Origin of the sequence: Amycolatopsis sp. FDAARGOS 1241 (genome assembly GCF_016889705.1) — a bacterium.
GTDB lineage: Bacteria > Actinomycetota > Actinomycetes > Mycobacteriales > Pseudonocardiaceae > Amycolatopsis.
Window position 1 is genome coordinate 114,041 of record NZ_CP069526.1, and the last position, 57,671, is coordinate 171,711.

Annotated in this window: 48 protein-coding genes, 1 tRNA gene and 2 pseudogenes (1 of these 51 cut by a window edge); 21 read left to right on the forward strand and 30 right to left on the reverse strand. The window is 70.5% G+C overall.

Annotated elements, in window-relative coordinates:
* Positions 1-61 precede the first annotated feature (61 nt).
* Together I6J71_RS00540 and I6J71_RS00545 are read left to right on the forward strand one after the other, a co-directional pair.
* Entirely contained in the window at positions 62-2,611 is a 2,550-nt protein-coding gene (locus tag I6J71_RS00540) for an ATP-dependent Clp protease ATP-binding subunit (RefSeq protein WP_204092911.1), read from the forward strand.
* A 91-nt stretch (positions 2,612-2,702) separates the two neighbouring features.
* On the forward strand, positions 2,703-3,722 hold the full coding sequence (locus I6J71_RS00545; RefSeq protein ID WP_204092912.1) for a hypothetical protein: 1,020 nt from the start codon (positions 2,703-2,705) through the stop codon (positions 3,720-3,722).
* 444 nt (positions 3,723-4,166) lie between these two features.
* On the opposite strand, the gene pcp is transcribed toward I6J71_RS00545, so the two are convergent.
* Entirely contained in the window at positions 4,167-4,796 is a 630-nt protein-coding gene (gene pcp, locus I6J71_RS00550) for a pyroglutamyl-peptidase I (protein WP_204092913.1), read from the reverse strand.
* Positions 4,797-5,418: 622 nt separating this feature from the next.
* Entirely contained in the window at positions 5,419-6,870 is a 1,452-nt protein-coding gene (locus tag I6J71_RS00555) for a M1 family metallopeptidase (protein WP_204092914.1), read from the reverse strand.
* 159 nt (positions 6,871-7,029) lie between these two features.
* Between I6J71_RS00555 and I6J71_RS00560 the strand changes: the two genes are divergently transcribed.
* Entirely contained in the window at positions 7,030-10,197 is a 3,168-nt protein-coding gene (locus tag I6J71_RS00560) for a BTAD domain-containing putative transcriptional regulator (RefSeq protein WP_204092915.1), read from the forward strand.
* 472 nt (positions 10,198-10,669) lie between these two features.
* On the opposite strand, the gene I6J71_RS00565 is transcribed toward I6J71_RS00560, so the two are convergent.
* On the reverse strand, positions 10,670-11,467 hold the full coding sequence (locus tag I6J71_RS00565; RefSeq protein WP_204092916.1) for an ABC transporter permease: 798 nt from the start codon (positions 11,465-11,467) through the stop codon (positions 10,670-10,672).
* Entirely contained in the window at positions 11,464-12,426 is a 963-nt protein-coding gene (locus I6J71_RS00570; protein WP_204092917.1) for an ATP-binding cassette domain-containing protein, read from the reverse strand. The genes I6J71_RS00565 and I6J71_RS00570 overlap by 4 nt, the downstream gene beginning before the upstream one ends.
* 174 nt (positions 12,427-12,600) lie before the next feature.
* On the opposite strand from I6J71_RS00570, the gene I6J71_RS00575 reads away from it, so the two are divergent.
* Together I6J71_RS00575 and I6J71_RS00580 are read left to right on the forward strand one after the other, a co-directional pair.
* A complete protein-coding gene (locus tag I6J71_RS00575; protein WP_239154337.1) occupies positions 12,601-13,557 on the forward strand; it encodes an endonuclease/exonuclease/phosphatase family protein in 957 nt (318 codons plus the stop codon).
* Complete coding sequence (locus I6J71_RS00580) at positions 13,554-13,991, forward strand: acetyltransferase (RefSeq protein WP_204092918.1); 438 nt, start codon at positions 13,554-13,556, stop codon at positions 13,989-13,991. Before I6J71_RS00575 ends, I6J71_RS00580 begins: the two co-directional genes overlap by 4 nt.
* On the opposite strand, the gene I6J71_RS00585 is transcribed toward I6J71_RS00580, so the two are convergent.
* On the reverse strand, positions 13,978-14,781 hold the full coding sequence (locus I6J71_RS00585) for a Sir2 family NAD-dependent protein deacetylase (protein WP_239154338.1): 804 nt from the start codon (positions 14,779-14,781) through the stop codon (positions 13,978-13,980). The genes I6J71_RS00580 and I6J71_RS00585 overlap by 14 nt on opposite strands.
* Entirely contained in the window at positions 14,774-15,082 is a 309-nt protein-coding gene (locus I6J71_RS00590) for an antibiotic biosynthesis monooxygenase (protein WP_204092919.1), read from the reverse strand. The genes I6J71_RS00585 and I6J71_RS00590 overlap by 8 nt, the downstream gene beginning before the upstream one ends.
* Positions 15,083-15,450: 368 nt before the next feature.
* Here I6J71_RS00590 and I6J71_RS00595 point away from each other — a divergent pair, with 368 nt between their 5' ends.
* Entirely contained in the window at positions 15,451-16,395 is a 945-nt protein-coding gene (locus I6J71_RS00595; RefSeq protein ID WP_239155618.1) for an ATP-binding protein, read from the forward strand.
* A complete protein-coding gene (locus tag I6J71_RS47400) occupies positions 16,392-16,568 on the forward strand; it encodes a hypothetical protein (protein WP_239154339.1) in 177 nt (58 codons plus the stop codon). Before I6J71_RS00595 ends, I6J71_RS47400 begins: the two co-directional genes overlap by 4 nt.
* On the opposite strand, the gene I6J71_RS00600 is transcribed toward I6J71_RS47400, so the two are convergent.
* Entirely contained in the window at positions 16,544-17,965 is a 1,422-nt protein-coding gene (locus I6J71_RS00600; protein ID WP_204092920.1) for a M1 family metallopeptidase, read from the reverse strand. The genes I6J71_RS47400 and I6J71_RS00600 overlap by 25 nt on opposite strands.
* Positions 17,966-18,035: 70 nt before the next feature.
* Here I6J71_RS00600 and I6J71_RS00605 point away from each other — a divergent pair, with 70 nt between their 5' ends.
* Positions 18,036-18,776 (forward strand): alpha/beta fold hydrolase, encoded by a 741-nt coding sequence (locus I6J71_RS00605; RefSeq protein ID WP_204096792.1) that lies wholly within the window; start codon positions 18,036-18,038, stop codon positions 18,774-18,776.
* An 83-nt stretch (positions 18,777-18,859) separates the two neighbouring features.
* Here the strand turns inward: I6J71_RS00605 and I6J71_RS00610 are convergent, their stop codons facing one another.
* The 4 genes from I6J71_RS00610 to I6J71_RS00625 all read right to left on the reverse strand — a co-directional run bounded on the left by I6J71_RS00610 (position 18,860) and on the right by I6J71_RS00625 (position 22,533).
* Positions 18,860-19,810 carry an N-acetylmuramoyl-L-alanine amidase gene (locus I6J71_RS00610; protein WP_204092921.1) on the reverse strand — a complete coding sequence of 317 codons (951 nt, stop codon included), beginning with the start codon at positions 19,808-19,810 and terminating at the stop codon, positions 18,860-18,862.
* Positions 19,811-19,914: 104 nt separating this feature from the next.
* Complete coding sequence (locus I6J71_RS00615; RefSeq protein WP_304503262.1) at positions 19,915-20,790, reverse strand: A/G-specific adenine glycosylase; 876 nt, start codon at positions 20,788-20,790, stop codon at positions 19,915-19,917.
* A gap of 24 nt (positions 20,791-20,814) precedes the next feature.
* Entirely contained in the window at positions 20,815-21,306 is a 492-nt protein-coding gene (locus I6J71_RS00620; RefSeq protein WP_204092923.1) for a carbonic anhydrase, read from the reverse strand.
* A 126-nt stretch (positions 21,307-21,432) separates the two neighbouring features.
* A complete protein-coding gene (locus I6J71_RS00625) occupies positions 21,433-22,533 on the reverse strand; it encodes a LacI family DNA-binding transcriptional regulator (protein ID WP_204092924.1) in 1,101 nt (366 codons plus the stop codon).
* A gap of 184 nt (positions 22,534-22,717) precedes the next feature.
* On the opposite strand from I6J71_RS00625, the gene I6J71_RS00630 reads away from it, so the two are divergent.
* The 3 genes from I6J71_RS00630 to I6J71_RS00640 are packed head-to-tail and all read left to right on the forward strand — an operon-like array spanning position 22,718 to position 25,353.
* Positions 22,718-23,632, forward strand: a complete 915-nt coding sequence (locus I6J71_RS00630; protein ID WP_204092925.1) for a metal ABC transporter solute-binding protein, Zn/Mn family — start codon at positions 22,718-22,720, stop codon at positions 23,630-23,632.
* A complete protein-coding gene (locus I6J71_RS00635; RefSeq protein ID WP_204092926.1) occupies positions 23,632-24,468 on the forward strand; it encodes a metal ABC transporter ATP-binding protein in 837 nt (278 codons plus the stop codon). Before I6J71_RS00630 ends, I6J71_RS00635 begins: the two co-directional genes overlap by 1 nt.
* A 3-nt stretch (positions 24,469-24,471) precedes the next feature.
* The gene (locus I6J71_RS00640) at positions 24,472-25,353 is read left to right on the forward strand and encodes a metal ABC transporter permease (RefSeq protein WP_204092927.1); all 882 of its coding nucleotides are present in this window, start codon (positions 24,472-24,474) and stop codon (positions 25,351-25,353) included.
* A 338-nt stretch (positions 25,354-25,691) separates the two neighbouring features.
* On the opposite strand, the gene I6J71_RS00645 is transcribed toward I6J71_RS00640, so the two are convergent.
* The 3 genes and pseudogenes from I6J71_RS00645 to I6J71_RS00655 all read right to left on the reverse strand — a co-directional run bounded on the left by I6J71_RS00645 (position 25,692) and on the right by I6J71_RS00655 (position 29,198).
* Complete coding sequence (locus tag I6J71_RS00645; protein WP_204092928.1) at positions 25,692-27,005, reverse strand: hypothetical protein; 1,314 nt, start codon at positions 27,003-27,005, stop codon at positions 25,692-25,694.
* Positions 27,006-27,056: 51 nt separating this feature from the next.
* Positions 27,057-28,280, reverse strand: a complete 1,224-nt coding sequence (locus I6J71_RS00650) for a DUF445 domain-containing protein (RefSeq protein ID WP_204092929.1) — start codon at positions 28,278-28,280, stop codon at positions 27,057-27,059.
* 42 nt (positions 28,281-28,322) lie between these two features.
* Positions 28,323-29,198 (reverse strand): annotated as a pseudogene (locus I6J71_RS00655) (DUF445 domain-containing protein).
* A gap of 495 nt (positions 29,199-29,693) precedes the next feature.
* On the opposite strand from I6J71_RS00655, the gene I6J71_RS00660 reads away from it, so the two are divergent.
* Positions 29,694-30,896 (forward strand): hypothetical protein, encoded by a 1,203-nt coding sequence (locus I6J71_RS00660; protein WP_204092930.1) that lies wholly within the window; start codon positions 29,694-29,696, stop codon positions 30,894-30,896.
* Between the two features lie 31 nt (positions 30,897-30,927).
* Here I6J71_RS00660 and I6J71_RS47405 read toward each other — a convergent pair whose 3' ends face one another.
* Positions 30,928-31,092, reverse strand: coding sequence for a hypothetical protein (locus I6J71_RS47405; protein ID WP_239155641.1), 165 nt, complete (start codon positions 31,090-31,092; stop codon positions 30,928-30,930).
* Here I6J71_RS47405 and I6J71_RS00665 point away from each other — a divergent pair.
* Positions 31,024-31,937 (forward strand): annotated as a pseudogene (locus I6J71_RS00665) (FGGY-family carbohydrate kinase); the annotation flags it as partial. The gene I6J71_RS47405 and the pseudogene I6J71_RS00665 sit on opposite strands and share 69 nt — an antisense overlap.
* Positions 31,937-32,587 (forward strand): class II aldolase/adducin family protein, encoded by a 651-nt coding sequence (locus tag I6J71_RS00670; protein WP_204092931.1) that lies wholly within the window; start codon positions 31,937-31,939, stop codon positions 32,585-32,587. The pseudogene I6J71_RS00665 and the gene I6J71_RS00670, both read left to right, overlap by 1 nt.
* A 41-nt stretch (positions 32,588-32,628) precedes the next feature.
* Here the strand turns inward: I6J71_RS00670 and I6J71_RS00675 are convergent, their stop codons facing one another.
* The 8 genes from I6J71_RS00675 to I6J71_RS00710 all read right to left on the reverse strand — a co-directional run bounded on the left by I6J71_RS00675 (position 32,629) and on the right by I6J71_RS00710 (position 40,297).
* Entirely contained in the window at positions 32,629-34,062 is a 1,434-nt protein-coding gene (locus I6J71_RS00675) for an MBOAT family protein (protein WP_204092932.1), read from the reverse strand.
* A gap of 961 nt (positions 34,063-35,023) precedes the next feature.
* A complete protein-coding gene (rlmB, locus tag I6J71_RS00680) occupies positions 35,024-35,995 on the reverse strand; it encodes a 23S rRNA (guanosine(2251)-2'-O)-methyltransferase RlmB (RefSeq protein ID WP_204092933.1) in 972 nt (323 codons plus the stop codon).
* A gap of 38 nt (positions 35,996-36,033) precedes the next feature.
* Positions 36,034-37,419 (reverse strand): cysteine--tRNA ligase, encoded by a 1,386-nt coding sequence (cysS, locus tag I6J71_RS00685; protein WP_204092934.1) that lies wholly within the window; start codon positions 37,417-37,419, stop codon positions 36,034-36,036.
* Positions 37,420-37,461: 42 nt separating this feature from the next.
* The gene (locus tag I6J71_RS00690; protein ID WP_204092935.1) at positions 37,462-38,139 is read right to left on the reverse strand and encodes an HAD family hydrolase; all 678 of its coding nucleotides are present in this window, start codon (positions 38,137-38,139) and stop codon (positions 37,462-37,464) included.
* Between the two features lie 58 nt (positions 38,140-38,197).
* Positions 38,198-38,590, reverse strand: coding sequence for a PPOX class F420-dependent oxidoreductase (locus I6J71_RS00695; RefSeq protein WP_204092936.1), 393 nt, complete (start codon positions 38,588-38,590; stop codon positions 38,198-38,200).
* Between the two features lie 18 nt (positions 38,591-38,608).
* Complete coding sequence (gene ispF / locus I6J71_RS00700) at positions 38,609-39,082, reverse strand: 2-C-methyl-D-erythritol 2,4-cyclodiphosphate synthase (protein WP_204092937.1); 474 nt, start codon at positions 39,080-39,082, stop codon at positions 38,609-38,611.
* Complete coding sequence (locus tag I6J71_RS00705; RefSeq protein ID WP_370542067.1) at positions 39,079-39,741, reverse strand: 2-C-methyl-D-erythritol 4-phosphate cytidylyltransferase; 663 nt, start codon at positions 39,739-39,741, stop codon at positions 39,079-39,081. The genes ispF and I6J71_RS00705 overlap by 4 nt, the downstream gene beginning before the upstream one ends.
* A gap of 64 nt (positions 39,742-39,805) precedes the next feature.
* On the reverse strand, positions 39,806-40,297 hold the full coding sequence (locus I6J71_RS00710; protein ID WP_033294400.1) for a CarD family transcriptional regulator: 492 nt from the start codon (positions 40,295-40,297) through the stop codon (positions 39,806-39,808).
* A 285-nt stretch (positions 40,298-40,582) separates the two neighbouring features.
* Between I6J71_RS00710 and I6J71_RS00715 the strand changes: the two genes are divergently transcribed.
* Both I6J71_RS00715 and radA read left to right on the forward strand, forming a co-directional pair.
* Complete coding sequence (locus I6J71_RS00715) at positions 40,583-41,215, forward strand: hypothetical protein (protein WP_204092938.1); 633 nt, start codon at positions 40,583-40,585, stop codon at positions 41,213-41,215.
* A gap of 35 nt (positions 41,216-41,250) precedes the next feature.
* Positions 41,251-42,612, forward strand: a complete 1,362-nt coding sequence (gene radA, locus I6J71_RS00720) for a DNA repair protein RadA (protein ID WP_204092939.1) — start codon at positions 41,251-41,253, stop codon at positions 42,610-42,612.
* Here the strand turns inward: radA and I6J71_RS00725 are convergent, their stop codons facing one another.
* From I6J71_RS00725 to I6J71_RS00750, 6 genes are all read right to left on the reverse strand, one after another.
* Complete coding sequence (locus I6J71_RS00725) at positions 42,613-43,317, reverse strand: hypothetical protein (protein ID WP_204092940.1); 705 nt, start codon at positions 43,315-43,317, stop codon at positions 42,613-42,615. It abuts the gene before it with no gap.
* Between the two features lie 361 nt (positions 43,318-43,678).
* A complete protein-coding gene (locus I6J71_RS00730; protein ID WP_204096794.1) occupies positions 43,679-44,293 on the reverse strand; it encodes an RNA polymerase sigma factor in 615 nt (204 codons plus the stop codon).
* A gap of 125 nt (positions 44,294-44,418) precedes the next feature.
* A complete protein-coding gene (locus tag I6J71_RS00735) occupies positions 44,419-44,952 on the reverse strand; it encodes a hypothetical protein (protein WP_204092941.1) in 534 nt (177 codons plus the stop codon).
* Between the two features lie 140 nt (positions 44,953-45,092).
* Positions 45,093-47,627 carry a trehalose-phosphatase gene (gene otsB, locus I6J71_RS00740; protein ID WP_204092942.1) on the reverse strand — a complete coding sequence of 845 codons (2,535 nt, stop codon included), beginning with the start codon at positions 47,625-47,627 and terminating at the stop codon, positions 45,093-45,095.
* A gap of 38 nt (positions 47,628-47,665) precedes the next feature.
* Positions 47,666-49,108 (reverse strand): trehalose-6-phosphate synthase, encoded by a 1,443-nt coding sequence (locus I6J71_RS00745; RefSeq protein ID WP_204092943.1) that lies wholly within the window; start codon positions 49,106-49,108, stop codon positions 47,666-47,668.
* 83 nt (positions 49,109-49,191) lie between these two features.
* Positions 49,192-50,697 carry a threonine/serine exporter ThrE family protein gene (locus I6J71_RS00750; RefSeq protein WP_239154340.1) on the reverse strand — a complete coding sequence of 502 codons (1,506 nt, stop codon included), beginning with the start codon at positions 50,695-50,697 and terminating at the stop codon, positions 49,192-49,194.
* 744 nt (positions 50,698-51,441) lie between these two features.
* Between I6J71_RS00750 and I6J71_RS00755 the strand changes: the two genes are divergently transcribed.
* The 5 genes from I6J71_RS00755 (at position 51,442) to I6J71_RS00775 (ending at position 57,560) form a co-directional block, all read left to right on the forward strand.
* Entirely contained in the window at positions 51,442-51,966 is a 525-nt protein-coding gene (locus I6J71_RS00755; protein WP_204092945.1) for an NlpC/P60 family protein, read from the forward strand.
* 122 nt (positions 51,967-52,088) lie between these two features.
* Positions 52,089-52,164: transfer RNA gene (locus I6J71_RS00760), tRNA-Thr, on the forward strand.
* Positions 52,165-52,330: 166 nt separating this feature from the next.
* Entirely contained in the window at positions 52,331-54,184 is a 1,854-nt protein-coding gene (locus I6J71_RS00765; RefSeq protein WP_204092946.1) for a P-loop NTPase fold protein, read from the forward strand.
* A 360-nt stretch (positions 54,185-54,544) separates the two neighbouring features.
* The gene (locus I6J71_RS00770; protein WP_204092947.1) at positions 54,545-54,781 is read left to right on the forward strand and encodes a hypothetical protein; all 237 of its coding nucleotides are present in this window, start codon (positions 54,545-54,547) and stop codon (positions 54,779-54,781) included.
* Between the two features lie 1,576 nt (positions 54,782-56,357).
* Positions 56,358-57,560: a hypothetical protein gene (locus tag I6J71_RS00775; protein WP_204092948.1), complete on the forward strand. Its 1,203-nt coding sequence runs from the start codon at positions 56,358-56,360 to the stop codon at positions 57,558-57,560.
* Positions 57,561-57,648: 88 nt separating this feature from the next.
* Here I6J71_RS00775 and I6J71_RS00780 read toward each other — a convergent pair whose 3' ends face one another.
* Positions 57,649-57,671, reverse strand: the 3' portion of a protein-coding gene (locus I6J71_RS00780) for a carboxymuconolactone decarboxylase family protein (RefSeq protein WP_239154341.1). It continues 460 nt past the right edge of the window; the window shows 23 of its 483 coding nt (coding positions 461-483); the start codon falls outside the window, past its right edge; its stop codon occupies positions 57,649-57,651.

Here is a 57,671-nt window from a genome sequence, read left to right on the forward strand (position 1 = left end):
CCTCGTGGGTGCGATCCGCGAGGTGAAACGGGCCGCCGACGCAGCAGTCGAGGGAGTGCGCATGTTTGAGAGGTTCACCGACCGCGCGAGGCGGGTGGTCGTCCTGGCCCAGGAAGAGGCCCGGATGCTCAACCACAACTACATCGGCACCGAGCACATCCTCCTGGGTCTGATCCACGAGGGTGAGGGTGTCGCCGCCAAGGCGCTCGAGTCGCTGGGCATCGCCCTCGAGGGTGTGCGCCAGCAGGTCGAGGAGATCATCGGCCAGGGCCAGCAGGCGCCGAGCGGGCACATCCCGTTCACGCCGCGGGCCAAGAAGGTGCTTGAGCTGTCGCTGCGCGAAGCGCTGCAGCTCGGCCACAACTACATCGGTACCGAGCACATCCTGCTCGGCCTGATCCGCGAGGGCGAGGGCGTCGCCGCCCAGGTCCTCGTGAAGCTCGGTGCGGACCTGAACCGGGTGCGCCAGCAGGTGCTGCAGCTGCTGTCCGGCTACCAGACCGGTGAGAAGTCCACCGAGAGCGGCTCCGGCCGCGGCGAGGGCACCCCGTCGTCGTCGCTGGTGCTGGACCAGTTCGGCCGCAACATGACCGTGCTCGCCCGCGAGGGCAAGCTCGACCCGGTCATCGGGCGCGGCAAGGAGATCGAGCGGGTCATGCAGGTGCTGTCCCGCCGCACCAAGAACAACCCGGTGCTCATCGGCGAGCCGGGCGTCGGCAAGACCGCCGTCGTCGAGGGCCTGGCCCAGAGCATCGTCAAGGGCGAGGTGCCCGAGACGCTCAAGGACAAGCAGCTCTACACGCTGGACCTGGGCTCTCTGGTCGCCGGCTCCCGCTACCGCGGTGACTTCGAAGAGCGCCTCAAGAAGGTGCTCAAGGAGATCAAGACCCGCGGCGACATCATCCTGTTCATCGACGAGCTCCACACGCTGGTCGGTGCGGGTGCCGCCGAGGGCGCCATCGACGCGGCTTCGATCCTGAAGCCGATGCTGGCCCGCGGTGAGCTGCAGACGATCGGCGCGACCACGCTCGAGGAGTACCGCAAGTACATCGAGAAGGACGCCGCGCTGGAGCGCCGCTTCCAGCCGATCCAGGTCGGCGAGCCGTCGCTCGAGCACACGATCGAGATCCTCAAGGGCCTGCGCGACCGGTACGAGGCGCACCACCGCGTCTCGATCACCGACTCGGCGCTGGTCGCGGCCGCCACGCTGGCCGACCGCTACATCAACGACCGCTTCCTGCCGGACAAGGCCATCGACCTCATCGACGAGGCCGGCGCCCGCATGCGCATCCGCCGCATGACCGCGCCGCCGGACCTGCGCGAGTTCGACGAGAAGATCGCCGAGGTCCGCCGCGACAAGGAGTCCGCGATCGACGCGCAGGACTTCGAGCGGGCCGCGCGCCTGCGCGACGAGGAGAAGACTCTCCTCGGCCAGAAGGGCGAGCGCGAGAAGCAGTGGAAGGACGGCGACCTCGACGTCGTCGCGGAGGTGGACGACGAGCAGATCGCGGAGGTGCTGGCCAACTGGACCGGCATCCCGGTGTTCAAGCTCACCGAAGAGGAGACCACCCGGCTGCTGCGCATGGAGGATGAGCTCCACAAGCGCATCATCGGCCAGGAGGACGCGGTCAAGGCCGTCTCCCAGGCGATCCGCCGCACCCGCGCCGGCCTGAAGGACCCGAAGCGCCCGTCCGGCTCCTTCATCTTCGCCGGCCCGTCCGGTGTCGGTAAGACCGAGCTGTCCAAGGCGCTGGCCTCCTTCCTGTTCGGCGAGGACGACGCGCTCATCCAGATCGACATGGGTGAGTTCCACGACCGCTACACCGCTTCGCGGCTCTTCGGTGCCCCTCCGGGCTACGTCGGCTACGAAGAGGGCGGGCAGCTGACCGAGAAGGTGCGGCGCAAGCCGTTCTCGGTGGTGCTCTTCGACGAGATCGAGAAGGCGCACCAGGAGATCTACAACACGCTCCTGCAGGTGCTCGAAGACGGTCGCCTCACCGACGGCCAGGGTCGCACGGTCGACTTCAAGAACACGGTCCTGATCTTCACCTCGAACCTGGGCACCTCGGACATCTCCAAGTCCGTGAGCCTCGGCTTCTCCTCCGGAGCGGACACGAGCAACCGCTACGAGAAGATGAAGCAGAAGGTCAACGAGGAGATGAAGAAGCACTTCCGGCCCGAGTTCCTGAACCGGATCGACGACATCATCGTCTTCCACCAGCTCACGCAGGAACAGATCATCGAGATGGTCGACCTGATGATCGGCCGGGTCGAGACGCAGCTCAAGGCCAAGGACATGGAGATCGAGCTCACGTCGAAGGCCAAGGCTCTGCTGGCCAAGCGCGGCTTCGACCCCGTGCTCGGCGCCCGACCGCTGCGTCGCACGATCCAGCGTGAGATCGAGGACCAGCTGTCGGAGAAGATCCTGTTCGGCGAGGTCGAGCCGGGCCAGATCATCCTGGTCGACGTCGAGGGCTGGAGCGGCAACCCCGAGGACCGCGACGACGAAGCGCACTTCACCTTCCGGGGTGAGAGGCGCCCGTCCTCGGTTCCGGACGCCCCGCCGGTCAGCATCGGCGCGGCCGAGAACCGCGAAGCCGACAACGACTGATCGCGGCTGACCACCCGGAAGGGCGGCTCCCCACCACGGGGAGCCGCCCTTCCGGCGTTTCGGGGGCCGCCGGTTCGCGTAGGGTCGGGGCATGGGGGATGACCGTCTGCGCCGGCACTCCGTCGTGTCGGCCGCCCTGGCGGGGCTGGCCGACGAGCAGCTGCTGAAGCTGCTGGCCGACGCGCCCGTGGTCGCCACCGGCATCGGCGGCACGGGGGTGCGGTTCGACGTCGACGGCGTGCCGGTGTTCGCGAAACGCGTGCCGCTCACCGACCTCGAACGGCAGCACCCGCGCTCCACCGCCAACCTCTACGGCCTGCCGGTCTTCTGCCACTACGGCCTCGGTTCGCCGGAAGGCTCGGCGTGGCGGGAGCTCGCGCTGCACGAGCTGGCCACCGGCTGGGTGCTCGACGGCGAGTGCGCGCACTTCCCGCTGCTGCACCACTGGCGTGTGCTGCCGCTCGCCGCGGGCCGGGTTCCCGACCGCACTCTCGAGGAGGACGTGGCGTACTGGGGCGGCTCGGCGGCCGTGCGCCGGCGGCTCACGGAGCTGGCCGGTGCCGCGTGGAGCGTCGTGCTGTTCTGCGAGTACTACCCGACCACGCTGCACCGCTGGCTGCCCGGTCACCTCGACCAGACCGACCGCATGGCCGAGCAGCTCTTCGACACCACGTCCTTCCTGCGTGCGCAGGGATTGCTGCACTTCGACGCCCATTTCGACAACTTCCTCACCGACGGCGAGAGCCTCTTCCTCACCGATTTCGGTCTCGCGTTCGCGCGCCGGTTCGACCTGACCGCCGAGGAGCTGGCCTTCGCCGAGCTGAACGCGGACCACGATCGGGCGTACGTGTCCATGCACCTGGTCAACTGGCTGATCACGGAGCTGCGCGGCGCCCGGGACCGGGCCGGCCGCGTGGCGGCGGTGCGGCGCGCGGCCGAGGGCGAGGTCGAACTGCCCGACGCCGTCGCCGGGCTCGTGACCCGGCACGCGCCCACGGCGGTGGTGATGAACGACTTCTACGACCGGCTCGTTCACGAAAGCCGCGAAATCCCCTTCCCGGCCGAGCTGTGTTGTCTGCCTCGGCTCCGCCGAGACGGTGAGATCGCTTGACCCCGGTTTCTCCCTCCCGCTCAGTCCAGAAACCGGCGCGATTTCGCGGAGTGGTCCAGTACCTCGTCGGCGGACCGAGCTGCAAGCGCCGGTGCGGTAGAGCCTGCTGCGCAGGTAACTGATCGCCGCCACGATCCCGGCGGCCGCCGGCGAAGAAGAACCGCAGGCCGGTGGTCAGCGGGGACCTGCTGCGGCTGTGGCACAGGCTGCGACACCGCAACCGCCCCAGCCGACGCGGACCACAGCGGTCGTGGTGTCGCTTGTGGACGGACTGGGACGAACGCCGGCACCGTCACGTCCGGCTCACGGTGGCCGGCCTGCTGCCCTTCCCGGCCGACGGCCGCCCGGTCCGCGGCACACTCATGAGCACCGGCGCCGGCAAGACGCATCAGGAGGCCGAAGAGCTCGTGCGCTACTTCACCGACGAGCTCAAGTCGGCGCCACCTAGTTCAGCGTGCCGGCCGCGACGTGCAGGTCTTCGCTCGTGGTCAGTGCCGCGTCGATCACGGCCTCCAGCGCCGTGGCCGATTCCTCGACGGCGAGCGCCGGCTCACCGCACGCGACCTGCTCCGGCGCCGACGGCACGTGCACGAATCCGCCTCGCAGCGCCGGGAAGTCCGTGGCGAGCAGGTGCATGAGGCCGTAGAACACCTGGTTGCACACATAGGTCCCCGCTGTGTACGACACGGCCGCCGGCACGCCCCGCGCCTGGATCGCCGCCACCGCCGCCTTGACCGGCAACGTCGTGAAGTACGCCGCCGGTCCGCCCGCCACCACGGGCACGTCGACGGGCTGCCGCCCGGCGTTGTCGGGGATCCGCGCGTCGACGACGTTGATCGCCACCCGCTCCGGCGTCACCTCGTCGCGCCCGCCGGCCTCACCCGCGCACACCACCAGGTCCGGCCCGTGCGCCTCGATCGCCGCCCGCAACGCCGGCAGCGACGCACCGAACTCCACCGGCAGCTCCACGGCCACCACGTCGTCCCTCCGGCCTGCCACCAACCCCGCCGCCCGCCACGACGGGTTCGTCGCCGAACCACCGAAGGGTGCGAACCCCGTGAGCAGCACCGTCATGCCGAAACTCCCTCCTGCGCCGTGACGGTCAGCATAGGTTCGGACCACAGGGCCGCCCGGGAGGAGGGGCGTCGACCATCCGAACGCTTCCCGCAGCCGCGGACGACTGGCCCGCCCTCGAGCACCTCTTCGGACGCATCGTGCCAGGGCATCGGCCACCATGACCGGCGGGACAACCGCACTGCGCTGCGGCACGAACTCGGACAGCGCCCGTGGGGGCCGCTCGCCCGCGCCGGAGTCGAGCCCGCCGGCTGGACTCGCCTCGCGCCCCGCCACCTCGTGCCGGTGTCACCGGCAGCCGCGCCCCACGGCGGCTGCTCGAGCCGGATGACTCGACCTGGTGGTTCGCCTGCTTCGCCGACCAGCGCCGCCGGCGTCGGCGCGGCATTTCTGCACGCCGCGATCCGCCACGCCCGCACCCACGGCGCGACCGTCCTCGACGGACCCGTCGACATCGCGCGACATCGCGCTCCTGCGCGGCGCTGCCGGTGTTCGATACCGCGGCTTCACGGAGCTCGGTTGCACCCGCCCGTCGCGGCCGGTGATGGGCAAGCACTTCCGCCCGACAACGCAACGGCCTCCCCCGGCACAGCAGGGGAGGCCGTCACGAAACAGCGGAAGATCAGGCCTTCGGCTTCAACTCACCCGGGTACAGGTACTGGTCGGCCGGCTTGCCGGCGCCGTAGATCCAGGCGTCGAAGAAGCCCTGGAGGTTCTTGTGGGACACGGCTTCGCAGTAGTGCTGGAACTCCTGCATGCTCGCGTTGTCGTTGCGGTGCAGCGCGGGCCACGTCTTGAGCACCTTGTCGAACGCGGCCTGGCCCATGTACTTGCTCAGGGCGTGGAGCGCGAGCGGGCCCTTCGAGTACACGTAGGTGAACTCGTTGCCCGGGCCCATGTCGTAGAGCTTGCCGTTCCAGAAGCGGTCGGACGCGGTCGCGACTTCCGAGCGGTACTCGTCGTCGAGGTTGAGGCCTTCCTTGGCTTCGGCCCAGAGCCACTCGGCGTAGGAGGCGAAGCACTCGTTGAGGCAGACGTCCTTCCAGTGGTCCACGGCCACGGTGTCGCCGTACCACTGGTGGGCGTTCTCGTGCACGATCGTGTCGACGTTGCCCGCGCGGCCGGAGTAGATGGGCCGGCTGAGGGTCTCCAGGGAGAACCCGATGGGCTCGGCCAGGAAGATGCCGCCGGCGGCGTCCACGGGGTACTTGCCGAACTTCGACTCCAGGAAGTCCAGGATCTCGGGCAGCCGCGCTTCGGCCTGCTTGGTCGAGTCGGGTGTGCCCGGGGCGAACGCGCTGACGATCGGGGTGCCGTCCTCGCGCTTCTGCCGGTCGAAGGTCCACTTGTCGATGGCGACCGTGGTCATGTACGGCGCGGCCGGCGTGCTTTCGGACCACACGTGCGTGGTGCCCTTCGGCGTCTTGTGTGAGCCGAGCTCGCGGCCGTTCGCGATCACGCCCCACTCGGACGGGACCGTGAGGGCCAGGTGGAACGTCGCCTTGTCGCGCGGGGTGTCGTTGACGGGATACCACGTGCTGGCCGACTTCGGCTCGCCCGCGACGAACGCGCCGCCGTCCGCGCTGTACTGCCAGCCGTTCTCGCCCAGCACCGGGTCGACGATCGGCGCCGGCACCCCGTGGTAGGTGATGACGGCCCGGAACGGCAGGCCCTTCAGCAACGGGATCCGCGGGGTGATCACGAGCTCGTGGTCACCGGTCCGCGTGAACTTGGCGGGCAGGCCGTTGACCTTGATCGAGTCGACCGTGAGGCCGTTGAGGTCGAGGTCGAACGAGCTCAGCGACTGCGTGGCCCGCGCGCTGATGGTCTGTACCCCGGTGAGCTGGTGGCTGTCCGGTGTGTACGTCACGTTGAGGTTGTAGTCGGCGACGTCGTAGCCGCCGTTGCCGTCCTGCGGGTAGTAGCTGTCGCCGGCGCCATCGGCACCCGGTGTCGGCTTGTCCCAGCCGTGGCCGTCCTGACCGGCCGCCGCGACACCTCCGCCCAGGCCCAGCGCGGCCAGCGTGGCCACGACCGTCACTACCGGGCGATGCCAGCGGTGCTGCACTCTCATCTGCGCTCCTGTCTGCTGCTTCCGAACCCGTTCGCAACGTATCGCCGCGCCGCACCACTTGCGCCCTGCTGTCGGCTTTTGTCCGGAAAGTCCACACTTAGGTCGGTTCCCCGCGGCCGTTCGGGCACATCCGCGGCGGCCGTCTGGAAAGCTGGTGGCATGCGCTTGGCGCTGCTGGGCCCGCTGCGTGCGGAGACGGAAGAAGGCACCGCGGTGGACATCGGCGGGGCTCGCCTCCGCATGCTCCTCGCGCGGCTCGCTCTCGACGCCGGCCGGGGTGTGCCGGCCGAAGTGCTCATCGACGGCCTCTGGGCCGACGAGCCGCCCGCCGACGCCGCGAACGCGCTGCAGTCACTGGTCTCGCGCCTGCGGCGGGCCCTGCGGCCGGCCGGTGCGGAGCTGGAATCCGGCACCGGCGGCTACCGGCTCGCGCTGCCCGCGGACGCCGTCGACGTCCACCGCTTCGAACGGCTTGCCGCCGACGGCCGCCGGGAGCTGGCCGCGGGCCGGGACTCGCGCGCGGCCGAACTGCTGCGCACGGCGCTCGACCTGTGGCACGGCGACGCGCTCGCCGACGTGCTCGACGCGCCTTTCGCCGCCGTGCCCGCCGCGCGCCTGGAGGAGCTGCGCAGGGAGGCCGTGGAGGACCGGTTCGACGCGGAGCTGCGGCTGGGCCGCCACGCCGACGTGCTCGCCGACCTCACGGCGGCCGCCGAAGCGCACCCCTTGCGTGAGCGGCTGGCCGGGCTGCGCATCCGCGCGCTGTGCTCGGCGGGCCGGCAGGCCGACGCGCTCGCGGTCTACACCGGGGTGCGCCGGACCCTCGCCGACGAGCTCGGCGTGGACCCCTCGGCCGAGCTGCAGGAGATCCACCTGCAGGCGCTGCGCGGCGAGTTCGCCCTCGCCGCCGTGGTCGCCGACCGGCTGCCGGTGCGGCTCACCAGCTTCGTCGGCCGAGGCGACGAACTAAAGCTGCTGGCCGAGCTGCTCGAAGGCGCGCGGCTGGTCACGCTCGTCGGTCCCGGCGGCGCGGGGAAGACGCGGCTCGCGACCGAAGCCGCGTCGCGCCACCCGGCGCACGCGGCCGGACGCGTGTGGTTCGTGCCACTCGCCGGTGTCCGCGACGCCGAAGACGTGCGGGGCGCGCTGCTCACCGCGCTCGAGATCCGCGACGTGCGCGCCACCGAAACCGAGGTGCTGCGGCGCCCGATCGACCTGTTCGACCACGCCGTCGACGCGCTCAGCGGCAGCGAAACCCTTCTGGTGCTGGACAACTGCGAGCACGTCGTCGAGGTCGCGGCGCAGCTCGCCGACGACCTGCTGCGCCGCGTGCCGGCGTTGCGGATCCTCGCGACCAGCCGGGAGCCGCTGGCCATCACCGGTGAAGCGCTGTGCCCGCTCGGACCGCTGCCGGTGCCCGTCGAGTCGACGCCACCGAGTGAGGTGGGTGCGCTCGACTCCGCGCGCCTGTTCCTCGACCGCGCCGTCGCCGTGCGGCCCGGCTTCGCGCTCGACGAGTCCACAGTGGATGCTGTGACGCAGATCTGCCGCCGGCTCGACGGCATGCCGCTGGCTCTGGAGCTCGCGGCCGCGCGCTTGCGGTCGATGCCCGTCACCGGCATCGCGGAGCGTCTGGACGACCGCTTCCGCCTGCTGACGTCCGGCAGCCGCACGGCCCTGCCGCGGCAGCGCACGCTGCGCGCGGTGGTCGAGTGGAGCTGGGACCTGCTGTCGGACGCGGAGCTGCGGCTGGCGCGCCGGCTGGCGGTGTTCGCCGCGACCTTCGACGAGGAGGCCGTGACCGCCGTCTGCGCCCACGACGACCTGCCCGCCGAAGACCTCGTGTACGTGCTGGGTTCACTGGTCGAGAAGTCCATTGTGGATACAGTGGGGGCGCGGTACCGGATGCTGGAGACGCTACGCGCCTACGCCACCGAACGCCTCGCCGCGGCTGGGGAGACGGAGCGGTCGCAGCGCGCGATGGTGCGCTACTACGTCGGCCTCGTCGAGCGCACCGAACCGTTGCTGCGCACGCGCGACCAGCTCGACGCGATCGCCGTCTTCGAGCACGAGAACGACAACCTCACCGCTGCATTGCGCGCCGCCATCGAAGCCCGCGACGGAGAGCCGGCGGGCCGCCTGCTGTACGGCATGTTCTGGTACCTGTCGATCCTCGGCCAGAGCGAACGCGGCGCGCGGTTCGTCGAGGAGGTCCTGGCCCTGGGCGACGGCCTACCGGAGGACATCGTTGCCAGCCTGCGGCTGAGCGAGGTGATGATGCGCATGGTCACCGGCCCGCTGGAGATGGAGGGCACGCGGGAGCTGATCGACGACTGCGTGCGCACGGGTGCGGCGAAACGCAACCCGTGGCTCTCGATCGCGCTGCCGATGGTGGCGTTCCTCAGTGGACAACGGGACCTGGCCCGGCGCGAGATCGCCCGCGCCGCCGAGGGCGGCGACCCGTGGGGCCGCGCCGCGGGTCTGTGGGCCGAGAGCTTCCTGCTCGCCGACGAAGGCGATCTGGAAGGTTCCGCGCGCGCCCGCGAGCAGGCCCACGCGGGTTTCCTCGAGATCGGCGACCGCTGGGGCCTCGCGATGACCTTCAGCTTCCGCGCCGCGGGCCTGTCCCAGAACGGCGACCACGCCGGTGCCATCGACGCGTACACCGAGGGCCTGCGCCTGGCCCTGGAACTGCGCTCCCACGACGACGTCATCCAGCAGTGGTGGCGACTGGCCATGGAGCGCTCCCGGTGCGGAGACCACGCGGGCGCGTGGCGCGAGCTCGAAGCCGCCGACCGCTACGCCCGCGGCTGCGGCAACCGCCAGCTCGAGATCATCCTGGCCTTCGGCCGCCTCGAGCTGCTGGTGCGCGAACGCCGCCTCACCGAGGCCCGCGCGGTCGGCGCCGACATCGCCGCCGGGCGCGCCGACTGGCCCTTCCCCGGCGGCTTCGAAGACGAGTGGGTCGGCCTGTTCCACGCCAGGCTCGCCCTGGCCGAAGACAAGCCGGACGAAGCCACCCCCTACCTCGCGGCCGCCATCCGCTCCGCCGCGCGCCGCGTCGACATGCCCGACCTGGCCGGCGTCGTCGAGGTCCTGGCCGAGATCCGGTACAGCCAGGGCAACTTCGAAACGGCCGCTCGTGCGTTGGCGCTCAGCGCCCTGATCCGCGGCCAGTTCGACCTGGGCAGCCCGGAAGTGAAGGCGCTGATCGGGAACCTGCAACAGGAACTAGGCCACGACCGCTACCAACAACTGGTCACGGAAGTCCGCACCATGGACCGCGCCGACGGCATCACGTGGCTCCTCAACGAAGTCGGCGAATAGCCGTCTCCAAACCAGCCCACCACCCAACGCACCGCCACTACGGGGAAAGCAGCCACACCCCACCGTGCATCCCGATACTAAGGAAGCTCGGGCTTCGGGATGCTTCCCCAGTGACGTCTTCGTCTTCAGAGCCGGCCCTACCGCACCGAAGTCACCACACGAACGTTGCTACAGCACGGAAAGGCGCTGGCGCGCCAAAGAACCACACGACGGATCCCGAAGCCTGATTGTGACTACGCTTTGCCCCTGCTCGTCACGGCGGGAAAGCGTACCTTGACAAGCAGGGGCAAAGCGTGTGGCGGCTTCGTATCGGGATGCAGGGCGGGGTCTGGCCGGTCGTCTTCGTTGACGAAGTCGCTTGCGCTGGTCAGGGGTTTTCGCTGTCGCGAGAAGAAAGCCCCATCTCCACGCAGAAAACAGGAACGGCCCCCTCCACCACCCCCGCGGTGAAAGGGACCGTCCCAACCCTACCTCACACCCGGCGGCGATAAGCCCACGTCGCCAACGGGAAGAACACGACCACGGCCCCGACCATCCACGCCAGTGCCCCGCCGAGTTGCCCGGCCACGGGGCCGCCGTTCATCAACCCCCGCAACGCGTTCGCCATCAGGCTCACGGGGCTGATGTCCGCCCAGGCCTTCAGCCACCCGGGCATCGTCGCGGTCGACACAAACACGTTGCTGCCGAACGTCAGCGGCATGATGAACACGAACATCAGGCCTTGCGCTGCTCCCGGTGACTTCATGAGCATCCCCACGAACACCGAGCCCCAGCAGAAGCACAGCCCGAACGCCAGCACCAGCAGGATCGCGGCGACGAACTGCAGCGGCCCGGTCTCCACGCGGTAGCCCATCACCATCGCGACGACCATCAGCACCGCGAGGCACACCAGGTACCGCACCAGATCCGCCAGTACCGCGCCGACCAGCGGCGCCGACCGCGCGATCGGCATGCTGCGGAAGCGGTCGAACACACCCTTGGTGACGTCGGTGTTCAGCTGCACCCCGACGGTCAGGCTCGCCTGCAGGATGTTCATCACGACCAGGCCGGGCACGAGGTTCTGCAGGTAGTTCGAAATCGAGCCGCCGAGTGCGTTGCCGAACAGGTACGTGAACATCAGCAGGAAGGTGATCGGCATCAGCGTCACATCGGCCAGCTGATCCGGGTTCTTCCGGATCTTCAGGATTCCCCGCCACGCCAGCGAAAGGGCGTGCTGCGCGCCCTTGAGCGGGCTGAGGTGCCGCGGCGGGTCGAGGGCGAGCGTGGTCACGCGAGGCTCCCTTCGAGCTCGGGTTCGGCCGAATGGCCGGTGAGTGCCAGGAACACCTCGTCGAGGCTCGGCAGGCGCAGCGCGAGCTCGTCGGAGGTGATGCCGGCTTCGTCGAGCTTGCGCACGAGCGTGGACAACAGGACGGGGTCGGACACGGGCGCTGTCAGCAGGCCTGTGTCGTGGTCGCGCGCCGGCCGCACGCCGGTGAGCTCGCCGAGGATGCGTTCGACGGCGTCGAGGTCCGCGAGCCGCGTCGGCCGCACCTGCAGCGTCTGCCCGCCGACGCGGCGCTTCAGTTCGTCGGCGCGGCCGTCGGCGACCACGCGGCCGTGGTCGATCACGGTGATCTTGTCGGCGAGCTGGTCGGCTTCCTCGAGGTACTGCGTGGTGAGCAGCACCGTCGCGCCGTCGGCGACGAGGCCGCGGACCACGGCCCACACCTCGTTGCGCGCGTGCGGGTCGAGGCCCGTGGTGGGCTCGTCGAGGTAGAGCACCTCCGGCCGCCCGACGAGGCTCGCCGCCAGGTCGAGGCGCCGGCGCATGCCGCCGGAGTACGTGCGGATCGGGCGCTTCGCCGCGTCTGACAGCTCGAACCGCTCCAGCAGTTCCTTCGCCCGTGCCTTCGCGTCGGCGCGGGACAGGCCGAGCAGCCGGCCGATCAGCACCAGGTTCTCGGTGCCGTTCAGGTCCTCGTCGACCGACGCGTACTGACCGGTGAGCCCGATCAGCGACCGGACCCGCACGGGGTCCCTCACGACGTCGTAACCCCCGACGGTGGCGGATCCGGCGTCCGGCTCGATCAGCGTGGCCAGGATGCGGACCGCGGTCGTCTTGCCCGCGCCGTTGGGTCCGAGCACCCCCACCACCTTGCCGAACGGGACCTCCAAGTCCACCCCGCCCAGCGCCTTCGTCTCCCCGAAGTGTTTGACCAGGCCCTCGGCCGTGATCGCGTGTGACATGGTGTTTCCTCCTCCTGCGTCGCCCTCCGGAGAACACAGTGGACTTCGCACCTGTCAGCGCGCGCACACGGCGCTGACAGCGGCTGCCAGAACCGGTGTCGGCGCTGTGTGGAGGAGTTGTGGAGGTGTCGTGGCGCCGCGCGCGGGAGCCGCGGGAGTCGGCATACTCGGGGCGTGGTGATCAACGAACGGGTACGCCCTGCCAGGCGGCTGGTCACGGGCCTGCTGCTGGTGTTCGGCGTGCCCTTGCTGGCGATCACGACCTTGCGAGCGCTCGGTTTCGACGGTGGCTGGCACACGCTCATCCTGCTCGCGCTCACGCCGTACGCGGTCGTTTACGGTGCGTTGCTCGGCGGCGCCGCGCTGGTGCTGCGCCGCTGGTGGACGGGCGGGATCGCGCTGGCGATGACCGTGCTGCTGGCCGTGTTCGTCGCGCCGCGCGCGATGCCGGACCCGCAACCGACCGCGGCGGGGAAGTCGCTGCGCGTCATGTCGGCCAACCTGCACCTCGGTCACGCCGACGCGGGCGCGGTGGTGCGGCTGGTACGCGAGAACCGCGTCGACGTGCTCAACCTGGTGGAGCTGACGCCCGCCGAAGAGTCCGCTTTGGACGCGGCCGGGCTGTTCGCGCAGCTGCCGTACCGCGTCGTGCACGCCGCACCGGGCGCCGATGGCTCGGCGGTCGTGTCGCGCTACCCGCTCACGGAAAAGAACTACACCGGCGACTCGGCGGCCAAGCAGCCCGGCGCGGAAGCCGACCTCGGCGGCGGCACGGTCGTCGAGATCGTCGCCGTGCACCCGCAGTCCCCGGACACCGGCTCCGGCGAATGGGTGCGCCAGACCCGCGACCTCTCCCGCGCTGCCGGCGAACACGGCCTGCGCATCCTCGCCGGCGACTTCAACGCGACGCTCGACCACTCCGCGCTCCAAACCGTCCTGAGCCGCGGCTACCACGACGCCGCGGACGAACTCGGCGACGGCCTCCAGCCGACCTGGCCCGCGGACGCGCTCCCCGTGGTTACGCTCGACCACGTGCTGGTCGACAAGCGGGCGGCGGTGCGGGACTACCGGGTGCTGGCCGTCCCCGGCACGGACCACCGAGCCGTCTACGCCGAGGTGCAGCTGCCGTGACCGCCGAACTCCGCCCCGTCGCGGGCGAACGCGAGTACCCGCGGTTGCTGCAGGTTTGGCGCAGCTCGGTCGAAGCCACCCACGACTTCCTCACGCCGGCCGACGTCGAGTTCTTCGCCGAGCGCGTGCCCGCCTACTTCCCGGCGGTCGACCTGACTGTGGCGGTGGTCGACGGGGCTGTCGCGGGCTTCTCGGGCGTCGCCGACGGCGACCTCAGCATGCTGTTCGTGCACGCCGACTACCGCGGTGAAGGAATCGGTTCCGCGCTGCTGCGCAAGGCGTTCGCCCAGTTCCCGCAGCTGACGGTCGACGTCAACGAGCAGAACTCGCAGGCCGTCGGTTTCTACCTGCACCACGGCTTCGTGGTCGCGGGGCGCTCCGAGTTCGACTCGGAAGGCCGTCCGTTCCCGCTGCTGCACCTCAAGCGAGCTTGAGCAGCGTCTCCAAGGCCCCCGCGGCGATCGACACCCCGCGGCCGTGGCGGATCTGCGGCTCGCGCGGGTTGATGCGCACCAGCGCACCCGTCGCCGCGCTGGCGAGTTCGGAGTAGCGGCGGACGGTCGGCACGGCCTGGCCGGCGCCCAGCTCCACCACCACGAGGTCGCGGTTCGCGCGCCGCCACGCGGTCAGCTCCTCGAGCTGGGTGTCGCTGCGGTCGGGGACCCACGAGAAGTCCCCGAACATCAGGATGTTCGGCCGGGCCAGGCCGCCGCAGCGGGGGCACGATGGCAGCGGCGGGCGGGCCCGCATGGTCGTTTCGTCGATGTTCACCTCGACGCCGGCGGCGGACCAGATGTCGTCCGAGCACCCGGCGAGGCACTGCAGGTGGTGGATGGATCCGTGCGCTTCGGCGACGTGCGGGAACCCCGCTACCTGGAACTGGCCGTCCACATTGGACGTGAACACGCGCACGCCACCGGGTTTCGCCTGGCCCCACCGCAACAGCAGGGCGAACCCCTCGTGCGGCACCGTCGAGCGGTACAGCGCGAGCCGGTGGCCGTAGAAGCCCCACGCGAGTTCCGGGTCGTCCGCGAAGTGGCGCGGGTCGGCGATCTCCTCGAAGCTCAGGCCGAGCCCGGCGTACGGCGGGTAGGCGCGCCAGAACCCCTCGTCACCGCGGAAATCGGGCAGCCCGGAGTCCACGCCCATCCCGGCGCCGGCGCACACGAGGAGCGCGCCGGCACCGTGGACGAGCTCGGCGGCGTGCGCGAGGTCGTCACTCACCCGGCTTGGACGCCTGCACGACCTCGAACTCGAGCAGGGTCGCGCCGCTCGACACCGGCTTCGCGCGCTCACCCGAGTGGGCCTCGCGCGCGGGGCCCGCCGCCCACGCCTGGTAGTGCTCCTCCGACTCCCACTTCGTGTAGACGAAGTAGCGCTTGTCGCCGGAAACCGGGCGGAGCAGCTCGAAGCCGAGGAAACCGGGCTGGTTGTCCACGGCGTGCAGCCGCGCGGCGAAGCGCTTCTCCAGCTCGGGGCCGGCGCCTTCGGGAACTTCGATCGCGTTGATCTTCACCACTGCCATGACCCCAGCCTACTGTCGCCGGACGCGGCAGTCGCCGCCGGAAACCTGGCGCAAGTGGCCTGCTCGGGCGATTCGTGCCACGCTGGGGCACCTGGGGAAAACCATGAACTGCTGGCCAAGGACGTGCAGCGCATCATCAAGGCGACCGCCGATTCCGCGGCCGGTGAACACGCCGGCGAACTGGTCGACCCCGTCACCGCCCACCTCGGTGTGCCGCTCACGCAGGCGCTGGTGATCACGCGAACTACGAAGACTGGGAGCACGCCAACATCCAGGCGGGCGTCGATGCCTACCTGGCCGAACACGGCGTACTCACCGACTGGTTCGGCATCGCGGGTGGGCAGCGCGGCCACGAAGACCTCGTGGACATGCTGTTCGCCGCGCGCAGCCACCAGCTCTTCGAGCTGGGCGCCGTCGACTACACGACCGCGGCCGTCGGGCCCGACGAGGCCGTCGAGGTCGTGCAGTTGGGTCTCGGCGGCACCACCGCGCCGGACGGCACGCCCGTGCTGGTCGGCGTCCGCGGGGCGAACCCGCAGTACGGCCGGCTCCAGTGCCGCCTGGAGGTGATCGCGGGCGGGCGGCCCGCGGCCACGGCGGCGCGCGACCGCATCGAGCAGCTGATCGCGAAGCACGACATGCTGCAGGGCCAGGTCCTCGCGTTCGGCGTGAGCGAGCACCGCGGCAACGAGCTGCTCACGTTCCTGCCGCGGCCGTCGATCGACGCCGAGGAGGTCGTGCTGCCCGAAGGCGTGCTGGACGCGGCCGAGCGGCACACCGTCGGCATCGCCGAGCACGTCGGACGGCTGCTGGCGGCGGGCCAGCACCTCAAACGCGGGGTGCTGGTCCACGGCCCGCCCGGCACCGGCAAGACGCACACCGTCCGGTACCTGATGGGCCGGCTGCCGGGCAGCACGATCGTGGTCCTCACCGGCACCGCGATGCGGTTCGTCTCCAAGGCCGCGACGATCGCGCGGCGGCTGCAGCCGAGCGTCGTGGTGCTCGAGGACGTCGACCTCATCGCCCAGGAGCGCGACCACCGCATGGGCGGCACGCCGCTGCTGTGCAACCTGCTCGACGCCATGGACGGCGGCGACGCCGACGTCACGTTCCTGCTCACCACCAACCGCGCCGGCGACCTCGAAAACGCCCTGGCCGACCGGCCGGGCCGCGTCGACTCGCCGTCGAGATCCCGCTGCCCGACGCCGCCGGGCGCGCCGCGCTGCTGGAGCTGTACTCACGCGGGCTCAAGGCGACGGCCGACCTCGGCCCGGTCGTCGAGGCGACCGAGGGCGTCACGGCGTCGTTCGTGAAGGAGCTGCTGCGGCGCGCGACCCTGCGCAGCATCGCCGAGCGACCCGACGACGACGTCGTGGTCGGAGACGCGGAGCTCACGTCGGCGCTGGCCGAGATGAACGACGCCCGCAGCGCCCTGACCAGGTCGTTGCTGGGTGCTGCGAATCAGCGCCGCAGCGAACCGGGGTAGAGGTCGGCGTCGGTGGGCAGCCCGTCGCCGCGGAACCAGTCGTCGAGGAACGGCGTGAGGTTCTGCCCGGCGAGCCGGTTCACGAGCTGCTCGAATTCGGCCCACGTCGCGTTGCCGTGGCGGTGCTGGGTGGTCCAGTCGTGCAGCAGGGCGGTGAACGGGCCTTCACCCATCTTCCGGCGCAACGCGTGCAGCGCCAGGATGCCCTTGTCGTAGACGCCCTCGAACTCATGGCCGGCGCCCATGCCGACGAGCTTGCGGTTCCAGAAGTCCGTGCTGCCGTGGAAGATCTCGATGGCCGCGCGGTAGCGGTCGTCGAGGTTCTCGCCCTCGCGCTCGGACCACAGCCACTGCGCGTAGGACGCGAAGCACTCGTTGAGGCAGATGTCGGACCACGAATCCAGCGACACGGAGTCGCCGAACCACTGGTGCGCGTTCTCGTGCACCACGGTGAGGATGTCGGCCCACTTCGCGTACGTCGGGCGGGTCTGCGTTTCGAGGGAGAACTGGATGTCCTCGTTCAGGTAGATCCCGCCGGCCGCGCTCTGCGGGTACGGGCCGAACTTGCCGGCCAGGAACGCAATGATCTCCGGCAGACGGTCGCCGGTGGCGTCGTTGCCCTCGGCGCCCGGCGCGTACGCCGACACCACTGGGGTGCCGTCGGGCAGCGTCGCGCGCTTCACGGTGAACTTGCCGATCGCGATCGTGGTCAGGTAGCTCGCGACCGGGTCCGGCTCGGACCAGGTGGTGGTCGTCTTGCCGTCCTTCGCCGTGCTGCCCTGCTCACGGCCGTTCGAGAGGACGGTCCAGCCGTCGGGCACGTGGGCGGTCAGCGTGAACGTCGCCTTGTCCCGCGGAGTTTCGTTCACCGGGTACCAGAACGCGGCCGAATGCGGCTCACCGACCACGAACGCGCCGCCGTCGGCCGAGCGGCTCCAGCCGATCTCACTGCCGCCGGCGTGCGGCGTCTTCGCCGGGTCGCCCGAGTAGCGCACGCGCGTGCGGAAGGTCGAGCCCGCCGGCACCGGCTGCGCCGGCGTGACGACCAGTTCGAACTCCTTCTCCCGGCTGAACTTCGCGGGCTTGCCGCCGACCTCGACCGAACGCACGTCGAGCCCGCGCAGGTCGAGGTCGAAACGGTTGAGGTCCTGCGTGGCCTTCGCGGTGACGGTGGTGTCGCCGTCGAGGTGGTCGCTCGCCGGGTCATAGCCGACGTCGACGTGGTAGTCGAGCGCGTCGTAGCCGCCGTTGCCGTCGTCGGGGTAGTACGGGTCGCCCGCGCCGCTCGCGCCCGCGGACGGGTTCAGCGGTTGCGGCGTGTCTGTTTTGTCCGCCGTGCACGCGGACAGCACCAGCACACCGGCGAGGACGAGGGCGAGCGGGCGGTGGCTGCGCATCCTTCGACTCTATGTGTTCGGATGTGCTGAGGTGATCGAGCGAGCGAGGGGAGACGTCGTGCGACCTGGCGTGATCCACTTCGGTGGCGAGCCGGACACGGGCGTGTCGGTGCTTCTGCTCCACGGGCTGATGGGCCGCGCCCGCACGTGGTGGCCCGTCGCGCAGTGGCTCAAGCCCTACGGGTGCGTCCACGGCCTCGACGCCCGTGGCCACGGCCGGGCGCCGAAGACCGGGCCGTGGACCACTGAGCAGTTCGCCTCCGATGTGGCCGAAGTCCTGGCGGAACTCGGTCCTTCCGTGCTCATCGGCCACTCCATGGGGGGCCTGCACGCCTGGGCGACGGCGGCCGAGTACCCGGAACTCGTGCGGGCCGTCGTGAGCGAAGACTTCGCCCCCGACCAGCGAGGCCGCACCGTCGAAACCTGGCGCGGCCACTTCGAGAGCTGGCCCGTGCCGTTCGAATCCCTCGCCCACGTGCGGGCGTTCTTCGGCACCGCGGGTGATTACTTCACCGAATGCGTCGAGGAACGCGAAGACGGCTACCACCTCATCGCGGACCTGGAGGCCCTCTACGAAATCGCCGCCGAATGGGGTCGCCGCGACTACTGGTCCACAGTGGAGGCGATCCGCTGCCCGCTGCTGCTCGTCGAAGGCGAGCACACGGCGATGCCCGCGGGCCAGCAAGCGGAGGTCGCCGCGCGCGTGCCGGGCGCCCGCCACCTCGTCGTGCCCGGCTCCGCACACCTGCCACACGCCGAAGCTCCGCGGGTGTACCGCGGGGCCGTGGAGGCGTTCCTCGCCGGGTTGTGAAAAAGGGGCTGCGAAAAAGCAGGCTGTGAATAAGCCGGCGGGTCCCGTGCACCGCCCTCGCCGGCGCGCACGACCCGCCGGGGTCAGTGGGCGAGTTCCGTCCGCCACGCCGCCGCGGCCTTGCCCGGCGGCACGATCAGCGGCCACACGTCCGAGCCGAGGAAACCCGACTCGTCGGCCGCGCGCGCCGCCGTGCAGGAAGCACGCGACAGCCCGTGGGCGGCGGCCAGCCGGGTCACCGCGTCGGTTGTGGACCGTCCGAACACCCCGTCCACCGGGACGCCGTAGCCGGCGGCGCGCAGGAAGCGTTGTGCGGTCTGCACCTTCGGCCCGGCCTGCCCCGGTTTGAGCAGCGGCCACTCGGGCACATCGGCCCGTGGCGCCGCGACGCCGAGCACCCGTGAGACGGCCGTGCGCAGCTCCGGGAGCCGGTCGTAGAGCACCTGGCCGCAGCACTCCGTCGAGTTGAAGTCACGGTGGCCCTTGATGAAGCTCGGCGCGATGCCGTACTGATCGGCGATGTAGGCGACGAGCGACACCAGCGAGTTCCACAACGCCACCGGCACGTCGACGGTGCTGTAGAGGCCCTCGTTCTCGATGCCGAGACACTCGCTGTTGTGGTTGCCGACGTTCGCGCCCTGCACGTGCTGCGTGCCGCCGCGCAGGATCTCCAGGCTGCGGTGCCGGCCTTCGGTCACGTACCCGCCGCGGCTGTTCGTGAACTGCTGGCCCGTGTCGATCCAGCCGCGCGTGTCCATGTGGAAGGTCTGGATGTCGCGCGAGATCTGCAGCGCGTGGGCCAGCGAGTAGTCGGTGTTGTTGCCCGGGTCCACGGTGTGGTGAACGACGATGTACGTCGGTTTGTGGTTCTCCACCACGATCGCCCCGGAAGCCGGGCGTGCGTTCCACTCGGACGTCGGGTGGATCTGCGGCACCGCCGCCGACGCCGTGCTCGCCGAACCGAGCCCCAGTGCGCCGGCCGCGGTGACCGTGAGCCCTCCCTTGAGGACGGCACGACGAGTGGCTTCCCCCATGACGAATCTCCTTCGCCGGAAACAGCGCCGGAAACAGCGTTCGGGGGAAAGCTAACCCGCCGGGAACCTCAGGACAACTTTTCGCCGACTTTCGTCGTAGGCGGTCAGTGTTCCCCCGGGAGGGCGAACAGACCGCTGTCGGTCTGCTCCAGCAGCCCGTCGACCAGCAGCGAATCGAGACACCGGTCGCGCTGCCCGGCCTCGTGCCACACCAGATCGAGGCGCGCCTTCTCCACCGGGCCCTCGCTGCCGCGCAGCACGTCGAGCAGCAGACCGCGCACCTGCCGGTCGGTGCCCGCGAACTTCTGCACGGGCTTGGCCGGGCCCGCGTACTCGGGCCGGCCGTTGTGCTGCCACGTGCACGTGTCGAACACCGGGCAATCGGCGCAGCGCGGCGACCGCGCGGTGCAGACCAGCGCGCCGAGTTCCATCAGCGCGGCCGACATCTTCGCCGCCGGCTCGTCTTCGGCCGGCAGCAACGCCTCGACATCGGCCATGTCGCGCGTGTTCGACGCCGGGCCGGCGTCACCCGCGCCGTGCACGGCCCGCGCGACCACCCGCCGGACGTTGGTGTCGACCACCGGCGCTCGCTTGCCGTACGCGAAGGCCGCGACCGCACGGGCGGTGTACGCGCCGATGCCCGGCAACGCGAGCAGCGTGTCCACATCGGACGGCACGACGTCGTCGTGCTCCGCGGCGATCACCGTCGCCGCCGCGTGCAGCCGCAGCGCGCGGCGCGGGTAACCGAGCTTGCCCCACGCACGCACGACCTCACCCGTGGTCTCCGCGGCCAGCGCCGAGGGCACCGGCCAGCGGGCCATCCACTCGAGCCAGATCGGCTGAACCCGCGCGACCGGCGTCTGCTGCAGCATGATCTCGCTGACCAGCACGCCCCAGGCGGAGCGATCCGGTTCCCGCCACGGCAGGTCTCGCCCGTGCGTGCCGAACCAGTCGATCAGTACGTCCGCGTCCACAGCCACGCGGACCATTGAAACCGATGCGGTTCAGGCGACCTCGGTCAGGCTCCCGGTTTTCACGTCGTAGACGAACCCGCGCACGTTGTCGCGGTGGGGGAGGAAGTCGCTGCGGCGCACCCGCTCCACCGAGACCCGCACGCTGTCCTCGACCTTGCGGAACGCCTCGACCGACCAGGTCGGGCGCAGCCCGGTGGCCTGTTCGAGCTCGTCCTTGAAGTCGTCTTCGGTCACCATCGACAGGCCGCACTCGGTGTGCTGCACGATCATGACCTCACGGGTGCCCAGCTTGCGCTGGCTCAGCGCCAGCGAGCGGATCATGTCGTCGGTCACCACGCCGCCGCCGTTGCGCAGCACGTGGGCCTCACCCTGGATCAGCCCGAAGATCTCGAACACCCGCACGCGGGCGTCCATGCAGGTCAGGATGGCCACCTGCAGCGACGGCTTCGGCGACGAACGGTCGCCGGGGACGATGTCGCCGATCTCCCGGTTGCGCTTGAGGAGGACGTCGATGGAGGTCATGGTCACCCTTCGGCCACGCGGCCCCGACTACACGGGCGGTCCCTCCCATGGAACCCGCCCGAAGCGTCCCCCACAACGTGATAACTCCGACTTCACGGAGGGACTGTGGTGTGCTCAGCCCCCTGCTCAGCCCCCGAACCACGGCTCCTCGACGGTCCGCGGCGGCGCCGACGTGCGGCCCACCCGCAGCTCGGTCGGCAGCGTGATGACCTTCGGGCCCACGCGTTCGGCCGAGCCGAGCAGCAGCCGGCCGGCCACCTTGCCCTTCTCGAGCACGGGCTGGTGCACGGTGGTCAGGCCGATGCGCTCGGCCTCGGCGATGCCGTCGAAGCCGGTGACGGTGAGGTCCAGCGGCACCCGCAGCCCGCGGCGTTCGGCCTCGGCCAGCGCACCGAGCGCGAGGATGTCGGACGTGCAGATCACGGCCGTGACCTGCGGATACGCGTCGAGCAGCTGGCGGGCGGCCGAAGCGCCGTCGTCGACGGTGTGGTCGAAACGTTCGACCACGGGCACGGTGGCCCAGTCGACGCCGGCCGCGGAGAACGCCGTGGCCAGGGCTTCGAGGCGGATGCGCTGCACGTGGAAGTGAGCGCTGCTCTGGCGCTGGGCCGTCACGAAGTCGTCGTTGCGCTCGCGCGCGAGCCGCATGCACAGCACGCCGACCTGCCGGTGGCCGAGTGAGACGAGGTGCTCGGCCAGCCGGGTCACGGCCGCCGCGTCGTCCGGGCCGACGCGGTCGACGCCGTCGATGCGGGGCTGGTCGATGATCACCGTCGGGACCGGTCTCTCCAGCACGGCGGCCAGGTGCGGGTCGTCGTCGGGCACGGAGTAGACGACGAACCCGTCGACACCCGCGCGGTGCACGGCGGCGACGTCTTCGCGGCCCGGGCTCGCGGGCACCAGGTGCAGTCCGACCCCGGCGTCCTCGCAGGCGAGGGCGAGGCCTTCCAGCACACCGACCGCGGCCGGGTCGCGGAACGCGTAGGACAGGTTCTCGGTGAGCAGCAGCCCGACGGCACCGGCCTTGCGCGTGCGCAGGGAGCGGGCGACGGGGTCGGGGCCGGGGTAACCGAGGCGCCGGGCGGTTTCGAGGATGCGCCGGCGCAGCTCCGGGGACAACTGATCAGGACGGTTGTAGGCGTTGGACACGGTGGTCCTCGACACCCCGAGCTCCGCCGCCAGCGACGCCAGTGTCGCCTGCCTCCGGGTGCGAATAGGACGGCCCATCCGCAAACCGTAACGGTTCAGATCGTTTTCCAGAAGCGACACCCCTGTGGTGAGCGTCTCGATCCGCTGAGTGACGACAAGGGGTTCTGCCACCCGGTGGAGCGGGGTCTGTCATTCGGATGGGGTAAAGTGAATCTGACAACGATTTCCATTAGCTGATCGGTACCACCCAGGAGAGTTCTCGATGACTTCCCGCCGCACCAAGAGCGTCCTCGCTGCCGCGTCGGCTTTGGCCGTGCTCGCGCTCAGCGCCTGCTCCAGCACCGACTCGGGTGGTTCCGGCACCGCCGGGTCCGGTTCCGGGGACCAGATCAAGGTCGTGGCCGCCACGGACGTGTGGGGCAGCGTTGTCTCGGCCATCGGCGGGGACAAGGTGCAGGTCAAGTCGATCATCAACGACCCCTCGGCCGACCCGCACTCGTACGAGTCGACCGCCGACGACGCGCTCGCGGCCAAGAACGCGCAGCTCACGCTCGCCAACGGTGGCGGGTACGACGACTTCTTCTCCCACCTCGCCGACCAGGCGAGCGGCGCGAAGAAGCTGGTCGCCTACGACATCGCCGCGACCGGCAACGAGAACGAACACGTCTGGTACGACCTGCCGGGTGTGGAGAAGGTCGCCGACCAGGTCGCGAACGCCCTCGGCCAGATCCAGCCGGCGTCGAAGCAGACGTTCGACGACAACGCCAAGGCGTTCAAGGGCCAGGTCGACGCGCTGCTGAAGAAGGCGGCCGACCTCGGCGCGGCGCACCCGGGCACGAAGGTCGTGGTGACCGAGCCCGTGGCCCACTACCTGCTCGAGAGCGCGAAGATCACCGACGCCACGCCGAAAGCCTTCTCCGACGCGGTGGAGAACGAGACCGACGTGCCCGCGACAGCCGTCGGTGACTTCACCCAGCTGATCAAGTCGAAGCAGGTGAAAGCCCTGATCAACAACGTTCAGACCGTCACGCCGCTGACCCAGCAGGTGGTGGCCACGGCGAAGTCCGCCGACGTGCCGGTGGTGGACGTGGCCGAGACGCTGCCCGCCGACGTCAAGGGCTACATTGACTGGATGACCAAGGAAGTGGACTCGCTGTCCGGGGCTCTGAACAGCTGATGTCCGCCTCGCTCTCGACGGTTCGCCCCGCGGTCCGCGTGCGCGGGGCCGGCCTGGCGTTCGGCAGCCGCACCCTCTGGTCGGGGCTCGACCTCGACGTCGAAGCGGGGGAGTTCCTCGCGATCCTCGGCCCCAACGGGTCCGGCAAGAGCAGTTTGCTGAAGGCGCTGCTCGGCATGCAGGGCCTGTCGGCGGGCAGCGTCGAGATCGCCGGCGGCCGCCCCGGCGGCGCGAACCGCAAGGTCGGCTACATCCCGCAGCAGCGCGCGATCGACGACGGCCTCACGCTGCGCGGCGTCGACCTCGTCGGCCTCGGCCTCGACGGGCACCGCTGGGGGCCCGGGCTGTCCGGCGGGCGCGCGCGGCGTCGTCGCGTCGCCGAAGCGATCGAAGCCGTCGGCGGCACGGCGTACGCGAAGCAGCCGATCGGACGGCTTTCCGGCGGCGAGCAGCAACGGCTCCGCGTGGCGCAGTCGCTGGTCGGTGACCCGGCGGTGCTGCTGTGCGACGAGCCGCTGCTGTCGCTCGACCTCGCGCACCAGCGCGCGGTCAGCGAGCTGATCAACCGGCGCCGGCGCACGGAGAACACGGCCGTGCTGTTCGTGACGCACGAGATCAACCCCGTGCTGCAGTTCGTCGACCGAGTGCTGTACCTGGTCAACGGCTCGTTCCGCATCGGCAAACCCGACGAGGTCATGAACTCCGAAACGCTGTCCGAGCTGTACGGGACGCGGATCGAGGTGCTGCGCGTCGGCGGGCAGATCCACATCGCGGGTGCGCAGAGCGCCCTGTGCGAAGACCAACCCCACCACCACGAGCAGGAAGCAGTGGGCTGAGCCTTGGACGGCATGTTCGACTTCGGCAAGACGTGGGAGCTGATCGTCGCGCTGCCCAGCGTGCAGACGGCCCTCATCGCCGCCGCCGTGCTGGGGCTGGTGGCCGGGATCCTCGGCCCGCTGATCGTGATGCGCCGCATGTCGTTCGCCGTGCACGGCACGTCGGAGCTCGCGTTCACCGGCGCGGCCGGCGCACTGCTGCTGGGCATCGGCGTCGAGTACGGCGCCCTGCTCGGCGCCGTAGCCGCCGCGTTGCTGCTCGGCATCCTCGGCACGCGCGACGCCGACCGCGACTCCGTGATCGGCGTGATCCTGTCCTTCGGGCTCGGCATGGGTGTGCTGCTGCTGTCCTTCTACAAGGGACGGTCGGCCAACAAGTTCGGCATCCTCACCGGCCAGATCATCACGGTGGACTCGACCAACCTCACCGCGCTGGTCGTCTCGGCGGTCGCCGTGCTGGCCGTGCTGGCGTGCGTCTACCGGCCCCTGCTGTTCGCCAGCGTGGACCGCAACGTCGCCGTCGCGCGCGGTGTGCCGGTGAAGTCGCTGACCGTGGTGTTCGCCCTGCTCGTCGGCGTCGCGACGGCGTTGAGCGTGCAGATCGTGGGTTCGCTGCTGGTCGTCGCGCTGATGGTGACGCCCGCGGCCGCCGCCGCCCGCGTCACGGCCAGCCCGCTGCGCGCCACGGTGCTTTCGGTGGTCTTCGCCGAGGTGTCGGCGCTGGGCGGCATCGTATTGTCCCTGGCGCCGGGCAAGCCGGTGAGCGCCTTCGTCACCGCGATCTCGTTCCTGATCTACCTGGTGTGCCGCGTGGTCTCCTGGGCCCGCGACCGGCGCGGCGGCGTCCGGGTCACGGTCCCCGAACGCCGGCCGGTGGCGGTCTGAGTTGCCAGGCCCGGGTCGTGGTGCAGCCGGAGTTGCCGTGGACCTGGTCGGGGTTGTCGCCTGCGGTCATCCGTGCTGAGCCACCCGCAACGCTCGAGCTGCCTCGACATTCGAGGTTGCGGTCGCGGTGCCGGCCGGCACGGCGCACGCTGCTGCTTCGGCATCGACCGGGTCTGACTTGTCGCGTGCTCGCCGATCCGGGGCCGGTCGACCTCGATCACCGGTGCCCGCGACGCTCGAGCCCGCCCCGGCGCCGCCCCGGCCAGTGCCCTGGCTTCCGAAGGTCGGTCGGCCAACGGGTCAATTCGGGCGGATGACCCCGCACCCCGTCGTCAGCGTCACCGGATCGGGTGTTCGGCCAGCGCCGTCTTCACCGCCGAGATGAAGCCCTCGTCCGTGAACGGCACCAGGCCACCCGCGACGTTGCGCTCCACGGCCTGCAGCACCACCACCTGCGAATCCACGAACTGGTTCACCGCCTGCGCCTGGGGCGTCTTGTCGGTCGAGTACGCCAGGTAGGTCAGGTTCGTGAACGCCGCGGTGAGGTAGCGCGAGGACGCGAGGCTGAACGAGTCCCCGTAGATGAGCGTCGGCTTGCTGATCGTGCCCGGCAGCGGGGCCGAGGTGCGGTGCACGGGCTGGTCGATGTTGGCGATGAAGCCCGACGCGCGGTCGGTGACGCCGTCGGGGCGCAGGCTGTACTGCGTGTTCGACTTCACGCCCGACTTGCCGAGCAGCAGCGGCAGGTCGGCGATGGCGTCGTACCGGCCGTCCGGAGTGGACATCCAGCTGGTGGTGACGCCGGGCTGGATCGTCTCGGCGAGCGTGCGCGTGAGCACGATCCCGCCCTCGTCCTGCCAGTGCGTGTCGTTCGGCGCGTAGATCGGGTGTCCGACATGTGCCGCGGACGCGGCGAGGGCCGGCCGCAGATCCAGCGAGTGACCGACGGTGGTCATCTTGTACCAGTCGTTCGGCGCGGCGGCCTGCGAGCACTCCTTGCCCGGGTAGCTGTCGGGCAGGAACTGGGGCACCATCGTCGTCTTGTCCGGTGTCACCACGAACACGAACTTCCGGCCGGACGCCTCCACGGCGGCGCGCAGCTCGTCGACCTTCTTCAACGTCGTGTCGAGGTCCTGGGTCGGCGTGCACTTCGCCTCGGCGTCGTAGCCGTAGTACAGCCAGCCGTCGAGACCCTGCACGACCTTGCGGTAGCCGGCCTGGCTGCTGCCCGGAGAGCTGGGTGTCGTCGGGGCGTTCGGCGCGCCCGGCTGCAGCGGCGGCGCCGGGATCGGGCCGGAGTCCGACGACGGACCCTGGTCCAGCGGAGCTTCCTCACCGAAGACCGTGCGGCTGACGCCGTCGGCCGCGTTGATGGCGCCCGCGCGGAACGACAGCTGGTCGATCGCCCACTGGGGCAGGCCGGTGAAGAAACCGAACCCGTCGCCGATGCTCGGGAAGCCCGCGAGCTTGTGATTCTCGATCTCCGTCGGCCGCACCCCGAACACCCACAGCAGCGTCGGCGTCGTGAAGAACAGCAACGCGCAGATCAGCGCCGTGAGCTGCCGCTTGCCGTGGCGGGGGCGGTGCAGCGCGTGCTCGCGCGGCAGGTACGCCTCGTGGACGGCTGGCAGCTGGTGAGATTCGGACGCCACTTGCTCACGGTAGCCACTTCGGGTGAACGGGGTGCGGGCAACCGCCGAAACTCAGCCGAGCATCAGCAGGACCTGCAGCTCACCGACCACGAACCCGATCACGCCGCCGACGGCGATGAGCTTCCACTCGTCCTGCCGGAACGCCGGACGCAGCAGGCCCTCGAACTCCACGGGTGTGAGCGCGAGCATGCGCTGTTCGATGACCTTGGCGACGTCCATGGCCTGCGTGAGGTAGCCCTCGGCGTAGCGGACGGTCAGCGGCAGCTCCGCGAGCGCCCGCTTCGCCGCTTCGTGCTTCATCTCCTGCAGTCGCCGGCCGCCGACGGCCATCGTGAGCACGGGTTTCGCCAGGCTGGCCTGCTGGTCGACGGCGTGGCCCACCGCGCGTTCGACCATCGCCACGAGCCGGTCGGACTTCGGGCCGCGCAGCAGCGCCTCGAGCAGGTTCGCCGTGGTCAGGACCTCGGAGGCGATCAGCTCGCCGTACTGCCGGGCGACCTCGGCGCGCCGGCGTTGGAACTTGCCCTGCAGGATCACGCGGCCGAACCGGACTGGTTCGCGCGGCAGGAAGATCATCTTGATCGCCAGCCAGTCGGTGAACAGGCCGATGCAGCCGCCGAAGAGTGGCAGCACGAGCGGCTGGCGCGTGAACGCCCACACGACCGCCTGCACGACCCCGAGACCGAACCCGAAGAAGATGCCGGCGCGCGCGATGAACGTCATCTCCGGGCGCGACGTCTCGCGGATCAGCTTCACGAGCAGGGCCTTGTCGCGCGTGAGGGCTTCGACCGTCATGTGCCGCACGTCGAGCACTTCGTCGAGGTTGTCGCGCACGTCCTCGAGGAACTCGCGCACGAGCCGCGGCGCGTTGGCCTGGACCTGCTTGATGAGCAGCTCCTGCGCGAGCGTCGGCAGGACCTCCCACAGCCTGGGGTGGTGCTGCTCCAGCACGTCGCGGGCGATGCCGTCGACGGCGCGCAGCAGCGGTTGCTCGAGCTCGCGCGTGACGATGACCGGGTCGATCTTGTCGAAGATCTCCTTGATGTCGAGCAGGTTCGTCGTGAGCAGTTCGGTGGCGATGGCCGCCATCCGGCCGCCGTGCTTGGGCACCACGCCCTGCCAGCCGAGGAACGGCTTGATCCCCACGAATTCGAGCGGGCGGAACATCATCTCGATCGCGACGCGCTTGGTGACGTAGCCGATCAGCGCGGCGATGAACGGCATCGTGGCGTAGACGGGCCAGTGCCGCGCGAGGTCGTCGAGGACCACGTCCAAACCGGCCTCCCTCCCGCTCGCCAGCAGAACGGTATCGCAGTTTCAGCGCAGGACGACCAGCGCCTGGAGCTCATCGACGAGTCCGCCGATGACCGCGCCGACGGCGATCAGCTTCCCTTCGTCCTGCCGGAACGCCGGGCGGCGGATGGTCTCGGGCACGCGTTCGGCGGATTTCGCGGCGGCGGCCTGCTTCATTTCCTGGAACCGTTTCGTGCCGACGGCGATCGCGACGAACGGCTTCAGGACGCGCGCCTGCGAGTCGATCGTCCGCTGCACCTCGCGGGTGATCATCGTGAACAGGCGATCGGACTTCGGGCCGCGCAGCGCAGAAAGACGCCCTGCCACGAGTACAGGCCGAAGAACCGTTTCGGCTCAAGCGAGAAGAAGATCATCTTCAACGCGAGCCAGTCGGTGAGCCAGCCGATGCCGAGGCCGAACAGGGGCAGCACGATCGGCGATTTCGTGAGGGTCCACGCGAGCAGCTGCACGCACCCGAGAACGAACCCGAAGACGATTCCCGGCCGCGCGATGAACTGCGTTTCCGGCGGGAGGTGTCGCGGATCAGGCGGTCGAGGAGCGCTTTGTCGCGACGAGGCTGGTCACGACAAGATGCTCGAGGTCGAGCACGGCCTCGATGTCCAGCACCTCGCGCGTCACGTCTTCGACGACTTCGAGCAGCGGTTGCTCGATCTCCTTGGCCACCTGCGCGGGGTCGAGGCGGGCGAAGATTTCTTTCGGGGCGACGAGGTTCGTGGTGAGGATTTCCGCGGCCGTCATCGCTATGCGTTCGGCGTTGGCGGGAAGCACCTTTTGCCGGCCGCGGAACGGTCTGACGCCGACGAACTCGACGGGCCGGAACATCATTTCGCTCGCCACGCGTTTGGTGACGTAGCCGATCAGCGCGGCGATGAACGGCATCGTCGGGTAGACCTGCCAGTGCTGCACCGCGATCCCCTTGTTTCGCGTTCACCGCACGGTTGCGGGCCGAGGTCGGGGCGGCAGGGGCAAGACCTGCGGTTCTCCGGTTCTGTGGTTCGTCGGCGATGCGGCCGCTGCGCGAGGTCTCGACCAACGCCGGCGGAGCGTTTCGAGCCCGGTGACCTTTTTCTCCGCATCGAGCCCAGGCAAGAACCTGTCTGGGGTCAGGAGGCGCCTCTAGGGTCCGGAACAGCGTCTCGATCGCGACGCGTGGGGTGGCGTAGGCGATGAACGGCGTGGTCGGGTACGTGCCGGTGCGCGATGTGGTCGTGGGGGATTGGCGCACTGTCCATTCGGGTCTTCTGCCGTTACCGTGTTGTTAGCCCGATTGTCGCCGGCAGGACAGGATGCCATGCGTGACGGGCTGTTCCGCGTTTCGTAATGCAGCCGTTTGGCGGTACGTACGAACGCACCGCCCCTCACTAAGGTGGCCCGATGGTCGCGCCCGAGAAGTCCGAAGCCACCCCGAAGAGCGCCCCGTTCGCGGTCGCCGTCAGGGGTTACAACCAGCGCCAGGTCGACGAGCGCCTCACCGCGCTCACGCGCGAGCTGCGGGAGACGTCGCGCAGCCGCGACGAGGCCATCGCGACGTCCGGTGAGCTGTCGAAGGCTCTCACCACCACTCAGAACGAGCTCTCCGAGGCGAAGGCCGCTCTCGTGCGGCTGAGCTCGAGTCCTTCGGGCGCGGGCGCGATGGCGGAGCGCGTACGCATGATGATGCAGCTCGCCGAGGAGGAGATCGCCGACCTCCGCTCCGCGGCCGAAGCCGACGCCGCTTCCACCCGCACCGAGGCCGACAAGTACGCGCACGAAACCCAGCGCACGATGGAACGCCTCGCCAAGGAAGCCGAAGCCGAACGCGACCGGCTTCTCGCCGAAGCCCAGGCCGACATCGCGTCCCGCCTGCAGGCCGCCGAGGACGACATCGCCGCGCGCATCGCCGCCGCCCACGCGGACATCGAATCCCGCACCCTCGCCGCCGACGAGGACATCGCCTCCCGCACCGCCGCGGCCAACGCGGACATCGAGGCCCGCACCCGCGCCGCGGATGAGGACATCGCGACCCGCACCACCGCGTGCAACGAGGACATCGCCACCCGCACCGCCGCCGCCAACGCCGACATCGAAGCCCGCACCCAGGCCGCCGACCGCGCCCGCACCGAAGCGGACGAAGCCGCCGCCCGCGCCCGCGCCGAGGCCGACGAGGCCGCCGCCACCGCCCGCGCCGAAGCCGACGCCGCCGCGGAAGCCGCCGCCTCCGCCGCCCGCTCCGAAGCCGACCGCCTCGCGTCCGAAGAGATCGCCACCAAGAAGTCCCAGACGGACTCCGCTCTCGCCGACGCCCTCCAGAAGCAGGCCGAGGCCACCGAGTCCCGCACCCTGGCCCTCGAGCTGCGCGCCAAGGTCGCCGACCGCATCGCGGCCACCAACGTGGCCGTCCAGGAAGCCCTCCGCCTCCTCTCCTCTCAGGACCAGGCCGCGACCGACCCGGCCACCTCCACCTCCGAGGCCCCCGCCGACTCCCCGGACACCGACTCGGTGTCCCCGGCCACCGCCGAGGACACCGAGCCCCCGGCCCCGGCCGAGCGCTCGACGCCGGCTAGGTCCTCGAACTCCACCAAGCCCTCCGGCCGCTGAGCCACCTCCTTCGTCCACTCTCGCGGGCCCATCATCGGTGGGCCCGCTCTTCATTGCCCTCGCCTGCACGGTTCGCCGTCCAGGACGCCGAGTGGTCGGTCTCGGCCAGGCCCTCAACGCCGATCCGTTGCCACTCCTTGATCAGGCCACCCGGCAGTCCGACGAAGGTGCGATCGAGGCGTGCGGCCTCGGGCATCGGCGGAGCTTGTTCGCCGATCCCGCACCGCCGAAGGGGGTATTCCGGCTCAATACTGGCGGCGCCAATCTGCTGGGCCTGCCGACCGGGTTGTCCGTGCCGGCCGGGCCGTTCGACCTGCGTCCCAGCGCGATCGGCGCCGGAGTGCGGGAGCCGGGTGACGGCATCCTGACCGCGGGTACCACGCTCGCGTGCCAAGTGCGCACGGCCGACATGGCATTCGAACGCGAGGGCGAGCGGGCCGGAATGTCTCTGTCCACACCGGACGAGTCGCGGTACTTGCCGGCGATGGTCGGCACCGCCGGCATCGACTGGGTGTGCGCGTTGCTGCGTTACGACGTCGCGGAGATCGACGCGCTACTGGCGAGCAGCGCCGCGAGTGCGGGTGGCGTGCGAGCGTTGCCGTTCCTGTCGGTTTCCGGCGAGCGTGCGCCGTTCGTCGACGCGGGCGCACGGGCGCAGTTCGCCGGGCTGAGCCTGGAAAGCAGCCCGGGGTGACTGGTGCGGGCGTTGTGCGAATCGATCGAGTTGGCCGCGAGGCACTGCTTCGAGGCGGCCGGGCTTTCGGGCCGGCCGTACGCGTGTGGCGGGGGCACGCGCTCGCAGGGGTGGATTCGGATCTTCGCCGACGTGCTGGGCCGGCCGATCGTGATCCCGAGCGATCCGGGAGTCGGCGCGCGGAGCGCGGTTCTCACGGCCGCTTCGGCACGCCGTTCGACCAGGAGCGGTGGGCGGCCAACTCGCGAACGGTGGCCGTCCGGCCGGAGAATGTCGAGGTCTACGAGCGCGGTTACGCCGGCTACCAGGGGTCCCTCGCCGCCGCGCGCGGACTGTGGAGGCTGTGATGATCCTCGAGGACGAGCGGGCCGCCGTCTGCGACTACGCGCGTCGCCTGACGGCCGACGGCCTGGTCGTCGGCACCTCCGGCAACATCTCCGTCCGAGATGGCGCGTTGATCGCCGTCACGCCCACGGGCGTCGACTACGCGGGCCTGCAGCCGGCCGACATCCCCGTCGTGAGCGTCGACGGCGAACCCGTCGAGGGCGAGCTGAAGCCGACGAGCGAACTCCCGATGCACCTCACGATCTACACCCGCGCCGCCGACCCGGACGGCGCGCCGATCACCGCGGTCGTCCACACGCACTCCGTGCACGCCACGGCTGTCTCGACCCTGGTCGACGAGGTCCCGCCCATCCACTACATGCTCGCCACCGTCGGCCCGACCGCCCGCGTCGCCCCCTACGGAACCTACGGCACCGACGCGTTGGCCCACAACATGCTCAAAGCCCTCGACTCCCGCCGCGGGTGCCTCCTGGCCAACCACGGCACCATCACCTACGGCGACACCCTGCGCGCCGCGTACGACCGCGCCCAGCAACTCGAGTGGGTGTGCCGCCTGTGGCTGCTGGCCCGCTCCGCGGGGGCCCCGGCGTTGCTGCCCTCGGAGGAGATCGAGCACGTGGTGGACAAACTGCGGGATTACGGCCAGCGCTGAGTCGGGCGCGCTGTCGGCTGCCACCGCAGACGTCCTGGCGATCAGAATTGGTAGTAAAGGAACGGACTGAACGTCCCCGTCGCTACCAGGATTGCGGCGTAGACGAGGCCGGCGGTCATCACGCCGACGCGCAGGGCCGTGGCGGGGCGGGTGCGGGACGACTCCAGGAGGGGGCCCGTCACGGGCTGGGCAGGCAGGAGGAAGACCGCGAGAGCCAGAATCAGGATGACGAGGCGCTGGTTGGTCAGCGCGCTGGACACGACGTCGCCCAGGCCGGTGAAGTCCGGGAGGAGCATGTGGCCGATCATGGCGAGCGCGTGGGCCAGGTCGGCGGAGCGGAAGAACACCCAGCCGAACACCACGAGGACCAGGGTGAGCAGTCGGCGGGCGAGGCGGGCGACGCGGCCGGTCGGGGTGTTGCCCCAGTTGAAGCGGCGTTCGATGACCAGCAGGGCGCCGTGGTAGCAGCCCCAGACCAGGAACGTCCACTGGGCTCCGTGCCAGAAGCCCGTCAGGACGAAGACGATGCAGAGGTTGCGGTAGGTCTTGCCGGCGCCGGAGCGGTTGCCGCCGAGGGGGATGTAGACGTAATCGCGGAACCAGCGTGACAGCGACATGTGCCAGCGGCGCCAGAATTCCGTGATGGTGACCGACGAGTACGGCCGCGCGAAGTTCTCCGGCAGGCGGAAGCCGAGCATGCGGCCGAGGCCGATGGCCATGTCCGAGTAGCCGGAGAAGTCGAAGAACAGCTGCAGCGTGTAGCCCACGGCGCCGAGCCAGGCCGTCGCGAACGTCATCTGGTTGCTGGGCGTCGAGAAGCACGCCTCGACCATGGGGGAGAGCGAGTCGGCGACGATGGATTTCTTGCACAGGCCCAGCGCGAACCGCGGGAAGCCGGCGGCGATGTCGTCGAGGCGGTGCGAACGCTGCTGCGGCAGCTGGTCCGCGATCTCGCGGTAACGCACGATCGGGCCCGCGATGAGCTGCGGGAACATCGCGATGTACGCCGCGAAGGACACGGGGTTGCGCAGCGCGTGCCGTTCGCCGCGGAAGATGTCCACGACGTACGAAATGTGGTGGAACGTGTAGAACGAGATGCCGATCGGCACCACGATGTTCGCGACGCCGACGTCCCCGCCGAACCAGTGCGCGACGGCCGCGATCTGCTGCGTCGCGAAGCCCGCGTATTTCCAGATCACCAGCACGAGCACGTCGAGCGTGACGACGCCGATGAGGATCCGCTTGCGCCGCTTGCCGTGCACGTCCCACGGGCTGGGCTCGAGCGCAGGCCCCGCGAGGAAGTTCACGGCCATGCAGCCCAGCAGCAGGAACAGGTACGGCCCGGCGCCGATCGTGTAGAACAGCAAGCTCGCCACCGCGACGATCGCGTTGCGCCAGCTGCGCGGGCACACCAGCACGGCGACCAGCACCGCCGGCATGAAGTACCACAAGAACAGCGGCGAAACGAACGACATCGGTGACGGACCCCCTCGGTTCCGGAGCTGACCTTAGCCCGAGTGGGTGGCCCAGTGGAGTGAAGCCCAGCCGATCCCGGCGCGAATCACTGACTGTGATGGCACAAGGGGCACCGCTGACCCTCGCGCGACGAGGTCCAGACCCCTGCGAGCGCCTCGCCCCGGCGGACATGCCCCCGCCCTCCCCGGGGGCGTCCCCGACCCATTTTATCGGTGAGGGGCGACAAAACGGTCGGACGGCTCTTGGAGGGCGGAGCTGTCCACAATTCGGTCGGGCTGTGGGTAACTGCGTCGGCTGGAGGGGTGAGGCTGCTTTGCTCGGTAAGTACCTCGCGAGGCGAGGCAAGGCGGCGCGGCGCCGAGCGAGTGCTGTGGTCCGGATGGTGGATGAAGGCGAGGCGGTCCGGCACCGGCGAAGGCTCCGTTCGGATGGCGGGCGACCTCGCAACGCGAGGCCGTCCCGGCACCGGCAAAGGCGTGATGCCGGCAAGCGAGCTGCGGCCGCAGGGCGTGCGGCCGGTGGTCCTGGAGCGCGCCGCGGAGCCCACGAAGGGTGCGCGCGCTCGGGCTGCACTCCCGCAGCATCGAGCCGATGGACCAGCGCGGGCTGCTGCAGCGGTTCCTCCCGGAAGGGCAGCGCCACCCGCTCGCCGCTTCTTCGCGGGCATCGAGAAGCCGGCGCCGCACGGGCTGGACACGCCCCACCCGTTCGCGCTCGGTCGGATGGCGGGTGATCTCGTGGCGCGAGGCGGTCCGCCATCCGAACGAGAGCGTCCGTGCGGACGGTGGGAGACCCGGCGAGAAGAGACGGGGCCACGGGCAAGAGCATCCGTGGAGGGCGGGCGACGTCGGCGAGGCGACGCGAGGCGGCCTGACACCGGCAAAGGTGAGATGGCAGGCCGCGTCAGCGAGGCGACGCGAGGCGGCCCCGACAACCCGAGACCCCGAAAACCCGACAAGATCAGCTCAGGCGACCCGCCAAGCGGCGACGGCGGGCGACCTCCGCCAGCAGCACCCCGGCGGCGACCGAGGCATTCAGCGACTCCACGCCGGCCGCCATGGGGATGGAGACGGTGGCGTCGCAGGTTTCGCGGACGAGGCGGGACAGGCCGCGGCCCTCGGAGCCCAGGACGACGACCAGCGGGTCCGCCGCGAGCTCCAGGGAGTCGATGTCCACGGTGCCGTCGGCGTCGAGACCGACGATCATGAGGCCGTCGGACGCCCAGGCGCGCAACTGGCGCGTGAGGTTCGTCGCGACGGCGATGGGGAGCTTGGCGGCCGTGCCGGCGCTGGTGCGCCAGGCCACCGCGGTCATGCCGGCGCTGCGGCGCTCGGGCAGCAGCACACCCTGGGCGCCGAACGCGGCGGCGGACCGGATGACGGCGCCGAGGTTGCGCGGGTCCGTGACGCCGTCGAGCGCGACGAACAGCGGGGTGCTGCCGGAATTGCGCGCGGCGGCGAGCAGGTCGTCCGGGTGCGCGTACTCGAAGGGCGGCACCTGCAGGCCCAGGCCCTGGTGCATGGCCCGGTTGGTCTTGCGGTCGAGCTCCTCGCGCGGGATCTCGAGGATGGAGATGCCCTTGTCCGCGGCCAGGCGCACGGCCTCGTTCACGCGGTCGTCGATGTCGATGTTGAGCGCGACGTACAGCGCGGTGCCCGGGACGTCGGCGCGCAAGGCCTCGACGACCGGGTTGCGGCCGGCGATCAGCTCCGGCCGGTCGGCCTTCTTCTGGCGCTGCTGTTCGCGCGTCTTCTCACGCGCCTTCGCCGCCTGGGCGGCGCGGTGCGCCTTGTGGCCCGGCCGGTCCTCGGCCTTCGGCGTGGGGCCCTTGCCTTCGAGCGCCTTGCGCCGCTGCCCGCCGGAGCCAACGACGGCGCCCTTCTTGGTGCCGGCCTTGCGGATGGCGCCCTGACGCCGTGAGTTGCCTGCCATGTGTAACCGAGTCCTTCACTCTCCCGCAAGCGTTCGGGTCAGGAGTTCCTGACCGTCCACTGCGGACCGTTCGGGGTGTCCTCCACCGCGATGCCCGCCTCCTGGAGGCGGTCGCGGGCGGTGTCCGCGCGCGCGAAGTCTTTCGCGGCGCGCGCCTCCTGGCGTTCGGCCAGGAGTCCTTCCACGAGCGACGCCAGCGCTTCGCGGACCGGGGTGTCGCTGCCGCCCTCGGCCCAGCGTTCCGACAGCGGGTCGATGCCCAGCACGTCGGTCATCGCGCGCACCGAGGCGGCGAGTTCGAGCGCCTTGGGGGTGTCGCCCGCGTCGAAGGCGGCGTTACCGTCGCGCACCGTGTTGTGCACCACGGCGAACGCGGCCGGCGTCGCCAGGTCGTCGTCCATCGCTTTCGCGAAGTCCGGGTGCACCGCGCCCACGGGCACGGCGCCGGCGGCGGCCGCGCGGCGCAGGAACGCCTCCACGCGCCGGTAGCCCTGGGCCGCTTCCGCGACCGCGCCGTCGGAGTACTCGATCGTGGACCGGTAGTGCGGCTGCACGAGGTAATACCGCAGCTCGACCGCCCGGTAGCGCTCCAGCATCGCCGGAATCGACACGGTGTTGCCCAGCGACTTCGACATCTTCTCGCCGGACATCGTCACCCACGCGTTGTGCAGCCAGTACCGCGCGAACGGGTCGCCGACCGCGTTGGACTGCGCGCGCTCGTTCTCGTGGTGCGGGAACACCAGGTCGACGCCGCCGCCGTGGATGTCGAACTCCGGGCCGAGGTAGTTCGTGGACATCGCGGAGCATTCCAGGTGCCAGCCCGGCCGGCCGTCGCCCCACGGCGTGGGCCACGACGGCTCTCCCGGCTTCGCGCTCTTCCACAACGTGAAGTCGCGCGCGTCGCGCTTGCCGCGGGTCGGCGTCTCGCCCTGCTGGACCTCGTCGAGGTGCTGGCCCGACAGCTTGCCGTAGCCGTCGAACGTCTTCACCGAGAAGTAGACGTCACCCTCGGCCGCGTACGCGTGTCCGCTGTCGATCAGGCGCTGCATGAGCGTGATCATCTGCGTGATGTGCCCGGTCGCGCGCGGGTTGACCGACGGCGGGAGGCAGCCCAGGTCGTCGTAGGCCTGCTCGAACTCGCGCTCGTGCGTCATCGCCCACTCCCACCACGGCCGGCCCGCTTCGGCGGCCTTGGTGAGGATCTTGTCGTCGATGTCGGTGACGTTGCGGACGAGCAGCACGTCGAGTCCACTGTGGAGCAGCCAGCGGCGCAGGACGTCGTAGTTCAGGACCCCCCGGACGTGCCCGATGTGCGGCACCCCCTGCACGGTGGCGCCACACAGGTAGATGGACGCCGTTCCGCTGCGGACGGGAACGAACTCCCGGGGGGCACGGGTCGCGGTGTCGAACAGGTGTAGGGCCACCCTGAAAGGGTACGGGGTCGGCGTGAGCGACGTCGCAAGACGTCAGAAGACGCCGTGCTCCCGCAGCGCCGCGAGCAGGGCGTCCGGCCGCTCGGTGGTCGGCAGCGGGTCCACCAGTGCGAACGCGCAGCCGAGCGCCCGCGCCCCGCCGTCGGCCTCCTCGCTGTCGCCGACCATGAGCGTCTCCTCGGCGCGCACGCCCAGCCGCTCGATCGCCGTCCGGAAGATCTCCGGCTGCGGTTTCACGGCCCCGACCTCGAAAGACAGCACGAACTCGGCGACGTGCGCGTCCCACCCGCGCTGCGTGAACGCCGGACGGATGTCGAACGCGATGTTGCTCAGCACGCCCACCAGGGGGCCGGCGGCCTTCAGTGCGTCCTGTGTGTCGGGGTACGGCGTCCACTCGCCCGGGGTGATCAGCCGCTGGTAGAGCGCCTCGGCCTGGTCGAGGTGGTGGACACCGGAGGCGCGCAGGACTTCGAGGTAGACCTTGCGGTGCAGCGCGGGGTCGAGGTCGCGGTTGTGCCAGGCGTACTGGTACTCCTCGTCGAGCTCGACGACCTGGCCGACCGGCGCGGTCAAGCGGCGCATCAGCTCCGTCTGGGCTTCGAGGTCGAGGGCCGCGCCGCTGTCGTCGCGGACGTCGGTGAGCCAGGAGGGGTCCTGCTCGAGACGGAAAAGGGTGCCGGAGAAATCGAAGAGGACAGCGTTGATGGCCACCCGCCAACCCTAGCCAGGACTGCCGCCGCCGGGTGCGAAAACCCGGCGGCGGGCCGGCTCAGGCCGCGTTGCCGGTGATCTTCTCCGGGATGACGCGGACGAGGACGCGGACGTTCTCCGGCGGCTCGGCGGGGTAGTCCTTGCCGGTGTACTTGTGGGACAGCTCGTTGATCAGCTCGCGGCCACCTTCGTCCGTCATCTCGACGCGGCCGCGGATCTCGACGTAGTTGTACGGGTTGTCGGTCTCGAAGACGGACACCGAGACGCGCGGGTCGCGGGCCATGTTCCGTTCCTTGAGGCGGCCGCGGACGGTGGCGAAGATCAGCGTGTCGCCGTCGCGCTTGGCCCAGAGCACCGACGTCTGGGCGGAGCCGTCCTTGTTGAGGGTGGCGAGGACGGGGAAGTTCCTGCCGTCGAGCAACGCCTTCGTGGCGTCGTTGAAGGTCACCATGACGGCGACACTAAAGGATCACTCCCGTACGAGGAGCGCGGTGGCGACGGCCGCGATGCCCTCGCCGCGGCCCGTCAGGCCGAGGCCGTCCGACGTGGTGCCGGCGACGCTCACCGGGCCGCCGACGGCGTCGCTCAGCGCGCGCTGGGCCTCATCGCGGCGCTTGCCGATGCGGGGCTGGTTGCCGATCACCTGGACGGTCGCGTTGGCGACCCGCCAACCCTCGGCTTCGACCAGGCCGCGGACCTCCGCGAGCATGTCGGCGCCGTGCGCGCCGTCCATGCGCGGGTCGCCGGTGCCGAAGACCGCGCCCAGGTCGCCGAGGCCGGCGGCCGACAGCAGCGCGTCGCAGAGGGCGTGGGCGGCGACGTCGCCGTCGGAGTGCCCGGCGCAGCCGTCGACGCCCGGCCAGAGCAGGCCGGCCAGCCAGCACTCGCGGCCCGGTTCGATCGGGTGGACGTCGACGCCGTTGCCCACACGGAGGTCGGTCACAGCGGGGCCTCCTGGTCGCCGCCGGCCACGAGGGCTTCGGCGAGCGTGAGTTCGAAGGCGCTCGCGACGCGCATCGCGTCGGGATCGCCGGGGACGGTGATCGCGCCGGCCAGCGAGCCGAAGCCGGGCTCGGTGCTTTCGGACAACGCCGCGCGGAACGCGTCGAGTGAGAATCCGACGGGCGTTTGCGCGGTCCGCAGGCCGTCGCGGTCGACGGTGGCGGTGATCAACCCGGCCGCGTCGGTCGCCTTCACGGTGTCCGACATCGGCAGCACCGGAACGACCACGCGGGACCCTTCACGGACGGTGTCCAGAACTTCACGGACAGTCCGTTGTGGAGTGAACGCCCGGAGTGCGTCGTGCACCAGCACGATCGCATCGGGTGAGAGCAGCGGCTCGACGGCGGTGAACACCTGCCGGAGCGACGCGCCGGCGACGACCCGGCAGCGGTCGGCAAACCTCGTGAGGGTTGCCGCATACGAATCAGCACACCGCTGGGGGGCCGACACGACCACCAGATCGAGATCCGGCGTGCCGAGCAGCCCCCGCACGGTGTGCTGAAGGAGAACTTCACCATTCACCGTCGAGAGAGCGCGCTCTTCGTCGGCGGTGCGGTGTGCGACAGTCACGAACGCGACGCTGTGCACCATCTGGTTCATCGGGTCGTGATCGTAGAGAAGCAGCTTCCCGGTGCCTCCTCCGGGAGCTGCATGACCTCGGGGGTCAGACCGTCGCGGTTTCCAGAACTTCGTCGAGGAGGGTTTCCGCCTTGTCCTCGTCGGTGCCTTCCGCGAGCGCGAGCTCGCTGACCAGAATTTGCCGCGCCTTCGCCAGCATGCGCTTCTCGCCGGCTGAAAGTCCGCGGTCCTTCTCTCGCCGCCAGAGGTCGCGCACCACTTCGGCCACCTTGTTCACGTCGCCGGAGGCGAGCTTCTCGAGGTTGGCCTTGTACCGACGAGACCAGTTCGTGGGCTCTTCGGTGTGGGGAGCACGCAGAACGTCGAAAACCTTGTCCAGTCCTTCTTGCCCGACGACATCGCGCACGCCGACGATTTCGGCGTTGTCGGCAGGCACGCGAACCGTGAGATCCCCTTGCGCGACCTTGAGGACGAGGTACTTCTTTTCCTCGCCCTTGATCACACGGGTCTCGATGGCTTCGATGAGTGCGGCACCGTGGTGCGGGTAGACGACGGTCTCTCCGACCTTGAAAACCATGTGTCCTCTGCCCCTTTCGCTGATTCCATCCTAGCACGGTCTTCAGATGGCCACCTAGCGCCCCGGGATCGTCGTCGCAGGTCAGCGGCCTGGTTGGGCTTGACAAACCAGAATGGCCCGTGCTCATGCAGGTGACGACGGAACCGGTGATCAGCAGTTTCGAAATCCACTGTGGACGGTTGATCTTGGGTGGCGGGGCACCCGCAACCCCCACCGGTGCCGCGTGCGCGCGGGCGCCCGGCTACTCTTCGACGTGACGAGGCCGTGAGATGGAAGGACTCCGACGTGAGGCTGCAGAATCGTCGCGTGCTCGGCGTGACCGTGTCGGCGCTCGGCGCCGCGCTGGTACTCGCCGGTTGCGGGGCCGGTCAGATCACCCAGACCGACACGCAGCAGCCCGCTGTCAACGGCACGTACGCGCAGGTGAAGACGCTGGTCCTGCGCAACGTGGCCGTCCAGTACCCGGGCCAGGGGGTCGCGTACTCGGCCGGTCAGTCCGCGCCGCTCACCCTCACCATCGTCAACCAGGGCGCCCAGGACGACCAGCTCGTCTCGGTCACCTCGGAGGGTTCGAACGGCCCCGCGAAGATCTCCGGCGCCACCGACATCGTCGCCGGCCACTCGCTGGTCATCGGCCCGGACGACGCCGTCGAGTCGACCAACGAGCAGGCCCCGCCCACGCCGTCGAGCCCGGCGTCGACCCCGCCGAGCGGCACCTCCGGCGCGCCCGCGAGCAGCGCTTCCCCGGGTGACGGCGGCGCGGCGGCCACCGAGCTGGGCAAGGGCACGGTCGTGCTGCAGGGTCTGAAGCAGCCGCTGTGGTCGGGCATGACGATCAACGTCACCTTCACCTTCCGCAACGCCGGGCCGATCACCGTCGAGATGCCGGTCGCCGCGCCGGCGCACGTCGAGCCCTGACGGGTTTTGTCGGTCCGCGCCGATAGCCTCGGCGCGTGGTGAAGAAGTCCAGCACCGTCTACCGGTGCGCGGAGTGCGGTTACGAGGCCGCCAAATGGCTCGGCCGGTGCCCGGAGTGCCAGGCCTGGGGCACGCTCGAGGAGCGCGGCGGGGTCAAGCCCGCGATCACCCGCGTGGCCGCGGGCGCGCCCAGCGCGCCCGCGCAGCCGATCGCCGAGGTCGACGTCGAGACGGCTCGCGCGAAGGCGACGGGCGTCCCCGAACTCGACCGCGTGCTCGGCGGCGGGCTGGTGCCCGGTGCCGTGGTGCTGCTGGCGGGTGAGCCGGGCGTCGGCAAGTCGACGCTGCTGCTGGAGGTCGCCTACCAGTGGGCCGCCACGGCCGGGCGCTCCCTGTACGTGACGGGTGAGGAGTCCGCCGGGCAGGTCCGGCTGCGCGCCGAGCGCACGGGCAACGTGCACGGCGAGATGTTCCTCGCAGCCGAGAGCGACCTGTCGGCGATCCTGGGGCACGTCGACGCCGTGAAGCCCGGTGTGCTGATCGTCGACTCCGTGCAGACGATGGCGTCTCCGCAGGTCGAGGGCTCACCAGGCGGCGTCACGCAGGTTCGCGCCGTCGCGGCGGGGCTCGTGGCGCTCGCCAAGGAGCGTGGGCTTCCCGTCGTGCTGGTGGGGCACGTCACAAAGGACGGTTCGGTCGCCGGTCCGCGCGTGCTGGAGCACCTCGTCGACGTCGTGCTGCAGTTCGAAGGCGACAAGCACTCGACGCTGCGCATGGTCCGCGGCGTGAAGAACCGCTTCGGCGCGGCCGACGAGATCGGCTGCTTCGAGCTCACCGAGGGTGGCATCGTCGGCGTGCCCGACCCGTCGGGGCTGTTCATGAGCGGCACCGCCGAACCGGTTCCGGGCACGGCGATCACGGTCGCCGTCGAGGGCAAGCGGCCGCTGCTCGGCGAGGTGCAGGCGCTGGTGTCGAACACGAGCATGCCGCAGCCGCGGCGCGCGGTGAGCGGCCTCGACTCCGCGCGCGTCGCCATGGTGCTCGCCGTGCTGGAGAAGCGCGGCCGGCTCAAGCTCGGCGACAAGGACGTCTACGTCGCCACCGTGGGTGGGATGAAGATCACCGAGCCGGCGATCGACCTCGCGCTGGTCCTGGCCCTGACGTCGTCGCTGCACGACGTGGCCCTGTCGCCGCGGCTGGTGGCCGTGGGCGAGGTCGGGCTGGCCGGCGAGGTGCGCCGGGTGCCGAACGTCGCGCGCCGCCTCGCCGAAGCCGCCCGGCTCGGCTTCACCCACGCCCTCGTGCCACCCGACTCCGGCAAGCTCCCCGACGGCATCCGGGTGCTGGAGGTCGGCGACGTCGCCAGCGCGCTCAACGCCGCCAACCACGCGAAGTGATCAGGAGCCGAAGCCGCTGGTGATCTCGTAGGTGAACTCGGCGGAGCTGAGGCCACGGCCGGCTGGGATGCCGTAGAAGTTCTGGGTCGTGACGTTGGCGGCGCCGATCAGCTGCGAGGTCGCGGTGTTCACGTTGACGACGAGTTCGTGGTTGCCGTAGCTGATGGTGTAGGTCTCGACGTCGGCGTGCTTCTCCTTCGAGGAAGCCGAACTGCGCAGGAGTTCGATGATCGCCGTGCGCAGCGGGCGGGGCGCGAGTCCCGAGGCGAGCACGGTGAGCGGGCGCATCTGCGTGTCTCCGGGGCCTGGGTAAGCGGCGACCGCCGACCCGAAGGTGGCCGGTTGCGGCGTCTTCGGCGTGCTCGTGACGCCATCCGGAACCTGGGTGCTGCCGGTGTAGGACAGCATCGGCGGGAGGATCTGCTCGGGCTCGCTCGACATTTTGCCCGGTTTCCAGCGCTCTTCGTCGGCCGAGAGGAGCTTCGTGAGAACCACGGGATCTGCCGGCAGGGTGGCGACGAACTGCGGGGTCGGCCGGAACCAGTCCGGGCCGACGGTGAGGTTCCAGCCGCCGGGGTGGGGGAACGGCTCCTTGAAGTCCCCGCCGGGGGCGACCTGCGTGGCGGAAACAGGTCCGACGCGTCGGCGGGGAGCCAGAACTCGACCTTCTGCCGCACGGCGAACGCACTGCGGTCGGCCACCCATTCGACGTCCGTGTAGGTGTTGGTCACGTGGGTGTACTGCCCCGGCCCCGGCTGGACGTCGGCGGCCGGTGTCGCCGCCGGGGCCACCGCAGCAGGGCGTTCGACGACCTCGCGGGCTACCACCACCCCACCCGTCACCACGGCTACCGCAGCGGCCACGGCGATCCACCGCCACGTTCCGGAGCGCTTCTTCTTCGCCTGCGGGGCCGTGTGCGCGCGGCCGGTTTCGGCTGCGGCGGCGCGAAACAACGTCGCGCGGGCGCGGTCCAGCTCGGCGGGATTCGTGCGTACGTGGGGGTGGAGGGCGTCGAAGGCTTCGTCGAGCTCGGCGTCGGACCACAGGTGGCGCACGTTGTCGTCGTTCAAAGTTCCTTCGCCTCCTCGGTCGAATCGGGAGTCGTGGTCGCGGCGTTGGCGCGCAGCCAACGGCGGATGCGGTGCAAGCGCGAGCGGATCGTGCCAGGCGGCACGCCCAGCGCTTCGGCCACCTCCGACGGTTCCAGCCCGGCCCACGACACGAGCAGCAGCGTGTCGCGATCGGCGGCGCTGAGCTTCGCCAGTGCGCCCGCGAGCTGCGCCGCACGCGTCTGTGCGTCGACCTGCTCGGCGACGCGGCCGTCGTGCCCGGCGGTGCTGTGGTCGCCGGCGTACGCGAGCCGCGCGGTCGCCTTCAGCGCTCGCGTTTCGCCGCGGACGTGGTGGCGCAGCAGGTTCGTCGCGATCCCGTAGAGCCACGAGCGCGCCGTGCCGAGCTCCGGCCGGTACGACTCCCGCCGCCGCAGCGCGACGAGCAACGTTTCGGCGACCAGGTCGTGCGCCGCGTCGTCGCCGGCGCGGCGCGCCAGGTAGCGGTGCATCTGGTGCGAGTGCGCGTCGAACAGCCGCCCGAAGACGGGCGCCGGATCGGGAACGCCCAGGTCGGGGCGGTCCAGCGAATCCAGTAACACCGGATCGGGACCGTCGTGGATCACCTGCATGTTCTGTGTCGCCCGCAAGCGCCCGCAGCGTTCACCGGCCGAGAATACTTTCGCAGTGATCTTCACGAGCCCGTGGGCTCGGCGGCCGAGGGGACCGGATCAGGCAGGTCATCGACGGTGCGCGGTCACCAGATCGGGTGGTCGCTGAACTTCTCCAGCGTCGAAACCGAAGGGCGGACGTAGAAGAGGCCCACGGCGTAGCCGAGCACGCCCAAGGCGAAGTTGGCGAACGTCGCCAGCAGGTCCGTAGCGCCCAGGCGGTCGTGGTCGCTCCAGAGGTCGACCAGGGCGGACGCGGTGAGCGCGAACAGGGAGGCGACGACCAGCGCCGTGAAGCACGCGGCGAGGGCTTTGCGCGCAGCCCGAGCGCGGGCGACCACGAGGTAGTCGCCCTGCAGGCAGCCGCGGCACGAGAGCACGACGACCGCCGTGGCGACCACGGACAGCGTGGGGAGCAGGAGGCCGAGGACACCGACCGGGGAGTCCGGGAGGCTGTGCCCGTGCAGCGGCCGGTTGACGAACGCCGTGAGACCGAGGACGAACGCCGTGCCGATCAGCAGCGCGACGCCCGTGACCAGCGAACCGACGCGCACGCGAGCGGCGAAGAGCGGCGGCAAGGGGGCGTACTCGGTGGCTTGTTGCCCGTAGTACTGCTTCATCCCGTCACCTCCGCCCGCGAATGCAGGATGAACGTGCAAATGCTCGTGAAGGTCACCTTAAGGGACAGTGGGTCTCTCAAGGTGACCTTCACGGCACTTGTCACCGACCTGTGCTAACGCACTACGCCGGTGACAGGTGTTCACAGCTTTTCGGCGAGCAGGTTCGCGCAGCGGATCAGCCCGATGTGCGAGTAGGCCTGCGGGTGGTTGCCCAGCGAGCGCTCGGCGATCGGGTCGTACTGCTCCGGCAGCAGGCCCGTGGGGCCCGCCGAGGCGACGATCTGCGTGAACAGCTCCTCGGCCTCGTTGCGCCTGCCGGTGATGAGATATGCCTCGATCAGCCAGGCGGCGCAGATGTGGAACCCGCCTTCGCCGCCGGGCAGGCCGTCGTCGCGGCGGTAGCGGTACACGGTGGACCCGCTGCGGAGCTCGGCTTCGATCGCCGTCACCGTCTTCTGGAAGCGCTCGTCGGCCGGGTCGATCAGGCCGGTCAGGCCCACGAACAGCGAGGCGGCGTCGAGGTCGGTGCCGTCGTAGGCCGTGGTGAAGGCCTGGACCTCGTCGTTCCAGCCGCGCGCCAGCACGTCGGCCTTGATGCGGTCGCGCAGCTTCGGCCAGGCGCTCGGCACGTCACGGCCGTACTCGTAGCCCAGCTTCACCGCGCGGTCGATCGTGACCCAGCACATCACGCGCGAGTACACCCGGTGGCGCGGCACGTGCCGCTCTTCCCAGATGCCGTGGTCCGGCTCGTTCCAGCGCCGCGTGACGGCCTCGGCCATCGCGCGCACCAGCTGCCAGTCCTCGTCACGCAGCTCGCCGCGCGCGTCGGCCAGCGTGGTCACGAGCTCCACGACCGGGCCGAACACGTCGAGCTGCACCTGGTGGTTGGCGAGGTTGCCGACGCGCACGGGCCGCGAACCCGCGTACCCGGGCAGCGACTCGATCACGGCCTCGGCGCCGATCACGCTGCCGGCCAGCGTGTACAGCGGGTGCAGCCGCTCCGGACCGGCCAAAGTGGACAGCACGCCGTGCAGCCACCGCAGGTAGCCCTCGGCTTCCTCGTTGGACCCGAGGTGCACCAGCTCGCGCACGGTCATGGCCGCGTCGCGGATCCAGCAGTAGCGGTAGTCCCAGTTGCGGACGCCGCCGATCTCCTCCGGCAGCGACGACGTCGCCGCCGCCAGCACGCCACCCGTGTCGGTGTCGACGAGGCCGCGCAGCGTCAGTGCCGACCGGCGGACCAGCTCGGTCTGCACGGTCGGCAGCTTGAGCTTCGCGGCCCAGTCGCTCCAGTAGCGGCCCGCCCGGTCGCGACGGTCTATTTCGGACAGTTCATGGGGCTCGAGATCCGTGGTGCCGCATCGCAGTTCGAGCACCACGGGGTTCTCCGGCGTCGGCTCCACGAGCGCGGTGGCGGTGTCGTGCAGTCCGTCGGACGTGATGGTCCAGTCCACGCCGGCCGAGCGCAGGACGAACGGCTCCGACGTGCCCAGCACGCGCAGCCCGTCGCCCTCGGGGACGATCTTCACCGGCACGCCGCCGAACTCCGGCCGCGGCGCGAACAGCACGTCGGCGGCCGTCTCACCCGAGATCACGCGCACCATGTCCGTGCGGTGCGAAGGGCTTTCCGGCTCGAGGTAGTCGGTGACGAGCAACCGTGACCAGCGCGTCTCCACCGTCATCGTGTTCGGCAGGTAGCGCTGGCCGAGCGGCAGCCCGTTGCGGTGCGGCTTGATCGAGAAGCAGCCGGCGCTCGGGCCGCCCAGCAGGTCGGCGAACACGGCGGGCGCGTCCGGCCCCGGGTGGCACAACCAGGTGAGCTTCGCGTCGGGCGTGACGAGGGCCACCGACCGCTCGTTGGCCAGCAGCGACAGCCGCTCGATGGGCGGCGCCGACTCGCCGTAGAGCCAGTTGCGCCGCTCCTCCAGCATGAACGCGAGCACCAGCGCGACGTCGACGGTGTCGGGCACGCGGTAGGTGGCGAGCGTCTCGCCCTCGCCCACCTTGATGCCGAGGTCCGGACCGGACAGGCGCGCGAACGCCTTCTCGTCGGTCACGTCGTCGCCGAGGAAGATCGCGGCGGTGGCCCCCACCTGGTGGCGCAGGGTGTCGAGCGCGCGGCCCTTGTCCGTCTGGACCACCGCGAGCTCCACCACCTCCTTGCCGTCGGTGGTCGACACGCCTTCCCAGGTCGACGGACCTTCGTGCACGGCCGCGAGCACCCGGCGACCGGCCTCGTGCTCGGCCCGGCGCACGTGGACCGCGATGCTCGCGGGCTTCACCTCGAGCGACACACCCGGCACCTCGAGCACCAGGTTCTCCAGCTCGGCTTCGAGCCGGCGGTGCAGTGCCCGCGCCTCGTCGTCGAGGGCGTGGATGAAGCCGATGTCGAACTCGGAGCCGTGGCTGCCGACCAGGTTCACCTCGGCGGGCAGGCGCGAGAGCGTCGCCAGGTCGCGCAGCGCGCGGCCCGAGATGACGGCCGTGGTGGTCTCGTGCAGGCCGGCGAGGGATCTGAGTGCGCCGACGGACTCCGGCAGCGGCCGGGCCTCGTCGGGGTTGGCGGTGATCGGGGCCAACGTGCCGTCGTAGTCGCAGGCGACCAGCAGGCGCGGGGTACGGGCGATCTGCACGATCGCGCGCCGTAGCTCCGCGGGCAACGCCTCGGCGGTCAACACTCCTCCTCAGGAGGTCCAGCGCGGTACGGGGGAGGTCAGTCGACCGGCTCCGCACCCAGCGCCTGCAGGAACGAGCGCGCCCACCGGTCGACGTCGTGGGTGAGGACCTGGCGACGCATGGCGCGCATCCTGCGTCGGCCCTCGGCGGGGTCGAGCGTAATAGCAGCCACCAACGCGTTCTTCACCCCGTCCAGATCATGCGGGTTGACCAGGAATGCGCTGGTCAGTTCGGCAGCGGCGCCGGCGAACTCGCTGAGCACGAGCGCCCCGCCGAGGTCGTGGCGGCAGGCGACGTACTCCTTGCAGACGAGGTTCATCCCGTCGCGCAGAGGAGTCACCACCATGACATCCGCGGCGGAGAAGAACGCGGCGAGCTCGGTGCGGTTCACCGATTGGTGCAGGTAGTGCACGACCGGGTGACCCACGCGCGCGAACTCGCCGTTGATGCGGCCGACCATCTGCTCGATCTCGCCGCGCATGCGCTGGTAGTGCTCCACGCGCTCGCGGCTCGGGGTGGCGAGCTGCACGAAGGCGACGTCCTCGGGCTGCAGCCGCTCCTCGTGCAGCAGCTCGTGCAGCGCCTGCAGCCGCAGGTCGATGCCCTTCGTGTAGTCGAGGCGGTCGACGCCGAGCAGCACGGCCTTCGGGTTGCCGAGATCGCGGCGGATCTGCTTCGCGCGCTCGACCACGCCCTTGCCGCGCGCGACGCTGTCGAGGCCCGTCGCGTCGATGGAGATCGGGAACGCCCCGACGCGCACGGTGCGGTCGCCGACCTGCACCATGCCCGGCCGCGACCGCACGCCGACGGCCCCGCGCGTCGGCTCGAGGCCGACGAGCTGACGGGCCAGCCACAGGAAGTTCTGCGCGCCGCCAGGGCGGTGGAAGCCGATGAGGTCGGCGCCGATGAGCCCGCGCACGATCTCCGCGCGCCACGGGAGCTGCATGAACAGCTCGACCGGCGGGAACGGGATGTGCAGGAAGAAGCCGATGCGCAGGTCGGGCCGCAGCTCGCGCAGCATCGTCGGCACCAGCTGCAGCTGGTAGTCCTGGATCCAGACGGTGGCGCCGTGGGCCGCGACTTCGGCGCTCGCCTCGGCGAAGCGGCGGTTGACCTTCACGTAGCTGTCCCACCACGCGCGGTCGAACACCGGCGGCGCGACGACGTCGTGGTACAGCGGCCAGAGCGTGGCGTTGGAGAAGCCTTCGTAGTAGTCGCGCACCTCGGCGGAGGTGAGGGAAACGGGGTGCAGCACGAGACCGTCGTCGTCGAACTCCTCGACGTCGACGTCGGGCACGCCGGGCCAGCCGACCCAGGCGCCCTTGCGCGCTCGCAGGAACGGTTCGAGCGCGGAGACGAGCCCGCCGGGGCTCGCGGTCCAGCGCCGGCTGCCGTCCGCGGTGCGTTCGAGGTCCACGGGCAGCCGGTTGGCCACCACCACGAAATCGGCGGACGGTGCGGTCTTCTGCTCGTCAGTCACTACAGCTGCTCCCTCGTCACCCGCGGGTCGCGGCCCCAGTGAAACCCTAGCGCGCGTGGAGTGACCGGCTGCTGATCAACCGGTTACTCCAATCGCCTCTCCGTCGGCTCCAACGGTCCCGCCATCCGCGGGCCGGCCAGCTTGCGCTCGAGCCTGCCGAGCCGCATCCGGACGGGTTGCGCGAGGTATTCGCCCAGGACAACGCCCGCTGCGAGCGCGAGCCCGATGGCGACGGCGGTCATGAGGGTGGAGAGATTGCCGCCGGGCTCGACGCCCAATTGGTATAGACCGCGATAGGTGGAAAGTCCGGGTAGCAGGGGGGTGATCCCGGACACGGCGACGACGAGCGGGGTCACTTTCAGCCGCCGCGCGAGCAGGCCGCCGCAGAAGCCGACGAGCGTGGCCGCGATGGCCGAGGCGCTCACGGCGTCGAGCTGCGTGAGCGTCAGCGCGCCGTAGACCAGCGCCCCGATACCGCCGGCGGCCGCGGCGACGAGCAACGCGCGCAGCGTGGAGTAGGAGGCGAGCGCGAAGCACGCGGCCGCGCCGGCCCCGCCGATCACGACGATCGGCAGCTGCTGCGGCGTCGAGCCGGTGACCTCGGGCAGCGGAGTTCGCGGCAACCCGAGCAGCACGGCGAGCTTCAGCGCCAGGACGACCCCGGAGATCAGGCCGGCACTCATCAGGGCCGTTTCCATCGTGCGGCCGGCGGCGGTGACGTTGTAGCCGGTGATCGCGTCCTGCACCGCCGAGACGGTGGAGAGCCCGGACAGCAGCACGGTGACGGCCGCGGCGACCACGAGCGTCGGCCGGTCCGTGGTGAGGACGTTGCTGCTGACTATCGCCATCGCCGACAGCGTGGCGACGAGACCGCCGACGACCTGCTGGAAGAAGAACGGCAGGTGGTAGCGGTTGAGGAACCGGCCGAGCCGGTCGATCACCGAGGAGATCACGAACGCCACCACGGCGATGTCGGGGCCGCCGCCGAGCAGCAGGGTGATGAATGCGGCCAGCCCGCCCCACGCGATGGTCGCGACCCAGCGCGGGTACGGGTGCGGCGCCGACGTGATGCGCTCCAGCTCCGTGTGCGCCTCCTCGGCGCCCATGGCACCGCGGACGATCTTGCGCACGAGGATCTCGGCCTGCGTCAGCCGCGTGTAGTCGAGGCTGCGCGAGCGGACCACTCGCAGCGCCGTGACCGGCGCCAGTTCCGTGCCGCGGTGGCAGGTGACCGTGATCGACGTGAAGATCACGTCGACCTCGCAGTGGGGAAGCCCGAGCGCGGAGGTGAGGGCGAGGATCGTGGCGGTGACGTCGGACGCGCCGGCGCCACTGGCCATCTGCACCTCGCCGATGCGCAGCGTCAAGTCGAGCACGAAGTTGACGGTCGCGTCGTCCGGCGGCTGCGGGCCCAGCGCCTCACCGCTGTCGACGGCCGGTTGTTCCGCCGTCGGCGCCTCCAGGATGTGCCACGCCCGCCGGCGCAACAGGTTCGGCCGGTGGCGTTGGTTCGACCGCGGCCGAGGAGGCTCCAGGATCGGCCACCGTCTGCGGTGCACCCCCTGGTCGGCGCGCTCGTTGATCTTCAAGATCGATCCCACCTCCTCGTCCGTGTGCTCGACGTTCCCGGGGACCATCGGCGGCCGCGCCCTGGCTGTTGCATACCCGGCGGAGTGGTGTGCACCACGTCTTGTGTCGATCGTCTCTCAATGCGGGGCGAGCCGCGCGGTTTCGAGGTCTGAGCTGGGGTTTCGGACCAGTGGGGTGATCGTGGTGACGGCGCTCGGGGCGGTCGTCGGGTTGTGCCGGCGTGGTTTGCGGAGGGCGCGGAGGCGTCACCCGGGGAGTACAGGTGTTGTCCATCTTGGCGCAGGAGTCGGCAACCCCCTTGGCTCAACCACCGACTGAACGGATCTCGGGTGTGGGCCCCGGTCGGCTCAGTCCTGATCGGCGCGCGGAAACCCTTGTGGAACCGGTTGCGAAATGGGTTCGTGCCGGGACTCGGATGGCTGAAATTGGCGGCTCAACTTTTCTGAGTTTGCGCTGGTAAGAATGGGACTGTGCGCACGTAAATCGCGACTGATACCACCTGGTATTTGCTTGGTTCAAGGAGTGGTAATTGTTGATCTGTGCCGCTGATCACTCTTTCGTGCATTCCTGTATTTCATTTCGTAATGTGCCCGTGTTCTCGCGGTGACCTGCGGTCGGAAGTCGATCAGCGGCCGCACGCCGCCCGTCGGCCGAGGTGATACCCCCGATCACCCGAACAGGCCGGACGGCGCGGGTCACCGCGGCAAGCCCCCCGACGGCCCCCGGAAGGAGCCCTCCCCGACATGGCACCTCACCGTCTCGAAGATCGCCCGGAAACCGGGCCCTCGCACAAGCGGTACTTCGTCCGCGCCGCCCTGACGGCGACGGCGATGGCCGCCGCGATGGCCGCCACGGCCGGCCCGGTCCTGGCGAGCACCGCGACCGCCGCGACCCCGGCGCCGGCCTCGGCTACCGCGCAGGCCGGCAAGGGCGCCGCCGCGCTGGCCCGCGCACTCACCCAGCGCGGTAAGCCCTACGTCTGGGGCGCGGCCGGCCCGAACGCCTACGACTGCTCCGGCCTCGTCGTCTGGGCGTTCAAGCAGGTCGGCGTCGCCCTGCCGCACAGTTCGCGGCTGCAGTCCGGGATCGGCACGCCCGTGTCGCGCGCGGCCCTGCAGCCCGGTGACCTCGTGTTCTTCTACAGCCCCGTGAGCCACGTCGGCATCTACGCCGGTGGTGGCAACGTCCTGCACGCCAGCCAGCCCGGCCAGCCGGTCAAGATCTCGCCGCTGGCTTCGATGCCGTTCCACAACGCTCGCCGGATCTGACGGCACCCGGCGCAGCGACACCCGGTCGCGCGGCCGCTTCGGCGCAGCCGCCTTCCGGGTGCCGCCGGGCCCGGCTGGGCCGATATACTGGCCTGCGCCCTCGCCTGGCGCGTGGGGCGCAGGCCGCTATAGCTCAGCTGGTAGAGCATCTGTCTTGTAAACAGAAGGTCAGGGGTTCGAGCCCCCTTGGCGGCTCCATTGCTGACCAGGGAGTTTCCCGTTGTGGAAATCTCCCTGGTCCGTTCCGTCTCAGTTGTCGTTCCAAGCGGCTACCGGTGGCTTTCCCCCGTCGTCTCCGGGCGGTCCGCCGAGCTGCGTAGCAAATGTCACACGCCGGCCGGGGTTATGCGCTAGAACAGAGCCCATGGTCGCGCCCGCGTTCGACGCCTACGGCTACTCAGTTTTCGCGAGCGGCGCGAGCACCGATCGGTTCGTGGTGCTCAACGACGCGCCGTTGGGTGAAGGTGACGGTGCCGACCTGCTGGAGACGACTCCGGTCGCGCGCGGGCTCGCCGACCTCATCGTGGCGTCGCGTGCCGCCGCGCCGTTCGCGCTGGCCGTGGACGCCGCCTGGGGCATGGGGAAAAGCAGCTTGATGCGCAAGCTGGAGTCGACGCTGGCCGCCGAACCGGCGGTGTCGGTGGTGTGGTTCAACGCGTGGACGTCGGGGCAGGCCAGCGCGCTCGAGGGACTGATCAAGTCCGTGCTGTTGCGCTTCGACCGCAACCTCGTGCGGCGGGCCGTGCGGTCGATCCAGCGGCGGACCCACCTGCTGGGGGTGCTGCGGGCGGCCGCGTTGGTGTCGGGCAGCGTGTTCGGTCTCGGTCGTCTCGTCGACGAGATCTGGCGGGCGCTGTCGGTCGATGCCCGGTCCCGCAACCAGATGAAGGGCGTGCTGCGCGACCTGTTCGCCGCGTGGCTGGCCAAGGGCGAGCGGGCGGGTGATCGCCGGCTGCTCGTGGTGTTCGTCGACGACCTCGACCGGTGCGCGGCCGAGCGCATCGTCGAGGTGTGCGAGGCGATCAAGCTGTACCTCGACGTGCCGGGCGTCGTGTTCGTGCTGGCCTGCGACCAGGCAGTGCTGTGGAAGGCCGTGCAGGGTTCGGCGCCCGAGGGCGAGCCGGCGGGTGCGGTCGAGTACCTGGAGAAGATCATCCAGATCAACTACCGGATCCCGCCGCCGAGTGCGGCTTCGGCGCTGCGGCTGGTCGACGGTTACCTGGAGCTGTCGCGGACCGCGGGCCTGTTCGACGACTCGATGAAGAGCGTGATCATCGAACGCTCCGGGCGGAACCCGCGGCGGATCAAGCGGCTCATCAACAGTTTCGTGCTGGAGTACCACCTGAACCGGTCGTGGGACGAGCTCGGCGTCGCGAACCTCGTCCGGGTGGTGCTGCTGCAGCACTTCTACCCGACCTTCTACAGCATCCTCGTCAGCCCGCGCGAGGCGGACCCGATCCGGGACTTCCTGCGCTACCAGGAGTTCCGCGCGAAGGTCCGCCACGGCGAGACCGAGGACCGGCACGACTGGCGGGAACTGTTCGCGGACAAGCGACTCCGGCCACCCGATGCCGCCCAGGCGTCGCTCACCGAGTCGCTCGCCGAGCTCGAACGCGAGCTGCCGGCCCAGTTCCCGCTGCTGGCGGCCGACCGCGACTTCGTCGCCCTGCTCGAAAGCCTCGACGGGCCCGCCAATTCGGACCAGTTCCGGCGGCTCCTGCGCAAGCCGCTGACCGGTGGCCCCGCGCTGCCCCTGCCAGACCCGGCGGACGTGGCGCTGTTCGCACAACCGCGGCAACCCCTGACGGCGACCGGCCGCGACGTCGATCTCGCCGGCGTGCGCGTGCTGTGGATCGACGACAACCCGGTCAGCAACCGCCGGGTGATCGAGCGCCTGTCGAATTCCGGGGCCATCGTGACGACGGCGACGGACCGCACGGCGGCCGTCGCGGCACTGCGTGAGGGCGAACCCGACGTCATCCTCTCCGACTTCACCCGCGACGGCTATCCCTTCACCGGCGTCGACGACGTGGCCTACTTCCGCGAGCACGACCTCTACCACGGGCCGGTGGTCTTCTGCTCCGGTCAGCGGCTCCCGCAGCTGCTCCGCCGCGTCGAAGAGCTCGACGCGATCGGCCCGACCAACGACGAGAACGAGATCGTCCGCTGGGTGGCGCGCATCGCGGCGGAGAAGGCCGCGGCACGCACGCGCGACTAGCGCTGGACCGATGGCTGTCGCGTTCAAGGCGAACGTTCCCCGGTGCGATCGCGCTGAGCGGGCGGCGCTCGACGCGCTCCCATCCGGCCAGACCGTCGAGTTTCCGGGGCCCCGCAGTGCTCCCCGAAAATCGGGCGGATATGCCTGACCAGCGGCGATCATTCGTTGTCGGCCCGGAATCTTCAGCGGCAAGTACCGCGGTCCCTACCCAGGCAGTGGTGATGTCATCGTGGACGGAGCGGACCAGTTCTCAGTGTGTCCGATGAACATTTCGGCGACGTCGACGGGCCACCGGGGCTTGTCCACGACGTCGAACTCGGCGCAATACTCCAAAGGACTGGCCGTGGGGTGGGCACGGGGATGGCTCGCGACCTCGGCGAACTCAGCGACGACAAGGCCGAACATGGCGGCGCTGCCAGTGAGGAACAGCGTCCCAGCGTGCACGTGGTGCACGAAGCGGTCGCGATTCTCGCGGTGCCGGAGCTGGGGATAGTCCTGATCGAGGCGGGTCCGCACTGCTTCGTCAGGCAGGCCGACGGTCTGTGGGTGACCAGCGCCGAGGCTTCGCGGGATCCTCGGCCACGCCGAGGGCCGTAGGTGGAGCGAGTGGTGAACGAGGACCACATCCAACGCGGGCAGGTCAGCTTGCCGGTGCGAGTCGGTGTCCAGAGCGTTGCCCCGAAGGGGAAAGTAGAAGATCGAGCGCGGTGATCGGGCTGCCAACTCCCAGAGGCCGGCGAACTGTCTCGCCGTTGCCTGGTCCAGGCGTAGGTGGAAGCACGTGCGCGCATCGCGCAGTGTCGCGTGCAGGGGTCTGGGTCGCGGTTGGACGATCCGGTACTGCCTGGCGCCGAGCCGGACCTGGTGCCTGGTCACGCGAAGTTTCACCGCCGCCACACGGCGATGGCGTCGTACCCGCTCTCCGCGTTCTCGGCGGTGTGCGTCGGATCGCTGGCACGCGACACCGCACAGATCGTCCTCAAGCTTGGGAACCAATCGCCCGCGACCGACCTCAGGTAACCAGAATTCTTCCGCGCTTCCATCGCCGGATCGTCCCATGACTGCGCAGGCCCAGCGCCTGCACCGCGTCACCGGATCCGTCACCGTCGAATCCGCCGCCCCGCCACCATGAGCCGGGGCAGGGGAGACCGCCGTGACCCAGGTGGATGTCCTGTCTCGCTGAAGCCTTCACCGGACTGGGAGGCGTCACGGCAGGTGAGTGGGTAGGCGTCGGTGAGTGTCAGTGGCGCTGGGCCGAGGGTGATGCCCGACCTCGGTGTAGGACAGATTCCGCGGTGCGCGTCGGGCCGGCCGAGATGGGCGGGCGCTTCGGCCTTCGGGCGGCTGAAGCGGGTGGCCCGCGACGAACCACCGGGGATCCGCGTCACGCGGTGGCTGCTGTGGCTGCAGGTCGCGAGCTGCCTTCTGATCGCGGGCTTCGCCGCGGCTGGGTTCGTCGACAGCGGCGGCTGGTGGAGCGTGCTCCTCGGCTTCATCGTGGTGTTCGACGTGGTTCCCGCGGCGTGTGCCGGGGCGATCGGGAACGGCCCGCGGCGGGTGCTGCGCAGCGTGCTGACGCTCAGCATGGGGATCGCGCTGCTCTTCGGGGATACTTTTCGTGAATCCGTCGTGGGTGCTCGCCGGGACGCAGTTGCGGCGTCGGCCGGGCGACGAGGAAGAGGCCTGGTTCGACGCCTGAGCGATCCTGAAGACCCCCAGGCTGGGCGCGGTGGACGACGAGCAGGTGGTTGGCGGCCTTGCCTCAACTGCGAAAACAGTGGTGTGAACCTTTGCAGACAGCGCTGTGGTCGGCCGTGCCGCGTGCGGGTGCGGTACTCGGTCTGCCGGCACGAGTCCGAGCGGAAAGGGGTGGGGCGCCAGAGCTTTTCGTCGGCTGTGGGATGTTGAGCGGGGAACGCAAGCCGCCGGTATTGAGAGGAACGAGGGGCTGCGCATGACGTCTCCGCAGGTTGAGGCCGGTCCTGTCACTGGCCGGGCCGACCCGGTCAGCGTTGACCGGACCAATCCTCTGTTCGACGCGCGGACTGTCCCGCCGAAGCCGCACACGGACCCGCCGCCGCTACGGCAGGAGTACGTCGAGGCGGCCACGAGCGCGCCGACTGCTCTCACCAACCGGGCTGAGCCGCCCCGCTCGACCGACCGGACCGCTGCCGTGTCGTCCGTCGACCAGCCCGGCGACCGGTCCGGCGACCGGCCCGCCCGGCAGCCGACTGCAGAAGTGCCGGCCGAGCCGTCACCCGCGGCTGTCCCCGTGGAGACGCGCGAGCGCCGGACGGGCTGGCGCGCCTCCGTTGGCGGGGCCATCGTCACGCTGGGCCTGGTGGCCGCCGTAGCGCTGGCTCTGGTCGTCGCGCTGCGGTTGCTCAACGCGGCCCCGGGCTGGCTCGCGTGGCTCACCGAGGGCCCGGGCTGGTGGCACGCCCTGATCCCGGTCGGCGGTGCGGTGCTGGTGCTGCTCGCGGTCGGCGGCGCGCTGGTGGCACTGGCGCCGAAGCGCACCGTGGAGGTTCAGCCGGGTTCGCCGCTGCACGCCAAGGGCTGGTACGCGATGTTCGCCGGGGCGCTGTTCCTGTCCGGCGACACGTCCGCCCGGTACTTCACGCAGGTGCTGCACTTCCACCCGTGGGAGACCGCGGTCGTCTTCCTGCTCATCGAAATCGGCCTGCTGTCGGCCGCACTGGAGATGCGCGACATCCTCACCCGGCCCGACGGTGAACGAGCCGGCCTCGGCAAGGCCCGAGCGCTCCTGTGGACGCTGTTCGGCGGCCAGGCCATCGTCGCGGTGGCGCTCAACATCGACCCGCGCGAGCTGGTCGTGCGGCTGGTCTTCGCCGGGTTCGGCCTGCTGGCGATCCACCAGGCCCTCGGCGTCGACGTCCGCGAAGCCCGCCGCCACAGCGGCACGACCGGCGAGCTGTCCTACTTCGGCCGCTTGCTGCGCGAGCTGCGCGACGCAGCGCTGTCCTGGACCGGGCTGGGCGAGCCGGAGCGCGACGCGCTGCAACGTCGCCGCGAGCGGGCCGCCGACCGGTACGCCCGGCTGTTGAGCGAGGGCAAACCCCAGGGCGACGGCAAGCACCGGTGGTCGGCCGCGGCGCGGTGGACGCGCAACGTGCGTCGCGCCCGCCGGCGCGCGAACCTGCACGACCCCACGCAGCAGGAACGCGTGGTCCGCGTGATGCAGCACGAGCGCGCGGACGATGAGCTGATGAACGCTCGCCTCCCGAAGCTGTTCGACCTGCCGGCCACGCCGGGGGCCTCGGCTGCGGCCGATGTCGACAAGGCGGCGGGCGACCAGCCGGGCGAGCAACCGAACGCCTGGTGGCACGCGGCAGGTGGACCGGCCGCGCGATGAGAAGCCGAGGCAGGGACCGAGGCCGGCGTCATGACAAGCATGCCGCCGGCGGCTGACCGGGCCGGCGAGAGCGCCGTGCCCGGGCTGGTCAGGCGGAGACCGGCCGCCACT

Bases quoted from the DNA above. Each gene is read 5' to 3' on its own strand.
- I6J71_RS00625 (WP_204092924.1), bottom strand. From the start codon at position 22,533: ATGGGCCGTCCTATTCGCACCCGGAGGCAGGCGACACTGGCGTCGCTG.
- I6J71_RS00695 (WP_204092936.1), bottom strand. From the start codon at position 38,590: ATGGTGACCTTCAACGACGCCACGAAGGCGTTGCTCGACGGCAGGAAC.
- I6J71_RS00545 (WP_204092912.1), top strand. From the start codon at position 2,703: ATGGGGGATGACCGTCTGCGCCGGCACTCCGTCGTGTCGGCCGCCCTG.
- I6J71_RS00595 (WP_239155618.1), top strand. From the start codon at position 15,451: ATGCTGTTCGCCGCGCGCAGCCACCAGCTCTTCGAGCTGGGCGCCGTC.
- I6J71_RS00630 (WP_204092925.1), top strand. From the start codon at position 22,718: ATGACTTCCCGCCGCACCAAGAGCGTCCTCGCTGCCGCGTCGGCTTTG.
- pcp (WP_204092913.1), bottom strand. From the start codon at position 4,796: ATGACGGTGCTGCTCACGGGGTTCGCACCCTTCGGTGGTTCGGCGACG.
- I6J71_RS00670 (WP_204092931.1), top strand. From the start codon at position 31,937: ATGATCCTCGAGGACGAGCGGGCCGCCGTCTGCGACTACGCGCGTCGC.
- I6J71_RS00710 (WP_033294400.1), bottom strand. From the start codon at position 40,297: ATGGTTTTCAAGGTCGGAGAGACCGTCGTCTACCCGCACCACGGTGCC.
- I6J71_RS00705 (WP_370542067.1), bottom strand. From the start codon at position 39,741: ATGAACCAGATGGTGCACAGCGTCGCGTTCGTGACTGTCGCACACCGC.
- I6J71_RS00555 (WP_204092914.1), bottom strand. From the start codon at position 6,870: ATGAGAGTGCAGCACCGCTGGCATCGCCCGGTAGTGACGGTCGTGGCC.
- I6J71_RS00540 (WP_204092911.1), top strand. From the start codon at position 62: ATGTTTGAGAGGTTCACCGACCGCGCGAGGCGGGTGGTCGTCCTGGCC.
- I6J71_RS00600 (WP_204092920.1), bottom strand. From the start codon at position 17,965: ATGCGCAGCCACCGCCCGCTCGCCCTCGTCCTCGCCGGTGTGCTGGTG.
- I6J71_RS00725 (WP_204092940.1), bottom strand. From the start codon at position 43,317: ATGGGTGGCCGACCGCAGTGCGTTCGCCGTGCGGCAGAAGGTCGAGTT.
- I6J71_RS47405 (WP_239155641.1), bottom strand. From the start codon at position 31,092: ATGCCCGAGGCCGCACGCCTCGATCGCACCTTCGTCGGACTGCCGGGT.
- I6J71_RS00620 (WP_204092923.1), bottom strand. From the start codon at position 21,306: ATGACCTCCATCGACGTCCTCCTCAAGCGCAACCGGGAGATCGGCGAC.
- I6J71_RS00735 (WP_204092941.1), bottom strand. From the start codon at position 44,952: ATGAAGCAGTACTACGGGCAACAAGCCACCGAGTACGCCCCCTTGCCG.
- I6J71_RS00765 (WP_204092946.1), top strand. From the start codon at position 52,331: ATGGTCGCGCCCGCGTTCGACGCCTACGGCTACTCAGTTTTCGCGAGC.
- I6J71_RS00570 (WP_204092917.1), bottom strand. From the start codon at position 12,426: ATGTCACACGCGATCACGGCCGAGGGCCTGGTCAAACACTTCGGGGAG.
- I6J71_RS00730 (WP_204096794.1), bottom strand. From the start codon at position 44,293: ATGCAGGTGATCCACGACGGTCCCGATCCGGTGTTACTGGATTCGCTG.
- I6J71_RS00560 (WP_204092915.1), top strand. From the start codon at position 7,030: ATGCGCTTGGCGCTGCTGGGCCCGCTGCGTGCGGAGACGGAAGAAGGC.
- I6J71_RS00675 (WP_204092932.1), bottom strand. From the start codon at position 34,062: ATGTCGTTCGTTTCGCCGCTGTTCTTGTGGTACTTCATGCCGGCGGTG.
- I6J71_RS00610 (WP_204092921.1), bottom strand. From the start codon at position 19,810: ATGGGGGAAGCCACTCGTCGTGCCGTCCTCAAGGGAGGGCTCACGGTC.
- I6J71_RS00590 (WP_204092919.1), bottom strand. From the start codon at position 15,082: ATGGCAGTGGTGAAGATCAACGCGATCGAAGTTCCCGAAGGCGCCGGC.
- I6J71_RS00755 (WP_204092945.1), top strand. From the start codon at position 51,442: ATGGCACCTCACCGTCTCGAAGATCGCCCGGAAACCGGGCCCTCGCAC.
- I6J71_RS00770 (WP_204092947.1), top strand. From the start codon at position 54,545: ATGGCTCGCGACCTCGGCGAACTCAGCGACGACAAGGCCGAACATGGC.
- I6J71_RS00635 (WP_204092926.1), top strand. From the start codon at position 23,632: ATGTCCGCCTCGCTCTCGACGGTTCGCCCCGCGGTCCGCGTGCGCGGG.
- rlmB (WP_204092933.1), bottom strand. From the start codon at position 35,995: ATGGCAGGCAACTCACGGCGTCAGGGCGCCATCCGCAAGGCCGGCACC.
- I6J71_RS00660 (WP_204092930.1), top strand. From the start codon at position 29,694: ATGGTCGCGCCCGAGAAGTCCGAAGCCACCCCGAAGAGCGCCCCGTTC.